The organism is Actinoplanes sp. NPDC024001 (assembly GCF_040638955.1).
Taxonomy (GTDB): Bacteria; Actinomycetota; Actinomycetes; order Mycobacteriales; family Micromonosporaceae; genus Actinoplanes.
The window spans coordinates 1-55208 of the sequence record NZ_JBEZZB010000013.1 but is presented as its reverse complement, the minus strand read 5'-3'; the positions used below and the strand labels follow the sequence as shown (position 1 = coordinate 55208).

Here is a 55208-nt window from a genome sequence, read left to right as displayed (position 1 = left end):
ACCTGGAGATCCTTCTGGACCGGGCGGCCGGCGCGCGGGTCGTCATGATCGGCGAGGCCACCCACGGCACACACGAGTTCTACGAGTGGCGCGCCGCGCTGACCCGGCGGCTGATCGCCGAGCGCGGCTTCTCCTTCGTCGCGGTCGAGGGGGACTGGCCGGACTGCCGGCGGGTGGACGGTGCCGTGCGCGGCGGCGCCGACCCGCGCGAGGCGCTGGTCCGCTACGACCGCTGGCCCACCTGGATGTGGGCGAACGAGGAGACCGTCGACTTCACCCGCTGGCTGCGCGAGCACAACGCGTCCCGGGCGCCGCGGGACCGGGCCGGTTTCCACGGGCTCGACGTCTACTCGCTGTGGGAGTCGATGCGCGAGATCCTGACCTGGCTGCGCGAGCACGACCCGGACCTGGTGCCGGCCGCGCTGGACGCCTACCGGTGCTTCGAGCCCTACGCCGAGGACCCCAACGCGTACGGCTGGGCCACCCAGTTCGTCCCGGCGAGTTGCGAGGACCGGGTCGTCGAGATGCTCACGACGGTGCGCGAGCGCGACTTCGGGGTGTGGCAGAACGCTGAGGTCGTCGCGGGTGCGGAGGGTTACTACCGGAGCATGGTGCGTGGCGGCCCGGAGGCCTGGAACATCCGCGACCGGCACATGGACCACACCCTGGACCGCCTGCTGAACCATTACGGCCCGGAGTCGAAGGCCGTGGTCTGGGCGCACAACACGCACGTCGGCGACGCCCGCGCCACCGACCAGTCCGAGTACGGCGAGGTCACCCTGGGGCAGCTGGCCCGGGAACGCTTCGGCGACGACGAGGTGCTGCTGATCGGCCTCGGCACCTACCGCGGCAGCGTGGTCGCCGGGCAGACCTGGGGCGCGCCGATGGAGTCGATGCCGGTGCCCCCGGCGCGGGCCGGCTCGCTGGAGGAGATCCTGCACCTCACCGCCCCGCCGTGCGGGCTGTTCGTCTTCCCGCCCGCGCCGGGCGGCCCCGATCTGCTCACCACCGTGCTGCCGCACCGGGCCGTCGGCGTGGTCTACCGCCCGGAGCGGGAACGGTGGTCCAACTACGTGCCGACGGTGCTGGGGGAGCGGTACGACGCGTTCCTCTGGTTCGACGAGAGTCAAGCCCTGCGACCGCTGCACACTCTTCGGGTGGACAGCCGGGAGCCGGAAACATTCCCCAGTGGAGTGTGACTCCACATAAAGGGTCGCTTAATTGGATCTTCTTTTTGGCGCAAACGGTGAGTACACATCGGATTCGTGGACACGCATCTGTGTACCTGGATACGGATACGCGCCGTCGTGATCAGTTTTAGGCTGTGTTCCCACCGATCAAGAACTCGGATTTCCAGGGAACAGGGGTGCCATGAAAACGATCACCAGGGTCCTGCTCGCCGTCTTGCTCGCGCTGGCCGGGACAGTGGCCACGACCGGCACGGCGGCGAGCGCGGCGGCACTGCCAGGCGTCGTGCTCACCTCCTCGGCCGCGACTCTCCCGGCTGAATTGGCGCCACTGGCCACCGGCCGGCGCGTGCAGTACGTCTCGACCAACATCAATGGCGGATTGATCACGGCCACCGGTCTGGTCCTGACGCCGAAAACCGGAAAGAAGAACAAAACCGTCGCCTGGGGTCACGGCACGACCGGACTCGCCGACCAGTGCGCCCCGTCGACCAATCAGGGCGTTTTCTGGGAGGAGGCGCGGATCGCCGTCGCCGAGCTGCTGAGCCGTGGCTGGACCGTGGCGGCCCCCGACTATCCCGGGCTCGGCACCCCGCAGGCCCACCCGTACCTGATCGGCGCCAGTGAGGGCCGTTCGCTGATCGACAGCGTGAAAGCGGCCCGCAACCTGGACGCCGCCCTCTCCACCCAGTACGTGGTCGACGGCCACTCGCAGGGCGGCCAGGGCGCGCTCTTCGCCAGCCAGCTCGCCCCCTCCTACGACGGCAACCTGGTGCTGCGCGGCACGGCCAGCATCGCCCCGCTCTCCAATGCCGACATCCTCGCCCCGCTGATCCCGGGCTCACCCGCCCAGGGCTACCTGGTGATGGCGCTGTACGGCATCAACGCCGTGGAACCCACGTTCCAGCCGTTCACCTACCTGGCCGCGCCCGCCGAACAGCGGGTCGGGGTGCTGCACAGCGGCTGCCTCTACCAGATCCTGGAGGCCTACGAGCCGCTCACGGCGGAGCAGCTGCTGACCGGCGGCACCGTGGCCCCCACGATCATCAACAAGTTCAAGCAGTACCTCAACCCGGCGAAGACCTCCCCGAGCGCGCCGGTGCTGATCGTGCACGGCGACGCGGACATGGACGTGCCCTACTTCCTGTCCGCCGACTACCTCGTTCCGCAGCTCGAGGCCTACAACATCCCCGTGCAGTTCGAGACGATCGAGGGCGCCGACCACGACCAGGCGGTCATCGACTCCGCGGAGCTGGTGGCCGACTGGATCGCGGCCCGCTTCGCCTGAGACCGGCACCCGCACCCGACCCCCGGAGCCCGGCGGCGATCCCGCCGGGCTCCGCCCTGGTCAGGCCGGGCGGCGCGCCGTGATCAACCGGACCGTGGTGGAGAGCTCGGGCGGGTCCGGCAGGACGGTCGCCAGCTCGGCGAGCAGATCCGGGCGGCGCCGCGCCGGGACACGGCGCAGCAGGTCCCGGGCGGAATGCGAGCCGAGCCAGGCGACGAAGTGGTCCACGTCGCGGAACTCACTGCGTACGGTCAGCTCCTGGACGTCCGTGCCGGCGAAGCCGGCCTCGCCCACCGCGGCGCGCAACCGGCCGGCGTCCTGGAACATCTCGGCGAACGCGGGCTCCGGCGGTGGGTCCACCGCGTGCCGCGCCACCGCCTGCATCGCCGCGCGATGCCGCGGGTCGAAGCGCGCGAACGCGCTGAAAGCCAGCATCCCTCCCGGCCGCAGCAATCTCCGGTACGCGCGCAGCGCGGCCGCCGGGTCGGGAAGGAAGAACAGCAGCAGCCGGCCGTGACCACGTCGAAGCTCTGATCCGCGAAGTCCGGCGCCTGCGCGTCGCCGACCGCGACCTCGACCTGGGGCAGGCCCGCGGCGTCGGCCCGGGTCAGCGCCACCATCGACGGCGCCCGGTCGATGCGATCGCGCATCGCCGCACTGTCATCGCTCATCGCCGCACTCTCTCAGAAGGCGTAGCGGACGTGCAGGTACGGCGTGCGTTCGGCGATCAGGTCGGTGAGGGCGCGCACGTAACCGCCCTTGGCGCCGGTGCGGTAACGCACGTTGAGGTCGCCGTTCTGGGAGCGTTTCGGCTGCTGGAGGGCGGGTTGCCAGAGCACCTCCTCGGCGCGGGGGTGCCAGCCGAGGTTGACCTCGTGCAGGCCCCGGTTGTGCGTCAGGAAAATGATCTCGGCGGCCAGCTGTTTCTTCGCCTCCGCCCCGATGCCGGCGTCGAGCCGGTCGAGCAGTTCGGCCCAGTCGGCGAGCCAGCCGTCGCGGACCACCACCGGGCTGAAGTTGACGTGCACCTCGTATCCGGCGGCCACGAAGTCGTCGATCGCGGCGATCCGGTCGGGGATCGCGCTGGTGCGGATGTCCAGCAGCTTCGCGTCGGCCGGTGGCATCAGCGAGAACCGGATCCGGGTGCGGCCCCGCGGATCCCAGCCGAGCAGGTCCCGGTTGACGTGCTTGGTGGCGAAGCTGGCCTTGGCGTTCGGCAGGTCGCGGAAGAGCGTGACCAGGTCGCGGACGTTGTCGCTGATCCGGGCGTCGACCGAGCAGTCCGAGTTCTCGCCGATGTCGTAGACCCAGGCGTGCGGGTCGCACTCGTTCGGCTCCGGCTTGGCGCCCTGCCGGCCCGCGTGCCGCTTCAGGTATCCCGCGATCTTCTCGATGTTGGCGAAGACGGTGATCGGGTTGCTGTAGCCCTTGTGCCGGGGCACGTAGCAGTAGGCGCAGGCCATCGCGCAGCCGTTGGCGCTGGACGGGGCGATGAAGTCGGCCGAGCGCCCGTTCGGCCGGGCGGTCAGGGTCTTGCGCACGCCCAGGACCAGCGCCTCCTGTTTGATCCGCACCCAGCGGCGCACGTTGGTCTCGTCGCCGTACAGCTCGGGGATGCGCTGGTGGCTCTCCACCTCGACGATCGTGGCGTCCGGGAAGCGGGCGAGGACCTCCCGGCCGCGGGGCAGCTCGGCCGCAGCGGGTTCGAGGTAGATGCGGCGGATGTCCAGCAGGTCGGTCACGGGCCTATTGTCCCTCCTCACGCGGGGTGGCCCGGTCGTCGGCGGATGCCGTACCTTGTCGCGGTGATCGACACGCCGACGGCTGTCTGGGATCCGCCGCCGTCCCGTCCCAGCCTCGCACCCACCTGGATCGGCCTGATCATCTGCTTGATCGTGGTCCTGCTGCTCACCGGCACCGGTGTCCTGGGCCTGCGCGCCGCCGCCGAGCGCCGGTACGTGAGCAGCGCCGAAACCTGCTCCGCCATCGTCCCGGTCGCGGTGGACGGGACCGTCGCGTCGCCGGTGGAAGCCGGCCGGCCCGGCACCGCCTGCACCTACTCGATCCGGCAGGCCGGTGAGGGGCGGGTCGGCGTCGCCTGGATGGACCTGATGTTCTACGACGACGCCCTGAAAGCCTGGGCGCACTGGTACCTGCAGCCGAAGGGCAGTGACAACGCCCGGGACGTGGACGGGATGGGCCGGGCCGCGCGGCTGAACACCGTGCTCGAACCGGGCCGCTGCACCGTCCAGCTCCTGGTGCTCGACTCGAACGTGCGGCTGACCGCCCAGGTGAGCTTCCTGGGGGAGGCGCTGTGCGCGAATCCCGATGCGATCGCCGCGGCACTCGCCGACAGCACCCGGGCGTCACTGGGCCGGCTGGGCGAGCTTTCCCTCGTACGGTGAGGTGGACCGGGCGTAGCGGCCGGTGCTGAACAGGCCGAGGGCGAGCACCGCGAGCCCGAGGCCGCAGAGGATCCACCAGGCGGCGCCGGTGGCGCCGGCGGCGGCCACCACCGCGCCGATCACCGCGACGCCGAGCGCGGTGCCGACCTGGCGGCTGGTGGAGGCGATGGCGGCGGCGACGCCGGCCCGTTCCTTCGGCATGCCGGAGACCGCGGTGTTGGTGATCGGCGTGTTGACCATGCCGAAGCCGAACCCGAACAGCAGATAGCCGGCGAACAGCTGCCAGGGCGGAGTGTCCGCTCCGGCCCAGGTCATCGGGACCATGCCGAGGGCCATCGCGACACCGGCCAGGGTCAGCGGCAGCCGGGTGCCGCGGGAGGCGACCAGGCGGCCGGACAGCGGCGAGGCGATGATGGTCATCACCGCCATGGGCAGCGTGTAGAGGCCGGCCTCCAGCGCTGACAGCCCGCGGACCTCCTGCAGGTAGAGGGTGTTCACGAACAGGAAGCCGCCGAGCGCGGCGAACGCGCAGACCGCGACCAGGGTGGCCCCGCTGAACGGCACCCGGCGGAACAGGCCGAGTTCGATCAGCGGCTCCGCCCGGCTCGGCTCCCAGCGCAGCAGAGCGGCGAGCGCGCCGGCGCCGAGCACGAACGCACTGATGATCACCGGGTCGGTCCAGCCGGCCGCCGGGCCCTCGATGATGCCGAAGGTGACGCCGGCCAGCAGGATCAGCACCAGCAGCTGGCCGACCGGGTCGAGCCGGCGCGGGTGCGGCGCCCGGGACTCCGGGATGAACCGCCAGGCGAGCAGGAACGCGGCGATGCCGACCGGCACGTTGATCCAGAAAATGGCCTGCCAGCCGAACGAGTGCACCAGCACCCCGCCGGCGACCGGGCCGAGCGCCATGCTGAACCCGGTCACCGCGCCCCAGACGCCGATCGCCCGGGCCCGTTCCCGGGAGTCGGTGAAGGTGTTCGTGATGATCGACATAGCGACCGGGTTGAGCATCGAACCGCCCACCGCCTGCACCGTCCGGGCGGCGATCAGCCAGCCCAGGCTCGGCGCCACGCTGCACAGCAGCGAGCCGGCGGTGAACACCGCCAGCCCGGTCTGGAAGACCCGGCGCCGGCCGATCCGGTCGGCGACCGAGCCGGCCAGCACCAGCAGGCTGGCCAGCACCAATGTGTACGCGTCAAGCGTCCACTGCAGGCCGGAGACCGACGCGTCCAGGTCCTCGCGGATGGCCGGCAGGGCGATGTTCACGATCGTCGCGTCCAGGCTGATGATCAGCAGACTGAGGCAGCAGATCGCGAGGATGAGGTAGCGGCGGGCCACTCCGGGGAGTTTGTCACAGCGGCCGGGCGTTTCCTCATGTGCGCGCATTGGGCATCGTGGGGCCATGCATATCTGGCCGGGCAACCCCTACCCGCTGGGTGCCACGTACGACGGCGGCGGAACCAACTTCGCGCTCTTCTCCGAGGCCGCGGACCGGGTCGAGTTGTGCCTGTTCGACGACGACGGCACCGAGACCCGCATCGACCTGCCGGAACGGGAGGCCCTGGTCTGGCACGGCTACCTGCCCCGGGTGGTTCCCGGCCAGCGGTACGGCTACCGAGTGCACGGGCCGCACGACCCGTCGCGGGGGCTGCGGTGCAATCCGAGCAAGCTGCTGCTGGACCCGTACGCGAAGGCGATCGAGGGCGACTACCGGTGGGACGAGTCGCTCTTCTCGTACCGGTTCGGGGATCCGAAGTCGTCCAACGACGCCGACTCGGCGCCGTTCGCACCGCGGTCGGTGGTGATCAACCCGTACTTCGACTGGGGCAACGACCGGCCGCTGAAGATCCCGATGTACGAGACGGTGATCTACGAGGCGCACGTCAAGGGGATGACGATCCGGCACCCGGAGATCCCGGAGGACGTGCGCGGAACCTATTCCGGGCTGGCCCACCCCGTGATGATCAAGTATTTGAAGCGGCTCGGCGTCACCGCGGTCGAGCTGATGCCGGTGCACCAGTTCGTCCACGACAGCAGCCTGATCGAGCGCGGCCTGACCAACTACTGGGGTTACAACACGATCGGCTTCTTCGCCCCGCACAACGGCTACGCCTCGTTCGCCGGCGGCGGCGGGCAGGTGCAGGAGTTCAAGGCGATGGTGAAGGCGCTGCACCAGGCCGGCATCGAGGTGATCCTGGACGTCGTCTACAACCACACCGCCGAGGGCAACCACCTGGGGCCGACGCTGTCGTTCCGGGGCATCGACAACCCGGCCTACTACCGGCTGGTCGACGAGGACAAGCAGTACTACTACGACACCACCGGCACCGGGAACAGCCTCAACGTGCGGCACCACGAGTCGCTGCGGCTGATCATGGATTCGCTGCGGTACTGGGTGACCGAGATGCACGTCGACGGCTTCCGCTTCGACCTGGCCTCGGCGCTGGCCCGCGAGTTCCACGAGGTGGACCGGCTGGCCGCGTTCTTCGACCTGGTCAACCAGGACCCGGTGGTGTCACAGGTGAAGCTGATCGCCGAGCCGTGGGACGTCGGCGACGGCGGCTACCAGGTGGGTGGTTTCCCGCCGAACTGGACCGAGTGGAACGGGCGCTACCGCGACTCGGTGCGTGACTTCTGGCGCGGCGAGCCGTCCAGCCTGGGCGAGTTCGCGTCCCGGTTCACCGGCAGCTCCGACCTCTACCAGGACGACGGGCGGCGGCCGATCGCGTCGATCAACTTCGTCACCGCGCACGACGGGTTCACGCTGCACGACCTGGTGTCGTACAACGAGAAGCACAACGACGCGAACGGCGAGGGCAACCGGGACGGCGAGAGCCACAACCGTTCCTGGAACTGCGGTGTCGAGGGGCCCACCGAGGACCCGGAGATCGTCACCCTGCGCGAACGGCAGAAGCGCAACTTCCTGGCCACGCTGCTGCTCAGCCAGGGCGTGCCGATGATCGCGCACGGCGACGAGCTGGGCCGTACCCAGGAGGGCAACAACAACGTCTACTGCCAGGACAGCGAGTTGGCCTGGGTGGACTGGGCGGACGCGCGCAACTACGACGTGCTCACCGGGTTCGTGCACCGGCTGCTCAAGCTGCGCGCCGAGCACCCGATCTTCCGGCGCCGCCGGTTCTTCACCGGCGAACCGGCCGGGGACTCCAAGCTGCCCGACATCGCCTGGCTGCGCCGCGACGGCGAGATGATGACCGAGGCGGACTGGAGCACCCGCAGCGGCATGACGATGACCGTCTTCCTCAACGGGCACGGCATCCCGGAACGCGACGCGCTGGGCGAGGAGATCCGGGACGACTCGTTCCTGTTGCTGTTCAACCCGCTCGACGAGGACGTGGCGTTCACGCTGCCGGGACGCGATTACGGGCGCACGTGGGAACTGGTGGCCAACACCGCGGACCCGCTGCTGGCCGGCCGGCGCAAGACCTTCAAGGCGGGTTCGGCGGCCTCAGTGATGCGCCACAGCCTCGCCGTGCTGCGCTGTCGATACTGACCGGTACCACTGGATCTTCTCGCGCACCCGTTCCTGCTCGCGGCGCAGCTGGGCGACCTTCTCGTCGATCTCCCGGTCGTGCTCCTCGAGCAGGGCGGTGCGCTGATCAGCGGTCTCGTCGCCGCCCTGCAGCAGCTCGGCGAAACGTCGCAGCCGGGCGATCGGCATGCCCGAGTCGCGCAGGCAGCGCAGCAGCCCCAGCCGGGACAGGTCGTCGTCGGAGAAGACCCGCCGGCCGACCGAGTCGCGGCGGATGCCGTGCATCAGGCCGATCTTCTCGTAGTAGCGGATCGTGTCGATGCTGACCCCGATCCGTCCGGCCGCCTCACCCGGCGTGTACGGCACGATGCCTCCCCGTAGCTCGTATCGATGCCGACAGGGTAGCGGGCGTGGCCCTGATCGGCCGGTCCACCCCGGTCCGGACGGTCACGCGTGGTGACACCTGATGGACAGAAGCGTTTCTACTCCGGTCGATCCCTCCCCATGCTCGACGGGACCATTTCCTGTCACTACGGGGGACACCGATGTCTCGTACCACATGGATCACCTCGGCGGCGGCTGCCGCACTCGCGCTGCTCACCGCGTCGCCCCCGCAGGCCGCGCCGGACCGCGACGAGCTGCGGCCTGCCGGCATCGAACTGACCGCATCGGCGCCGGCGCGCGCCGCGGCGAGCCGGCAGGCTGTCCCGGCTGCCGAGAGTCCGGTCAAGCTGAGCCAGGCCTGCGACCCGGCCTCGGTCGCGGTGAGGCAGACCACCACGTGCACCATCACCGCGGAGAACACCGGCGCAGCGAGCACCACCGTCGACCTGAACACCGTCACCACGCTGAACCTGCCGATGACCGCGGCCGCCGGCGCCACCCTCACCACGCCGTTCACCGCGCGGGCACCGCGCGCCACGCTGGCCGGCACCCGCGCCGCCGGCCCGGTCTCGGTCGCGCCCGACCCCGGCCAGCTGTTCGGCTACATCCCGCTGACCGCTTTCGGCGGCAACACCGTGATCCCGCTCGAGGACGAGACGATCTTCAACCTGGACGTGCCGGGGTTCGTCTTCAACGAGACGTCGTACGCCAGGGTCGGCATCACCTCCAACGGTTACCTCGTGGCCGGCGGCGGCGAGCAGGCCGACGTGAGCCCGGCCGGCACCCTGCCGGACCCGGCCCGCCCGAACAACGTCATCGCGCCGTTCTGGGGCGACCTCGACGGCACCGGGACCACCGGCGCGCTGGCCAACGTCCTGACCGACGGTGTGGGCAGCTGGATCGTCATCGAGTGGCAGGTCAACACCCGCGGCACGGCCGACCAGAAGGTCTTCCAGGTGTGGCTGGGCATCAACGGCGTCCAGGACGTCCAGTTCGCCTACCGGTTCGACACGATCAATGCGGGCCAGCAGGTCACGGTCGGCGCCGAGAACGCCGACGGCACCACCGGAGTCCAGCTTCCCGCCGGGACCGTGCCCACCAGTGACCTGCGGGTCACCAGTGCCGCAGCGCAGCCGGGCGGCAAGGTGTCCTACACGGTGACGGCGAAGGGCCTGGTCCGCGGGCCCGGTCACGTGCTGACGGTCGGCCGGACCCCGGCCGCCTCCGTCCCGCTCACGGTCACCACACCGGTGACAGTGACTCGTTGATCTTTTTTCTGGGGCGCGCTTGACCTGGAGCGCGCTCCAGCAACCAGGCTCTGTCGCATGGCAAACGAGATCACGATCGTTCTTGGCGCGCTGGCCCTCGGCACCCGGGTGGACGAGGCGCAGTCGATGGACCTGCTCGACCAGTTCACCGACCTCGGCGGCGAGTGGATCGACACGGCGAACAACTACGCCTGGTGGCTGCACGACAGCGGGCTCGGCGGGCAGGGCGAGACGGTCATCGGGAACTGGCTGGCCAAGCGGCCGGGCATGCGGGAGCGGATCAGGCTGAGCACCAAGGGCGGCGCGGAACCGACCGTCCCGAACGGCTACCCGGAGCACGTGGAGGGGCTGTCCGGCCCGGCGCTGCGCACCGCGCTGGCCGGCAGCCTGGAGCGGCTGCAGGTGGACCGGGTCGAGCTGTACTGGACCCACATCGAGGACCGGACCGTGCCGCTGGCCGAGACGGTGGAGACGCTCGGCGAGTTCGTCGCCGACGGGCGGGTGGCCCGGCTCGGCGCGTCGAACCACCCGGCGTGGCGGGTCGCGCAGGCCCGCGAGCTGGCCGCCCAGCGCGGGCTCGCCGGATACACGACGATGCAGCTGCGCTGGTCGTACCTGCAGCCGGCGCCGGGTGTGGCGCTGCCGCAGAGCGGGCACGTGCACGCGTCGCCGGAGACGTTCGACTACGTGGCGGCCACCGAGGGGATGTGGCTGTGGGCGTACAACACGCTGATCGACGGCGGCTACACCCGGCCGGACCGGCCGCTGCCCGCGGCGTACGACCACCCCGGCACCGCCCGCCGCCTCGCCGCGCTGGACGAGGTGGCCGGTGAGCTCGGCGCCACCCGCAACCAGGTGGTCCTCGCCTGGCTCGCCGGCGGCCCGGTCCCGGTCTCCCCGATCGTCGGGGTGACCACGGCCGCGCAGCTGGACGAGGCGATGGCCGCCCGCGGGCTCCAGCTCACCGCCGAGCAGCGGGAACGGCTCGACGCGGCCGCCTGATCCTTCGCATTGGCAGGCGCGCGCTCTGGTGCGCGGGCCCCGGTGATGTTACGCAGAGGCATGGAACGCGCACTGCGGCCCCGGTTGCACTTCACCCCGCGCGCCGGCCGGGTCGGTGAGCTCTTCGGCGTCCTGGCCGCCGACGGGCACTACCACGTCTACTACGAGCATCGCCCGGAGTCGGGCGGGGTCTCCGGCTGGGGCTGGGCGACCTCCGACGACCTGGTCCTCTGGACCGAGCGGCAGGTGGTCCCGCCACCCGCCGACCCCGGCTGCGGCACGGTCTTCGCCGGGCCGGACGGGCCCACGCTCTTCTTCACCCGCGCCGACGGGCGGGTGATGCGCGCGGTCGCGACGCCCGGTCCGGCCGGCTGGCGCGCCGAACCGGCCCAGCCGCTGATCACGGCGCCGCCGGACGGGGTGAGCGAGCTGTCCGACCCGTACGTGTTCGCGGCCGCCGACGGCTGGCGGATGCTGCTCGGCGGCCGGCTGAGCGGCGACACCGGCGCGGTCGTGCAGTACCGCTCCGCCGACCTGGTGAGCTGGACCTACGACGGGGTCATCGTCTCCGGGCCGGCCTGGGGCTGCCCACGGCTGTTCCCGCTCGACGGCAGCTGGGTGCTGCTGGTCACCGACGGCGGCGGCGAGGAGGCGTACGCGGTCGGCGACTACGACGGCCGCGGCTTCACCGCCCGCGCCTGGGGGATCTTCGGCCGGGGCCGGCTCGGCCCCGCCGCCACCTTCCTCGACGCGGCCGGGCGGCGCTGCGCGCTCGCCCATCTCGGCGAGACGGCGGCCCCACCCGGCTCGGCCTGGGCCGGCACGTTCACTCTGCCCTGGATCCTCGCCGTACGCGACGAGCGGCTGCTCGCCACCCCGCACCCGCACCTGGACCACTACCTGATCAACGGATTGACCGGCCTGTCCGCGGCCGGGGGAGAGGTGCGCGACAACGGCGAGCTGATCCTGCGGATGCCGGCCGGCGGCGAGACCCTGGTCCTCGCCGACGCCGACATCGTCGAGGTGACCGTCGAGGGGGTGAGCGGGCTCGGCGCGGCGCGGCGCCCGCTGCCGGGGCCGGCCGGCGCCCGGGTGGGCCGTTTCGGCGGCACGGGCGGCGGGAACCCCAGGGGGCATGCCCGGACGTGACGAACTGCCGGAGACCCTGAAACGGTCCCCGAAGAAGGCCCAGGACACCTTCATCAAGACCCACGACTCCGCGGTCGACCAGTACGGCGAGGGCGAACGCGCCCACCGCACCGCGTTCTCGGCCGTGAAGCACTCGTTCGAGAAGGTCGGCGACCACTGGGAGCCGAAGGAGAAGAAGGGCCCGAGCGACGCCAAGGCCGCCGGTGGCCGCGGCACCCGCGCGGAGACCGCGGGCGGCGTGGACGCCAACGCCAGCAAGGAACATCTTCTAGGATTGGCCCGCAGGCTGGACATCTCCGGCCGGTCCCGGATGACCAAGCCGGAGCTGGTCGACGCGATCCAGAAAGCCAACGAGCGGGAGACCCGGCGCGCGCGTGAATGATCTGGATCGGTTCGTCCGGGCCCAGGACGGGATCTACGAGACGGCGCTGGCCGAGCTGACCGCCGGCAGCAAGCGCAGCCACTGGATGTGGTTCGTCTTCCCGCAGCTCGCCGGCCTCGGCTCCAGCCCCACCGCCCAGCGCTACGCGATCCGCGACCTGGCCGAGGCCCGCGCCTACCTGGCCCACCCGGTCCTCGGCCCGCGCCTGACCGAGTGCTGCGCGGCGCTGCTGCGGCACGAGGGCCGCGACGCCGAGCGGATCCTCGGCTACCCGGACGACCTGAAGCTGCGCTCGTCGATGACCCTGTTCGCCCGGGCCGCCGACGACCCGGCGCTGTTCGAGCGGGTCCTCGACCACTACTACGACGGGCCCGATCAGCGCACTGTGGACCTGCTCGACCGCTAGGGTCACGATCATGAAGTTGCGTGAGGACGAGGTACGGGTCACCGCCCCCGACTGTGAGATCCGGACAATCGTGGTCCGCCCGGCGAGCGACGAGGCGCTGCCCGGGGTGCTGCTCTACACCGACATCTTCCAGCTGACCGAGTCGACGCTGCGCACCGTACGGCGGCTCGCGTCGTACGGTTTCGTGGTCGCGGTGCCGGAGATCTACCCGCGTACCGAACTGGCCGGGGTGGCGCTGGAGTTCGACGACGCCGGCAAGGCGGCCGGCCTGGCCGGCGCCGCCGCCACCACGACCGCGCACTTCGACACCGACCGGGTGGCCGTGCTGGACCACCTGGAACAGCGCGCCGACGTCACCGACCTCTACGCCACCGGCTTCTGCATCGGCGGGCACCTGGCCTTCCGGGCCGCTTTCGACCCGCGGGTCGCGGCCACCGTCTGCTTCTACCCGACCGGCCTGCACAGCGGCTCGCTCGGTGCCGACGACCCCGGCTCGCTGGCCCGCGCCGCCGACATCAGCGGCCGCCTGCTGATCGTCTTCGGCTCCCAGGACCCGCACGTGCCGGCCGACGCCCGCCTGCAGACGGTCTCCGCGCTCTACGCGGCCGGCAGGGACGACGTCGAGCTGCACATCTACCAGGGCGGCGAGCACGCCTTCATGCGCGACGTCGGCCCGCGCCACGACCCGGTCCTCACCGACCTGGCCCTCACCGAGGCGGTCTCCTTCTTCACCGGCCGCTGAGCCGTCAGAAGCTGAGCCCGTCAGAAGCTGAGCCCGTCTTGAAGCTGAGCCCGTCAGAACGGGTGGAAGTCCTGGAACGGCGGCTCGAACGCCGGGTCCGGCAGACGCACCGCGCGGCAGCGGGGAACCTCCGCCCGGTAGGTGCCGCCGGCGAAGGCGCCCGGGATCGCCGTCCAGCCCAGGTTGCGCTCGTAGTAGCGCAGCGCGGTGCGCACCGGGGGCGCCCAGTCGTCGTCGAGGACGATCAGGCCGCCCGGCCGGACGATCTTGCGCAGGTGGTAGAGGTCGACGAACACCTCGTGGAACCGGTGGCTGCCGTCCACGAAGGCGGCGTCGGCGGTCACCCCGGCGGCCACCAGCCGGGGCAGGGCGGCCGACGACGGCTCCGCGACGAGCTCGGCGATCCGGTCCAGGCCGGCGGCGCGCAGCAGGTCCCAGCCGGCGTTGCCGAAGGCCCGCTCCTGGTACGGGTCGACGATCACGTGCCGGGGGCGGGGCGCGGCGACGGTCAGCAGGGCCTCGCCGATCGCCAGCGCGGAGCTGCCGTACGCCAGGCCGATCTCGACGACCGTGCCGGCCCGCTCCGCGATCAGCAGGTCCCGCAGCAGGTCGCAGTCGCGGGCGGGCAGCGTCACCCGCTCGAAGTCGAGGTGGCCGCGCGTGCGGCCGGGACCGGACCGGGCGAGCCGGCGGCGGACCGCCCGCACCCGGCTGGTCACTCGAGCCCGCTCGCCATCACGAGGACCTCGGTGAACTGCCGCCAGCCCGGCCGCGACGGATACGTCTCACCCCGGTTGCGGTAGTACCCCGGCAGCGACCGCACCGACTCCTGCGCCGCCTCCAGGAACGACTCGAGCGTGTGGTTCTCCCAGGCTTCCGGATGGGCGCGCAGGTCGGCGAGCATCCGCCCGATCACGTCCGCGGCGTCGTCGGCGGTGCGCACCCGGGCCACCTCGGCCGGTGCGACCGCCGCGTGCCGGCCGGTCTCGTATCCGTCGGTCATTCATCGATGATGCTCTGCGCGGGCCGGCAGCATCAGGGCCTCACCACCGACCGGGCGATACCCGGCGGCCTGGAAGGCGCGGACGCTGCGCGCGTTCCCGGCCGCCTGCTGCGACCAGACCGGCTCCCCGCCGGGGACGAGGTGGCGGGCGGCGACCGCCAGCGCCCGGCCCAGCCCGCGGTGCCGCTGGTCCGCGTCCACCTCGACGGCGGTCTCGCAGCGGCCGGCCACCCCGCGGCCGAGCAGCAGGATGCCGCCATCGGTGGCCCAGACCCGGACGTCGTCACGGCGGCGACGGCCGGACCGTACCCGTGGGTGGTCGGTGTCGGTGATCTCGCGCAGCGGGACCGGCGGCGGGCCGGGCAGCGCGGCGGCCACGGTGAGCACGTCGATGGTGTCCATGACCCGGCCGGTGCGGTCCAGCAGGGCGCCGAGGAAGCGCGGGTTCATGGCGGCGGCGAGGGCGTCGCAGTCGGCGGCGGCCAGGGTGGCGCGCACCCAGTCCGGGTCCTCGTCGGTGAAGATCACGGCGTGTGCGGTGAACGCGAGCACCCCGGCGTCGCGGCCGGTGAGCTGGGGGACCACGGTGGTGCCGCCGTCCGGCGGTGGGAAGCGCCCGGCCGCGGCGTCGTCGAGGATCTGTCGGAGCATCCGTCCATCATGATCGTCACTCGGTCAGCGGCACCGCAGGGTCGGGTCGCAGGGTGACCTTGACCGCCCCGGCGCGTGGCCCGGCCGACGCGGTGGCCAGCGCGGCCCGCCAGTCGTCCAGGCCGTAGACGTGGGTGACCAGGTCGTCCACCGGGTAGGCCGGATCGCCGAGCCACTCGACGACCTCCGCCATGGCGGGCCGCCCGCCGAGCGCCGGCTCCGGGCCGGAGTAGACGGTGCCCTGGACGGTGAGCTGCCGGTTCCACACCAGCGACCAGTCGGTGCGCTGCCGTCCGGCGCTGCCGACCAGCACCAGCATGCCGGTCGACCGCAGCAGGTGCAGGCCCAGGTCGATGGTGGAGCTGTGCCCCACGCAGTCGAAGACCACGTCGACGCCCTGCTGCAGGATCGGGGTCCGGGTGATCCGGGGCCGGATCACCCGCCCGCCGTGCTCGCGGGCCAGCGCCTCCACCACGTGCGGGCCGGGTTCCAGGGTGCGGGTGGCGCCGGCGCGCACGGCCCGGTCGCGGCTGAACGTGCCCGGGCCGACGACGGTGACGTCCAGGTCGGGGTGCAGCCGGCGCAGGGCGGCGGTGACCAGCAGGCCGATCGAGCCGGGCCCGATCACCACGGCCCGGTCGCCGCGGCGCGGCCAGCGCAGGGCCGCGTGCAGGGCGATCGACGCCGGCTCGGCGAGGACGGCGCGGCGTGCGGCGATCGCGCCGACCGGGTGCAGCTGCGTCTGGTGGGCGACCAGGTATTCGCCCCAGCCGCCGCCGAGCGCGGCGTCGAAGCCCTGGATCGGCGCGTGGCATCCGGAGGCGCCGGGTTCGTCGAAGCGCTCGCAGACGTACGGGTGACCCTCCCGGCACGCCCGGCACGGTGCGAATCCCCGGTGCGCGCAGGAGAGCACCGGGTCGACGGCGACCCGGTCGCCCTCGCCCACCGAGGTGACGCCCGGCCCGGTCGCCGCGACGACGGCGACGATCTCGTGGCCGAGGATCTGCCGGCGCGCCGAGAAGTAGCCGCTGAGCACCGGCGACGACCGGGCGTGCGCGACCGCGGTGTCACTGCCGCAGATGCCGGAGAGCTCCGGGCGCAGCAGCACCCAGCCGGGCGCGCCGGGCAGTGCCGGGCGGGGCAGGTCGTCGCGGAGCGAGAGCAGTCCGGCCACACCCCAGCCGGCGTTGCGGCCGGCGCCGCGGGGCAGGGTCTGCGCGGCCGCGGTGAGCACGTACCGGGGGATCGACAGGTCGGCGAGAACGGCGCGCATCGGCCCTCCGCGGCGTTGCGGGATGGTGTGCAGGCGATGCTGCCATCGATGATCCTCGGTGGGAAGGCCGCGGGCGATCATCCGGCGGGTGACCCGGCGGTGAGTCGCGGCGGCGGTGCGGCGCAGCGGTGCGGTGGCGTGTGACGATCGCGCCCATGCGTTTTGCCGCGGCCGTCACGGCGGCCCTCGTTCTGTGCGGCGCGGCGCCGGCGTCCGCTGCCCCGCCTCCGGGTCTCCCGTCCGTTCTGGACCGGGTCCTGGCTGATCCGGGGCTGGCCGGCGCGACCGTGGCGGTCGACGTGCGGGACGAGGCGACCGGGGCCACCGTCTACGCGCGCAATCCCGGCCTGCGGGTGCTGCCGGCCTCCAACCAGAAGCTGCTCACCGCGGCGGCGGCGCTGGAGGTGCTCGGGCCGGCGTACCGGTTCCGCACCACGGTCCGGCACACCGGCACGGTCCGGGCCGGGCGGCTGCGGGGCGACCTGCTGTTGCACGGGCAAGGGGACCCGACGATGACGGTCGCGCGGTTCGACGCGCTGGCGGCGGCCGTGGCGAAGGCCGGGATCCGGCGGGTGACCGGGCGGTTGGTGGCCGACGACTCGTGGTTCGACCGGGTTCCGCTCGGGCTGGACTGGTCGTGGCAGGACGAGCCGTCCGCGGACGCGGCCCCGGTCTCGGCGCTGACCTTCGCGGCGGGGGAGCGCTACGACACGGCGGCGGTAGAGATCCGCTATCGGCCCGGGAGGCCCGGGAGGCCCGGGAGGCCAGGGAGGCCAGGCAGCGCCGGGATACCGCCGGTGGTGAGCGTCTTTCCGCCGACGCCGACGGTTCGGGTGGTCAACCGGGCGGTCACCGGGACGGCCGGTGAGGTGGTCGCGACCCGGGGGCACGGGAGCCGGACGATCGTGGTTTCCGGCACCGTCACCTCGCCCGGGGCGGAGCTCGTCGCCGTACCCGATCCGGCGGCCACCTCGGCCGGCCTGTTCCGCACCGCCCTGCGCCGTCACGGCGTGACCCTGTCCGGCCGTACCGTCAAGGGGTTGTCGCCGGCATCGGCCCGGACCGTGACCGCCCAGGTCTCCGCGCCGCTGGACCGGCTGGTGCCGGCCGTGCTGAAGCTGTCCCGCAACGGGCACGCCGAGCTGTTGGTCAAGGCGATGGGCCGGGCCGCGTCGCCGGGGGTGCCCGGCGGCTGGCCGACCGGCCTGGCGGCGATGTCGCGGGCCCTCGCCGGCCTCGGCGCCGACCCGGGCGTGCTGACCCTGGCTGACGGTTCCGGCCTGAGCCGCCGCAACGGGGTCACCGTGCGGCAGCTCACCACCGTGCTGGCCGCGGCCCGGCACCGTCCCTGGTTCGCCGGCTGGTACGCGGCCCTGCCGGTGGCCGGCGACCCGGATCCGCTGGCCGGCGGCACGCTGCGCGACCGGATGCGGGGCACCGCGGCGGCGGGCAACGTGCGCGCCAAGACCGGGACGCTGACCGGCGTCAGCGCGCTCTCCGGATATGTGACCGGCGCGGACGGCCGGCGGCTGGTCTTCGCCGCGATCGTCAACCACACCCTGACCGGGGCCAGCGGGGTGCTGGACCGGCTCGCGGTCGCGCTGGCCGGCAGTAAGCGGACAGAAACTGGCCGCAATGACCCCTATCGTTCGGTGCGTGACCTCACGAACGCTCGACCGCCGCTCCCTGAACCGCGCGACGCTGGCCCGGCAGATGCTGCTGCGGCGGGCCCGGCTCACCGTGCCCGAGGCGCTCACCCGGCTCGGCGGTCTGCAGGCGCAGACCCCGCACACCTGGTACGTCGGGCTTTGGAGCCGGCTTGAGGACTACACCGCGGACCCGACCGCGGCGCTGCTGACCGAGGGCGCGATCGTCCGGATGGCGCTGATGCGCTCCACCATCCACCTGGTCACCGTCGACGACTGCCGGTGGCTGCGCCCGCTGGTCGAGCCGGTCATCGTGCGCAGCACCATGGGCGCCTTCGGCCGGCACCTGACCGGCGTCGACCGCGGCCGTCTGGTCGAGGCCGCCGGCAAGGCGCTCGCCGAACGCCCGATGATCTTCAGTGAGCTGGGCCGCGCCCTCGCCCCGGACTTCCCCGGGCACGATCCGGCCGCCCTGGCCCAGGCCGCCCGGATGTGGATGCCGCTGGTGCAGGTGCCGCCGCGCGGCGTGTGGGGGCGCAGCGGCCGCCCGGCCCACCTGCCGCTGGAGCAGTGGCCCGGCGCCGCCCTCGCCGCCGAGCCCTCGGTCGACGAGCTGTTCCTGCGCTATCTGGCCGCGTTCGGCCCGGCGACGGTCCGCGACGCCCAGCAGTGGTGCGGGCTGACCCGGCTGGCCGAGGTCGCCGACCGGCTGCGGCCCCGGCTGGTCACCTTCCGCGACGAGCACGGCGCGGAACTGTTCGACCTGCCGGACGCGCCACGCCCGGACGCGGACACCGAGGCCCCGGTCCGCTTCCTGTACGACTTCGACAACCTGCTGCTCTCGCACGCCGACCGGACCCGGGTCGTCACGGTCGACTACACCGTGCAGGGCTGGGGCGGCGGCAACATGGAGCAGCCGCGCACCGTGCTCGCGGACGGTTTCGCGGCCGCCACCTGGCGGATCGCCGCCGGCCGGAAGGCGGCCACCCTCACCGTGCGGCCGTTCCGGCGGCTCACCGCCGCCGAGCTCGACGGCATCCAGGCCGAGGGGGCGGCGCTGCTCGCGTTCCACGCGCCGGGCGCCGCCCAGGAGATCGTGGTCGGCTAGGATTTGCCGTCGACCCGGTCGCCGGCGTCCGAGTCGTCGGCGCCCTCCGCGCCGCCGCCACCGGTGCCCGGCGACTCGATGCTCGACTTGAGCGACTCGACGTCCTTGCACACGGTCTGCACCTGCAGGATCGCCGGGCCGACCTCGGCCGCCAGGGCGCCCTCCTCGGGCGTGCCCGCCGCGGCCTCGGCGCGCAGCGCGGCCGACTCCAGGACGTTCACCGCGCTGGTGATCAGGGTGCTCTGCGACGTGCGGCCGGCCGAGACGATGTCCTTGGCCGTCGCGACGTCGAGGTCGCGGCCCGCCTCACCCAGGGTGGCCTGGTTGGCGAGGGTGCAGGTGTGGTGGGTTCCGTCGTCCAGGCCGGGGATGATGGCCGGGGTGGTCGGTGCGGCGCCGGGTGCGGCGGACTCGCTCGAGGAAGCGCAGCCGGCGAGCCCGAGAAGGGTGCACAGGACGACGGCAGCGGTGGTGGTGGATCTGCGCATGACGGGCAAGGTTACCGATGCGATCGGTGGTGGCGCCGCCGGGCTCGGCCCGTGTGATCTGCGTCCGTCTTTCCACCGCTCGGTGACCGAGCGTTGCCTCCCGGCCGCCGCTGGTCAGATTTAGTCCTATCCGCCCTGATCTACCGGTTACTCACCGTGTCGATGGTGAGGAAGAAGGCCGGTCCCGGCCGGTCCGGCCGCCAGCCCTGCTCGCGTGCCCGGCGCACCACGGCGGCCACCAGCGACGGCACGACCGGGCCCGCCGCGGACCCGATCCAGTCGTCCGGCAGCCGGCCCGGCATGGTGGCGACCAGCACCGAACCCCGCCGCTCGGCACGCTCCACCGCGAACGACAGCGGCGCGGCCGCCAGCGCCTGCGGGAAGGTGGGCCGCCGCCGGACCCGCCAGCGATAGACGGCGCCGTCCACGGTGATCAGCCGGGAGCCTCTCTTCACCAAGACCATGGACGTCTACCTTTCCCCGCGGCGGGCGCGCGCAACCCGGGCCCGGGCATCATCGGGGTGTGACCGACACCGACTGGACGTGGGACGAGACGCTCTTCGCCGGCACCGCCGAGCACTACACGGCCGGCCGCCTGCCCTATCCCGCCGAGCTGATCGAAGCCCTCCGCCGGGAACTCGATCTCGACGGCACCGGCCGGCTGCTCGACGTCGGCTGCGGCCCCGGCTCGCTGACCGTGCTGCTCGCGCCCTCCTTCGCCGAGGCGATCGGCGTCGACCCCGACCCCGGCATGCTCGCCGAGGCCGCCCGCCGCCCCGGCCCGCGGAACATCCGCTGGCACCGCGCACGAGCCGAGGACCTGCCCGACGGGCTCGGTGTCTTCCGGGTGGTGACCTTCGCCCAGTCCTTCCACTGGATGGACCAGCCGCTGGTGGCCGGCATCGTCCGCGACCACATGCTGGAGCCCGGCGGCGTCTGGGCACACGTCGGCGGCACCACCCACCGCGGCGTGCCCGAGGGGGTCCTGCCGCTCCCGCAGCCCCCGTGGGACCGCATCGCCGAACTCGTCACCCGCTATCTCGGCCCGGTCCGCCGCGCCGGCCAGGGCAGCCTGCCGAACGGCACCCGCTCCGGCGAGGAGGACGTCATGCGCGCCGCCGGCTTCACCGGCCCGCACCGGCTCACCGCCGGCGGCGGCCGCGTCGTCGAGCGCACCGCCGACGACATCATCGCCTCCGTCCTCTCCCAGTCCGGCTCGGCCCCGCACCTGTTCGCCGGCCGGCTGCCGGCCTTCCAGGCCGACCTGCGCCACCTGCTGGCCACGGCCGCGCCCGGCGGGCGCTTCGCCGAGCTGACCGCGGAGATCGAGGCGGTCATCTGGCGGCTTCAACCCTGATCCCGGTACGGCCTACCCCGCCCGCCGAACCACACCGCCCGTGGCCATGCGCGAGCCGCGCACGTGGTCCCGGCCCCAGCGCGACCGCCGGGCTTAAGCACGTTCCGCGCAGCGGGCCCGCCGGGACTGTCCGGTCACCCGTGCCACCACCTCGGCTGCCCGCCAGCGTCGTCTCACGCCGCCCGAAGCAACCCCCAGCCGCAGCCGGGTGCTCCGGCTGCCCGCCAGGGTCGTTGGGGGTTGATCGTGGCGGTGCTCTGGTGCAGCTGGGTGATCCGGCTGGCGGTGAGGGTCGTCGAGGGTTGGTCGATGCAGCGCTCTGGTGCAGCTGGGTGGACCGGCTGGCGGTGAGGGTCGTCGAGGGCTGGTCGTGGCGGTGCTCTGGTGCAGCTGGGTGGGCCGGCTGGCGGTGAGGGTCGTTGGGGGTTGGTCGATGCAGCGCTCTGGTGCAGCTGGGTGGACCGGCTGGCCGTGAGGGTCGTTGGAGGGCGGCCGAAGCAACTCCCAGGTGCAGCCGGGGGAACCGGCTGGCCGCTAGGGCTGTCCGCACGCGCTCGAAGCAGCGCTGAGAGCCAGCTGACCAAGATCCGGCGTGAGTCGGTATGCGTTCAGGAGCGGACACCTCCGGGCCGCCGCCGCAGTCGGCGTCGTACGCCGTACGGCAGCGGGCACCTCGCGCAGCGGCGGGCCGGGCCGATGCGTGGTTCCCACGCTCACCGTCGCGATCGCGGACTGCGGGGAAGTTGGGGTGCGTTGCGGCCCGCGATGTCACAGGCGGTTGGCTGGCGGACCGCGCTTTCACACGCGGTCGGCGGGCGGCGCTGGGTGTGGGGAGGTGGGGTGTGCGGCGGACTGCGATGTCGCACGCGGCGGCCGGCCGGCGGCGGTGGGCAGCGGGTCGCGGCGGCGCAGCTGGAGAGCGGCGGCCGAGGCCAGCACCAGGAGCGCCCCGGCGAGCTGGATCGGGGTGAGCACCTCGTGCAGGGTGAGCGCCGCCAGCGCGGTGGTCACCACCGGCTCGAAGGTGGACAGGATCGCCGCGGCGGACGGGCCGGTGCGGCGCAGCCCGGCGAAGAACGTGACCTGTGCCAGCACGGTCGAGACCGCCGCGATGCACAGCAGCCAGAACCAGCCGCGCCACCCGAAGGTCAGCGCGACCGTGCCGGTGAGCAGGGCGTACCCCGCGAAGGTGAGGAACGCGCCGGCCATCACCAGCGCGGCGAGCGGCACCGGCGGGATCCGCTGCACGACGGTGTCCGCGACCAGGATGTAGACGGTGTAGGTGACCGCCGACCCGAAGGCCAGGACCGCGCCGAGCGGCTCGAAGGCCACGCCTCCGGTGCCGAGCAGGACCAGCAGCGTGCCGCAGGACGCGACCAGCAGCGCGATCACCCGGCCCGGCGTCAGCCGGTCCCGCCCGAGCAGCACGGCGGTCACCGTGACCAGCACCGGAAAGGTGTAGAGGATCAGCGAGAGCAGCGGCGCGTCCATGATGCGCAGGGCGGCGAAGTAGAGGCCGGCCTGGGTGGCGTACCCGACGGCGCCCATCGCCAGCGCCGTGACCAGCACGCGCGGCCCGGCTCTCCACCGGCGTCCGGGCCGTGCCAGGTGCAGCGCGGCGAGCAGGGCCGCCGCCAGGCCGAAGCGGACCAGCAGCAGCGCGGGTGTGGAGACACCCTCCTGGTAGGCGAACTTGCCGAACACCGCCATGGCGCCGAACGCGGCCGCCGAGATCAGGCACAGAACAGGACCCATGGGTCGAGCATCAGCCGCCTGACAGTTCAGGTCCAGTGACGATTCCTGGAGCTGAATCATTAGGATTTGTGGATGATCGATTTCCGGCGGCTCCGGTTCCTCCGCGAGTTCGAGGAGCGGGGCACCCTGGGCGCCGTCGCCACCGCGCTCGGCTACAGCCCGTCCGCCGTCTCCCAGCAGCTCACCCTGCTGGAGAAGGAGTCCGGCGCCCGGCTGTTCGAGAAGGCCGGCCGCGGTGTGCGGCTCACCGACGCCGGCCGGCTGCTGGCCCGGCACGCCCGGATCCTGCTGGCCGCGGCCGAGGCGGCCGAGGCCGACCTCGCCGCGCTGGGCGGCCAGGTCCGGGGCACGGTCCGCGCCGGCGGGCTCCAGTCGGCGGCCCGCCGCCTGCTGGTGCCCGCCGTGGCCCGGATGGCCGCCGAGCACCCGCGAGTCCGGGTCGAGGTCACCGAGCTGGAGCTGGAGCAGGCGCTGCCCGGGCTGCGGCTGGGCTCGGTCGACGTGATGGTCAGCGACGAGTACGACGGGCACCCCCGCCCCCGCCCCGGCGGCCTGCGGTTCACGCCGCTGCTGGACGAGCCGCTGCACCTGGTCCTGCCGGCCGCCCACCCGCTGGTCCGCGCCGGCGGCCCGGTCCCGGTCGCCGCGCTGCGCGACGACATCTGGACCGCCTCCGACGAGGGCACCGGCCACCACGCCATGGTGGTCGGCACCTGCCGTGCCCTCGGCGGCTACGAGCCGGACCTGCGGCACCGCTCGGGCGACGTGGACGTCATCCTCGACCTGGTCCGCATCGCCGGTGCGGTCGCGCTGCTCCCGGCGATGACCCTGCCGGCGGACGATCCGGGGCTGGCGGTCCGTCCGGTGGCGGAGGCGGCGGCCGGGCGCCGGCTGTTCCTGGTCACCCGGGACGGCCCGGCGGGCCCGGCCCTCACCGCGTTCCTCGCGGCGGTCACCGATCTGGCACAGCGACTGCCGTGACCAGGCGCCGGTCCAGGTCCAGGAAGGTGACCGTGTCGGTGACCCGCCCGCCGGCGACCTCCAGGACGACCAGCGCGAACGGCTCGTGCCGCCCGTCCGGGCCGGGGCGGGTCTGCCAGAACGCCGGCGACCCGTTCACCGCCACCGGCCGCAGCTGCGCGCCCTCGCAGGACGACTCGGGAGCCAGCATGGCCCGGCGGATCTGGTCGCGGCCGTGCAGCCACCACACGAACGGCGGCATCGACATCGTCGCGTCCTCGTGCAGCAGCGCGACCAGCGCCTCGACGTCGTGGCGCTCGAACGCGGCGCAGTACCGGTCGAGCAGGGCCCGCCGGGCGGCGTCCGGCGGGTCGGCGGGCGCCGGAGCGTGCTCCCGCAGCGTCGCCCGCGCCCGCTGCAGCGCGCTGTTCACCGCCGGCACCGTGCCGTCGAGCAGGCCGGCGACCTCCTCGGCGCTCCAGCAGAGCACGTCACGCAGGATCAGCACGGCACGCTGCCGCGCGGGCAGGTGCTGCAGGGCGGCCACGAACGCGAGCCGGATCGTGTCCCGCAGCACCGCCTGTTCCGCGGGGTCGCCGGTCGCCGGCAGGGCGCGGCTGTCCGCGATCGGCTGGATCCACCGGTTCGCGGCCAGCGGCGCGCCGATCGCGGCGCCGGCGTCCGAGGCCGGGCCGAGGTCCATGGCCAGCGCCCGCCGCTGGGCGCTGCGCAGCATGTCCAGGCAGACGTTGGTGGCGATGCGGTAGAGCCAGGTGCGCAGCGAGGCGCGCCGCTCGTCATAGCGGTCGAGGGCCTGCCACGCCCGCACCAGGCTCTCCTGCACGGCGTCCTCGGCCTCCAGGCCGGAGCCGAGCATCCGGTAGCAGTAACCGGTGAGTTCGACGCGGAACCGTTCCAGCTCGGCGGTCATTCCGGCAATGGTAGGACCGATGAGTCCGGCGCCCGCGTCCCGTATCCCTGTCATGACACCTCTTCGACAGGACGACATCCTGGCCGCGGTGACCGCGGAACGTACCGAACTGGCCGATCTGCTGGCGCAACTGCGGCCGGAGCAGTGGGACGCTCCGACGCTGTGCGCGGGCTGGCGGGTGCGCGAGGTCGTGGCGCACACGACCATGCCGTTCCGGATGTCGGCACCCCGGTTCTTCTGGGAGCTGGCCCGGTCCGGTTTCCGGTTCAACCCGATGGCCGACCGGTGCGCCCGGCGCGACGCGGCCCGGATGAGCAGCGGCGAACTGCTCGCGGTGCTGCGGGCCAACGTCGCCCACCCGTGGCGGCCGCCGGGCGGCGGGCTGCTGGGCGCGCTCTCCCACGAGGTGATCCACGGGCTGGACATCACGACCGCCCTGGGCACGGGGCGGCGCGTTCCGGCGTACCGGATGGATCTTGTGCTGGCCGGGATGGCGCCGAAGAACCTGGCGTTCTTCGGCGCCGACCTGGCCGGCGTGTCGCTGCAGGCGACCGACCGGGAGTGGAGCCTGGGCGACGGCGCGCCGGTGCGGGGCATCGCTCAGGATCTGCTGCTGGTCGCCTGCGGCCGGCTGCTGCCGCCGGGCCACCTCGACGGCGAGGCGGCCGCCCGGTTCACGCGCAGGTGCTGAGCATGCTCTGCAGGGCGCTCTTCTCCGAGGACTGCACGCTCAGCGCCCAGTGGTGCTTCACCGCGATCCACATCCGGGCGTAGGTGCACCGGTACGAGCTGACCGACGGCTGCCACGTCGACGGGTCCTGGTCGCCCTTGGCCTGGTTCACGTTGTCGGTGACCGCGATCAGCTGCGGCCGGGTCAGGTCGTTGGCGAAGCTCTGCCGTTTGCTGGTGGTCCAGGCGCTCGCCCCGGACCGCCAGGCCTCGGCCAGCGGCACCACGTGGTCGATGTCGACGTCGGCGGCCGCGGTCCAGGTCGCCCCGTCGTAGGGCGAGAACCACGAACCGGACGTGGCGGCGCAGGCCGAGCTGGTCACCACGTTGACGCCGTCGCGTTTGAGGACGGTCTCCCGGGTGTTGCAGGCGCCGCTGATCGTGATCCAGTGCGGGAACAGGTCCCGGTCGTAGCTGGAGGCGTTCGCCTCGGCCTTCACGGTCAGCGCGTTGAGGTAGGTCTGCGCGGTGGACTTGGCGGGGATGCCGGTCGGTGCGGCCTGGGCGGGGGTGGTGGTCAGGCCGATGGCGGCGGCGATCGCGCCGGCGAGCAGGCCGGCCACGAGGCGGGGACGAGCGGACAGGTGCATGCGAGCTCCCATCGATGAGGATCGTCCTGGTCGGACGAGACAGATCTACGGGAGCCCGGCGTCAACAGATCATGATGAACGTGAATTCCTCGTGTCCGGATCACCAAGATCAGGCCGACAGTGACATCGCCGGCTCGTACTGCCGCCAGCAGTTCTTGCCCTGGTGCTTGGCCGCGTACATCGCCAGGTCGGCCGCACGCAGCAGGGTGACGACGTCGTCGCCGTCCTCGGCGCTGGCCACGCCGATGCTGGCGTGGGCCCGCACCTGCTGGCCGCCGATCAGCACCGGCGTCTCGAAGGTGCGCAGGATGCGCTGGGCGGTCTGCTCGCCGGCGCGGGCGTCGCACTCGCGCAGCAGCACCGCGAACTCGTCACCGCCGAGCCGGGCCACCACGTCGTCGGCGCGCACCGCCGAGCGCAGGTGGTCGGCCACCCCGGCGAGCAGGGTGTCCCCGGCCGCGTGCCCGAGGGTGTCGTTCACCGCCTTGAACCCGTCCAGGTCGATCAGCAGCAGCGACACCGTGCCGGGCGGCTGGTCCGCGAGGGTCTCGGTGAGCTGCTCGTGGAAGTGCGTACGGTTGGCCAGCCCGGTCAGCCCGTCGTAGTGCGCCTGGTGCCGCAGCCGGGTCTCGTGCTCGCGCAGGTCGGCCAGGGTGTCGTCGAGCTCCTTGATGAGCCGGGTGTTGTCGTGGAAGGCGACCAGTTGACGTGCCGCTACCAGCGCGATGATCACGCCGAGTCCGGCGACGACGCCCCAGATCTGCGCTCCGTGCTCCCCGCGCAGCGCCTGGCGCAGCACGACGATCAGCGAGGTGAAGACGACGACGATCGACCCGTACGGCAGCAGGCTGTAGGGCTTGCGGCGGCGTGAGCCGAAGGCGCTCTGGTCGAACCGCGCCATGATCTCCTGGGTGCGCGCGCCCACCGCGATCAGCAGCGACGGCAGGAAGCGGACCGCGAAGACGTACGCGGGCAGCCGCTCGGTCTCGCCCAGCGCGACGAACACGCCGATGCCGTTGACCGCCGACGCGACGATCATCGGGATGGCCGCGGCCCGGTGCATCGGCGCGTTGCCGCTCAGCACCATCTTCACCGAGGCGAAGCCGGCCGTGAGGATCACCGCCGCGGTGGCGACCGCGGTCAGCCAGTCGGCCTTGTCCACGGTGATGCACCAGGCGACCACCGCGCCGCCGACCAGCACGGTGGCCGAGTCGAGCCAGAAGGCCAGCCGCTCGCGCCGGGACCGGCTGGGGTGCGGATGGGCCAGCATCGCGATGACCAGCAGGGCGAGGCCGATGGCGAAGCAGGTGCTCTGCACCACCCCGCCGGCCGACGAGCCGGTGCTCGTGGTGAACAGCTCGGTGATCGCCTGGGTGGCGTCGCCGCAGGCGAACAGCACGCCGCAGGCGGTGAGCACGATCCAGAAGCGGCGGACGGCGCCGGTCGCGATCCGGGCGACCTGCCACGACGAGTACGCGAGCAGCGCGTCGAGCGGCACCTGGAAGGCCCAGTAGATCTGGGTCTCGGCCTCGAAGTTCCCGTGGAAGGCGAACAGCAGGATGACGGCGGCGGCCGTCCACCAGCCGGCCGCCGTCAGCACGGGATCCCGGCGGATGACGGGTGCGGCACTCATGTAAGCAGTGATCGGCTGGTCCGGCTTCCTCATGAGGTTTCGCTCGCTGTGTACAGACGTACACAGGATATGTACGATCGTACGCATGACGACCGCCACCCGTCCCGCCGCGCCTTCGCGCCAGGCCCGGCTCGCCCGCGCCGCCGTGGCCGCGGTCTTCCTCACCAACGGCGCGCTCTACGCGAATGTCGTACCCCGCTTCCCGCAGCTCAAAGCCGACCTGGACCTGTCCAACGCGGCGCTCGGCGCGGCCATCGCCGCGATGCCGTTCGGCGCGCTGCTGGCCGGCTTGTTCGCCGCGGCCGCGATCCGCCGGTTCCGGTCGTCCCGCGTCGCCGCCCTCGGCATCGTGCTGCTCGCCGCGTCCACCTTCCTGATCGCCTTCGTGCCGAACGTGTTCGCGCTGGCGGCCGTCATGTTCCTGGCCGGCGCCCTCGACTCGGTCATCGACGTCGCGCAGAACGCGCACGGCCTGCGCGTCCAGCGCCTCTACGGGCGCTCGATCGTCAACGCCTTCCACGGCCTGTGGAGCGTCGGCGCGGTGCTCGGCGGCCTGATGGGCTCCGCCGCGGCCGGGCTGGGCCTGGCGCTCGGCGTGCACCTCGGCATCTCCGCCGTGCTGTTCAGCGTGGTCGCGCTGGTGGCCTACCGGTTCCTGCTGCCCGGCCCGGACGGCGCCGAGCGCGCCGACGAGGCGGCCGCCCCGGCCACCGGCGCCGGCAGGCGCGCCTGGGCCGCCCCCGCCGTGCGGGTGCTGGCCGTCCTCGGCGTGCTGGCCGCCTGCGGCGCGCTGGTCGAGGACGCCGGCGCCTCCTGGGGCGCGATCTACCTGCGTGACGAGCTGACCACCGGCGCCGCCGCGGCCGGCCTGGCCTTTGTGGCGCTGCAGGTGGCGATGACCGCCGGCCGGCTGGCCGGTGACCGGGTCGTCGACCGGTTCGGGCAGCGGGCCGTGGTGCGCGCCGGCGGCCTGCTCGCCGCCGCCGGCATGGGCCTGGCCCTCGCGTTCCCGTCGCTCGGCACCACCCTCGCCGGGTTCGCGCTGGCCGGCCTCGGCGTGGCCACCCTGGTCCCGGCCGCCATGCACAGCGCCGACGAGCTGCCCGGCCTGCCCGACGGGATGGGCCTGACCGTGGTGAGCTGGCTGCTGCGGGTCGGTTTCCTGCTGTCCCCGCCGCTGGTCGGCCTGGTCGCCGACCAGACCAGCCTGCGGGTGGGCCTGCTCACCGTGGTGATCGCCGGCCTGGTCACCGCCGTCTGCGCCCGGGTACTCGTGGATCGCACGCAGCAAGCACACTGAGATCATGGCGACAGCGATGAGCGACGCGCAGTGGCGGGCCTTCCTCGGGCACGGCACGCGCACCGGAAAACTGGCCACCACCCGCGCCGACGGGTCACCGCACGTGATGCCGATCTGGTTCGTCCTGGACGGTGACGACCTGGTCTTCAACACCGGGGCGACCAGCGTGAAGGGACGCAACCTGGCGCGCGACCCGCGCGCCACGGTCTGCGTCGACGAGGAGACCCCGCCGTACGCGTTCGTCACCGTCCGCGGGAGCGTCACGATCAGCGAGGACCTGGAGTCGATGCTCGAGTGGTCCACCCGGATCGCCGAGCGCTACATGGGCGCCGAGCTCGCCGGTGAGTACGGCGCCCGCAACGCGGCCCCCGGCGAGCTGCTGGTCCGCCTGCGCGTGGAGAAGGTCATCGGGTTCACCGGGGTGGCGTCATAGCCGGGCGGCCCACTCCTCGCGGGTGATCGCGTACTCCACCTCGCCCTGCTCGGCGCCGGGCAGCGGGTCGTCGAAGACCGGGTGGAAGGTGCGCACGTGCCGCATCCCCACCGCGGCCATGACACCCCGGGAGCCGGCGTTGACCGCCATGGTCTGCGCGATCACCCGCTGCTGCCCGGCCGTCTGGAAAGCGTGCCGGAGCAGCTCCCGGGAGACCTCGCTGGCCAGGCCCTGCCGCCAGAACCGGCGGACCAGGCGGTAGCCGAGCTCGGCGACGCCCGGTTCCGGGCCGGGCGCCGGCGGCAGCATCATCAGCCCGACGAACTCGTCGCCGGCGCCGAAGGCCATCCAGAAGCCGAGTCCGTCGACCTTGCGGCCCAGGTCCATCCGGGTGGCGTGCGACTCGATCACCTCCTCACGGGAGCGGGACCGGCCGAAGATGTAGCGCAGCACCTCGGGGTCGGAGTCGAGCTCCACCTCCAGGTCGAGGTGCTCGTCAGCGAGCGGGACGAGCAGCAGGCGGTCGGTGCGCAGGATCGGTTGCGGCATGCCGCCATTCTGCGGGCAGCGGATCGTACGGCCCCACGCCGCACGACCGGATCCCGTGGTCCCGCAGAGCCCGGTGGCACCGGTGCACCGCGTCCGGCGCGCCGACCGCGATCGGGTAGCCGTCGACGCGGTCCGCGAACATGGTGAGCAGCACGGCGTCGGCCAGCCGGGCGCCGGGCAGGGCCCGCCACACCGCGGTGACGCCGGAGTCGAGCGAGTGCGCCCGGTCGCCGCCGAGGTAGACCGCGGCGACCGGTTCGCCGTCGAGCCGGTGCGGCGCCGGCGGTTCGAGATCCACCTGCAGTTTCGGCCACAGCTCGTCGACCAGCCGCGGGATGTCGGCGTGGGCCCGGAGATCGTCGCCGGCCGGGCGCGCCGGGTTGGGATCCGCGGCGGCCGCGGCGAACGGCTCGGCGCAGGCGGCGCACCGGCCGGAGAGGTGGTTGCCCTGACGGGCCAGCTCACCGGGCCGCTCGGCGGCGTGCACCACGTTGGCGAACAGGCCCAGCGCGTGCCGGGAGCGCACCGACCGCTTGATCTTCCGGACCTTCTCGAACGCGTCGGGGCCACTGACCCGCAGCACCTCGGAGGGCTCCCCGCACAGGTAGCGGTCGAGGAACGCCCGGGCCAGCACGTGGCCGGCGTCGGTGTACTCGGTCCAGAGGAACCGGGTGTCGTCCGGGGTCAGCCGGATCCGGTGCCGGCAGTCGATGCTCAGGCCGGCCCGGGCGACGGTGCGTTCCACGTCGCCGGTCAGCCCCCGGCGCAGGCAATCGGGCTTCAGCAGCAGAAAAGCGTTCACGAGGCTTTCCAGGATAGTCAGGCCGCCACAGCCGCCGGTTCGGCCGACGGTTCCAGCGACTCCTGCCAGATCGCCCAGCGGGTGTCCGGCCCGAGCGCCTTCGCCCGGTACATGGCCAGGTCGGCGCGGTGCACCAGCTCGTCGTGGGTCAGTTGACCGGGTGCGGAGACGGCCACCCCGATGCTGGCCGCCAGGGTGATCAGCCGGCCCTCGATCGCGACCGGGCCGAGCGCGGCCGCGATCCGGCCGGCCAGCTCGTACGCCCGCTCCGGGAACCCGACGTCCGGCAGCACCACCGCGAACTCGTCGCCGCCGAGGCGGGCCGGCAGACCCGGCGCCGGCACGCAGCGCCGCAGCACCTCGGCGAAGGCCACCAGCGCCAGGTCACCGGCCTTGTGGCCGAACGAGTCGTTGATCTCCTTGAAGCCGTTCATGTCGATCACCAGGATCGCGCTGTGCTGCCCGGTGCGCGCGCCCCGCTCCAGCGTCCGGTACGACGTGGCCCGGAACAGGCCCCGGTTCGCCAGCCCGGTCAGCGCGTCGGTGCGGGCCTGCTCGTCGGTCTCCCGCTGCACCAGGGTCTGCCGGAACAGCACCAGCGCGCTGAGCGCGGCGCCACCGAGCGCGAGACCGCCCCACGGCGAGAAGCGCCCCTCGTCGACGGCCGCGCCCAGCATCAGCAGGTGCGCCACCGCGACCGCGGCGAACGGCAGGAACCGGCCCCACCGGAACCCGGGCCGCGGCTCGCGGGCGGACCCGCCGGAAGCCCGGCACTGCTCCACGGCGGCCGCCGCCAGCAGCGCGTCCGCGGTGATCCAGCAGACGAACTGCCAGGAGTTCTGCGTCGCCAGGTCGTGCCCGTTCAGGTAGCCGTGCACGGCGTCGCCGACGAACAGGACCAGCGTGCCGGCGGTGAGCAGCCGCAGCGGGCGCTGCGCGGCCCTGTCGGCGCCGCGCAGCAGCGCCAGGGAGGCGACGAAGAGCAGCGCCAGGTCGCCGATCGGGTACACCATGGCGCTGACGATCACGCCGGGCGCCAGGCCGTGCCGCTCCACGTACGGGTCGAACGCCAGGTACCAGAGCACCATCGAGCCGCCGACCAGCACGGTCAGCGCGTCCAGACCGGTCTTCAGCCGGTCCCGGCGGTTCATCGGCGCGAGCGGGAACCGCTGCAGCGCGATGATCAGCGCCACCACGAAGATCACGTGGCTGATGTCGGCAGCGGCCGAGCCCGCCTCGTCGACGGCGAACACCAGCACCGGGGTGCTGGCCACCAGCACGGCGAAACACGCGGCGACCGCACCCCAGGCCTGCCGCAGCCGCGGCGGCAGCGCCGTCGTGCGGGCCGCGCGGACCGCCGCCACCAGGCCGAACACGCCGAACGCGAACCGGGCCAGCTCGGCGACCCGGTCGTACGAGGCGAACCCGGTGACCAGCGCGGTGCCGGACAGGGCCACCATCGTCACGTACAGCCCGCCGAGCAGCAGGTATGCCGCGGCCGGCGCGGGCGCCCGTCGGTGCCGGGGTGGCGGCACACGTCTCGTCCAGGTCTGCATGACGCCTTGGATCGGTACCGCCGCCGGGCCACTTGAGCAACCGCCGGGGTGCAGGCCGGTGGTCGATAGGCTTCGCGGATGCCAGTACCGCAGACCCACGACGAGGCGGTCGCCGCCGCCCACCGGCTCGCCGCCCGCCTCGAACCCGGCGCGGCCCGCCGCGACCGCGACGGCGCCGCCGTGATCCCGCACGAGGCGCTCGCCGACCTCGACGCCTCCGGCCTGCTCGCGATCACCGTTCCGGCCGGCGACGGCGGCCCCGGCCTCGGCCCGAGCACCCTCGCCGAGGTCGCCCGCGTCCTGGCCGCCGCCGACCCGGCGATCGCCCAGGTCCCGCAGGCCCACTACCTGATGATCGACATCCTGGCCGTGCACGGCAGCCCGGACGCCCGCAAGCGCCTCTACAGCGACGTGCTCGCCGGCCGCCGGCTTGGCAACGCCCTCGCCGAGCGCGGCGGCAAGCACGCCCAGGACTTGAAGACCCGGATCGCGGGTGGCCGCCTCGACGGCGTCAAGTACTACACGACCGGCGCCCTGACCAGCGCGTGGATCGCGGTCAGCGCCCTCGACGAGAACGACCGCCTGGTCCTGGCCTTCGTCCCCCGCGACGCCGAGGGCGTGCACGTCGACACCGACTGGGACATGGTCGGCCAGCGCGCCACCATCAGCGGGACGGCGACGTTCACCCGGGTGGCGGTGGAGCCGCAGCTGCTCGTCGCCTACGCCGGGGCGTTCGCCGTGCCGCAGCAGCTGGGCGCCCGCGCGCAGCTGTACCACGCCGCCATCGAGGTCGGCATCGCCGGCGCCGCGCTGCGCGACGCCCGCTCCTACCTGCGTGACAAGGCCCGCCCGTCCACCGAGGCGGTGCGGGCCGGCGCCGTGGCCGCCACCGACGACCCGCACGTGCGGCACCGCTACGGCCGTCTCGCCAGCCGCGTCCGGGCCGCTGAGGCGTTGCTGGGGTCGTCCGCCCGTACCCTCGACGAGGTGGGCCTGATCCCCGCCGATGCCGAGGCCGCGGCGCGTGGCTCGCTCGCGGTCGCGGCCGCGAAGGCCTTCGGCAGCGAGATCGCGCTGGAGGCCGGGTCGGAGCTGTTCACGCTCTGCGGCACCAGTTCGGCGGCGGCGAAATACGATCTCGACCGGCACTGGCGCAACGCTCGCACGCACAGCGTGCACGATCCTATGGACTGGAAGTACGCGCACATCGCGGCCTACGAGCTGGCCGGTGTCCTGCCGCCCAACCACGGCCAGCTCTAGCTCAGAGCAGGCGCCAGCGGAGATCCTCGTCCCACGGTCTGGTCGCGCAGATCACCGGGAAGCCCAGGCGGGAGACGGCGCGGCTGCCCTCCGCGGAGCACCGGCTGCCGAGGGTGACCACCTGCGGGGACGCGCTGGTGGCGGACGGCGTGGGGGAGGGCTGAGCGGGCCGGCGGCTGGCCGAGGGGCTGGGCGCCGGCGTGGTGGTCACCGCCGGCTGTGGCGCCGATGAGGCCGTCGTCGGCTTGGTCGCCGGCTTGCGGGACGGCTGCTTCGACTTCGGCTTGCGCGAGGGTTTGCGGGACGGTGACGGGGAGGCTTCCCCGGTCGCCGGCACGGGCGGCGCGTCGGCGACGGGCGTGGTGGGACCCGCGGACACGAGAGTCGGGGTGCCGGGCGGCTCGCCGGTGGCCCAGGTCGGCTCGGCCGGACGTTCGAGCAGACCCGCGATGATCATGCCGGCGCCGAAGAGCAGCGTGACCGCCAGCGCCGACAGGGCGAGCAGTCGCGGCCGGTGCGTCGCGGGCCGCGGCGACGCGGCCAGTGCCAGTGCCGTGGAGCGGGCCGGCGCGGCGAGCTCCAGCGCCGCGGGCCGCGGTGGTGCGGGCGGTTCCGGCGTCGAAGGCTGCTCCTCCGGGGACGACGCGGTGGAACCGTAGATCATCGGTACAGCGTGGCGGGACGTGATGATCTTGGCGAGGGGCGTTCGTGCCGGTCCCCTCGCCGGTTCGGCTGCGGCCCGTCGGCGAAACGGCGGGCGATCGGACCCGTCCGGGTCTTGCCGCCGGCCCGGCCGCGGCGCGGGCTCGCCGTATCGGACCCCGTCCGGATCTTGCCGTCGGCCCCGGCACGGCGCGGCCGCGCCGGGCGAGCGCGACGGTCAGCCGCGGCCGGAGTGGCGGAAGGAGGCGAAGACCACCTCGCCGCTGTGCTCGAACCCGAGCCGCTCGTAGAGCCGGATGGCGTCGTCGTTGTCCGACACCACGTGCAGGAACGGCAGCTCACCGCGCGCCAGGATGCCGGCCGCGACCGCCATGGTGAGGCGGGCGCCGAGGCCCTGGCCGCGGAACTCCGGGTCCGTGCAGACCGCGCTCACCTCGGCCCAGCCCGGCATCCGGAAGCGCTCGCCGGCCATCGCGACGAGCCGGCCGGAGGAGTCGCGGATGCCCAGGTAGCCGCCCAGGTCGACGGTGCGCTTGCGGAACGGGCCGGGCTGCGCGCGGGCGACCAGCTCCAGCATCTCGGGCACGTCGTGCTCGGTGAGCCGGACCGCCTCCGGGTCGTCGACGCCGGTCATGCTCTGGCCGATCATCTGCTGGCCGTGCATCACGGACTCGGTCTCCCAGCCGGCCAGCGGGGTGATCGACGGGCCGGTGAGCAGCGCGACGTCGGTGAGCGTCGCCAGGTCGCGCCAGCCGGCCGGGTCGCCGGGGTCGCGCAGCGCGCAGAACGGGGAGATCTCGGGCAAGTATCGGGCAGCGTCGCCGGCCGCCTCGGCGAAACACGCCTGCGGCCCGGCGAGGGACGCCCACACGGGATTGTTCAGCACACCTGCGACCCTGCCCGGTCCCACCGCCCCGCGCTAGTAGATATCTGTCAAACCACCCACGCGGACGCACGCTCATCGTGAGACGAGTTCGGCGGAGACGGTGAGCGCCGGGATGTCGGCCGGCCAGAGCGGCTTGGCGAACAGGTAACCCTGGCCGTACCGGCACCCCATCGTGTCCAGCGCGGTGTGCTGGCCGGTCTCCTCGATGCCCTCGGCCACCACGGCCAGGTCGAGGTTGTGCGCCAGCGTGACGATCGCGTCGACCAGGGCGTGCTGCTGCCGGCTGTGCAGAATGTCGTCGATGAACGACTTGTCCAGCTTCAGCACGTCCACCGGCATCTGCCGCAAGTAACTCAGCGAGGAGTACCCCGTACCGAAGTCGTCGATCGCGATCCGGACCCCCATGGCGCGCAGCGCCTTGAGGTCCGCGAGGACCTTGTCGGCGTCGCGCAGCACCAGGCTCTCGGTGATCTCCAGCAGCAGCCACTCCGGCCGGGCGCCGGTGTCGGCGAGCGCCTGCCGGACCACGTCGGTGAAGTCCGCACTGCGGAACTGGCGCACCGACACGTTGACGCTCACGTAGCGCAGCGTCGACGCCGGGTTCTCCGCCCGCCACTCGGCGAACTGTCGCAGGGCCTCACGCAGCACCCACGAGCCGATGCCGACGATGGCGCCGCTCTCCTCGGCCGCCTCCACGAAGTGGAACGGCCCGAGCAGGCCCCGCACCGGGTGCTGCCAGCGGACCAGCGCCTCCACGCCGGTGACCCGGGCGCCGGCCAGCTCGACGATCGGCTGGTACTGGAGCACGAACTGCTCGCCCTCGATCGCCTCGTGCAGCGCGGTGCGCATCTCCAGGCGCTGCACCATCGCGGTGTGCAGGTCGCTCTGGTAACGCTGCCAGGCGCCCTTGCCGAGACCCTTCGCCAGGTAGAGCGCGAGGTCGGCGTGCCGCAGCAGCTCGGTGGCGTTCTCCGCGTCCCGGCTGGTGGCGACGCCGACGCTGGCGCCGCCGCTGACCTGGTGCACGATCCCGTCGGTGGAGGTCACCTCGATCGGCTCGGCCAGCGCGGCCACGAGCCGCGCGGCCACGTCCTCGGCGGCGTCGGCGCTGTCACTCTGCTCCACGAGTACGGCGAACTCGTCCCCACCCATCCGGGCGGCGGTGCTGCCCGCCCCGATGATCGCGGAGATCCGCCGGGCCACGGTGAGCAGCAGCTGGTCGCCGACGGCGTGCCCGAGGGTGTCGTTGACCTCCTTGAAGTCGTCCAGGTCGACGAAGAGCACGCCGAGGGTGGCCCCGTCACGGGCGGCCACGCTGAACGCCTGCTCCAGCCGGTTGCGGAACAGCACCCGGTTGGCGAGCCCGGTCAGCGCGTCGTGGAACGCCTGGTGGGTCAGGTCGTCCTCGAGGCGGCGGCGCTCGGTCACGTCGCGCAGGGTGATCACCAGGCCCCGTACGGTCGGGTCCTCGCGAAGATCGCGCAGGTCGCACTCGATCTCCACGCGCCGGCCGCCGCGGTCGGCGGCGAGGCCGATCCCGTCCAGGTCGCCGGCGCCCTGCCCGACCCGGGTCAGGACCTCGCGCAGCGCCTCCTGGGAGTCGGCGGCGAGCAGCTCGGCGAACGGCGAGCCGGTCGGGTCGCCGTGGCCGAACAGCGCCTCGGCCGACGGGCTGGCGTAGCGGATGGCGCCGTCCTCGTCGAGGATCAGGATGACGTCGGCGGCGCTCTGGATCAGCGTGCGGAAGTACGCCTCGGTGTCGCGGCGGCTCACCTCGGCGGTGAGCGCGATCCGCTCCAGCACCACGGCGACCTGCGCGCCGAGCGCCTCGAACGAGTGGCGCACCGTGTTCAGCACCGCTTCCGGGCCGCCGATCACCAGCACGCCGTAGCCGCCGCCGGGCATCGGCTGGGTGCCGTAGAGCGCGTAGGGGAAGCCGCCGGCGTCACCGTGCGGCAGCTCCGCGGCCGGCATCAGCCGCATCGCGATCTCCGCCTCGCCGGGGAACACCTCCTGCGGGATGTCCAGGTGGTAACGGTGGTCCGACGGCCAGAGCCGGGCCACCGCGCGCCGCACCCCGGCCGCCACGTCGTCGGCGGTGGCGGCGGCGAACAGGGTGGCGCTCGCCTGCCGCAGCGCCCGCTCCCGGGCGCCGGCCTGCCGCTGCGCCAGCGCCAGGTCCCCGACCCGGGCCAGGACCAGCAGGAACATCACCGCGGCGGCGCCGGCGATCACCGGCGCGTCAACCACGCCGCCGCGGGCGATCTCGACCTCGTGTCCCTGCAGGTACTCCGCGACCAGCACGGCCGGGGCGATCAGGGCGGCGGCGGCCAGCCAGAACAGCCGGTGCCGGCCCATGTCGAGGCTGATCCGGTCGGCGGGCCGGGTGAGGGTGCGCATCGACGGCTGCAGCGCCGCGTACCCCATCAGGCTGTAGAAGACCACCCAGCCCAGGTCGACCGGGCCACCCAGCGCCCAGTCGCTGTTGAGCTGCGACTGGCCGTAGAAGACGTCGGAGATCAGCAGCCCGACCATGGCGATCCCGATGGTCGTCACCGCACCGCCGCGCCGGCCGGCGCCGCTCACCATCCGCATGATCATCGCCAGCACCAGCACGTCACCGAGCGGGTAGCCGATCGAGACCAGCTTCTCCAGCACCGACAGGTGCTCGGAGCGGGTGAACGGGGCGATCCAGTACACCCAGGCGACCAGACCGAGACCGACCGTGGGCACCAGCGCGTCGAGCAGCGCGCCACGATCGGTGCCGCCGCCCGCCCGGATCCGGACGAACATCAGCAGCCCGGCGGTGAGCAGCGGGTACATCAGCACGAAGAACAGGTCGGCGAGGCCCGGGAAGTCCGGCTCCCGGCCCAGCGCCAGGACCAGGTTGTACCAGGTGTCGCCGGTGGTGAAGCACGCCAGCGCGGCGCTGATCAGGTACCACGGCGCCCGGCGTTCCGGCCTGTTCAGCCGCACGCCCACCAGCACCATCGCGGCGCAGGAGTAGCCGAGCGCCGCCCAGGTGTACAGGTGGGCGTTCGGAAGGGCGTAGTAGAGGCCGGTGAGCGCCAGGATCCAGGCGCCGAAGCACGCGCGAGCGGCTCGCGTCGACAATGCGTACTCCGATCGTGAGGCGGCGAGGTTGCCGCCCGCCGTATCGGAGCCGCCGACGCCGACCTGAGACACCCGCCGGGGCCGCAACCGTGCGGCAACCCTCAGCCGGCCAGCGCGTCCACCAACCGGCGGGCCGAGCCCGCCAGGTTCCAGCGCTCCGCGAGCGCCAGCAGCGCGTCACTGTCACGCGGCGCCTTCGGCAGCGCCGCCTCGAAGGCGGGCAGCGGCACATCCAGCGCCACCTTGCAGACCGGCAGGGCCTTGGCGAGATAGTCACGCGCGGCATCGAGCTTGATCCGTACGCCCGGAGCGAAGCCGGCCGTGGGATCGTCGAGGGCGGTGAGGATCTCGTCGACCCCGCCGTACCGCTCGATCAGCCGGGCGGCGGTCTTCTCGCCGACGCCGGCCACCCCGGGCAGGCCGTCGCTGGGGTCGCCGCGCATCGCCGCGAAGTCCGCGTACCACCGGGCGGGCACCCCGTACTTCGCCTGGACCAGCGCCTCGTCGGCGTCCTCCAGCTTCGCCACGCCCCGCCCGCAGTAGAGCAGCCGGGTGCCGCGGGCGTCGTCGACCAGCTGGAACAGGTCGCGGTCGCCGGAGACCACCTCGACCGGGGCGGGCTGGGTGGCGGCGAGCGTGCCGAGCACGTCGTCGGCCTCGTAACCGTCCACCCCGAACGCCGGGATGCCGATCGCGGCAAGAACCTCGAGCAGCACCGGGATCTGCTTCTGCAGCGAGGCCGGCACCTCCTCGACGTCGCCGTGCGCCACCCGGTGCTTCTTGTAGGACGGGACGAGCTCGACCCGCCAGGCCGGCCGCCAGCTCGCGTCCAGCGCGCAGACCAGGCGGTCGGGCTGCCGGGTGCGGATCAACTGGGCGAGCATGTCCATGAAGCCGCGGATCGCGTTGACCGGCTCACCGGCCGAGGTCTGGGCAGCCTTCTCCGGGATGCCGTGGAACGCCCGGAAGTACAGGCTGGGGGCGTCGACGGCCAGCAGTGGTCGGGTCACGGCCACCACCCTAGTGGGCCCTTGCTCCAATAGACCGGTGACGGACGACGAGATCATCGAGCGGCTGCGGACGGCGCGGCCCTTCCCGGCGGTGCCGGCCCGGATCGGCGGGCACGACGTACGGGTGGAGACGGTCCCGATGCCCGACGGCGCGACGACGACCGTCTTCCGGGTGCGCGACGGCCGGGTCACCGTGCTGCGGGCCGAGCTCGGGTCGTTCCGGGAGGACGTGGCCGCCGCGCTGCTGGACCTGCCGGCCGAGCCGTCCGGGGTGGTGCGCGCCGTTGCGCTGCACGTGGCGGGCCTGGCCCTGGACCGCGCGGTGGTGCGCGGCCCGGGTGTCGAGTTCCCCGCCGACCCGGTGCTGTCCGCCCGCACGGTCAGCGTGGACGTGGCGCACCGCAGCGAGGTGCTCGACGGCGAGGACGCGGCGGCGTTCCTGCTCACCACCACCGGCAAGAGCCTCGGCCTGCCGCTGCACGACTGGAACCGGGAACCGCTCGCCCGCGCCGACGCCCGCCTGCTCGACGACTGGCCGGGCGGGCCGATCCGACGGTCGCGGCGCCGCTTCCCGTGGCCGGCCGAGCGGCTGCTGACGCAGATCGCGCCGGAGGGCCCCAGCGGGGTGCGGGTGGAGATCCGCGACGTCCGCGGCTATGAGCTGGTCGTGCAGCGCCGCTGGGACCGGATCGTCGGCACCCTGACCCCGCCGGGCGGCGGCACCGTGCAGGAGGTGGACGTGCCCCGCCGGCTGGCCTGGCGCGCCTTCGCGCCGATCTTCCGCGGCGAGGACGTGACCGGCCTGGAGACGGTGATCGAGGGCGCGGCCGAGACCGACGTGCTGGAGATGCGGTACCAGACCGAGGACCGCGGCTGGGCGGAGCTGCCCGCCCTGCACACGCTGGAGGACTGCGAGGCCCGGCTGTCGCGGCACATCGCCCGCACCCCCGGCAACTGGGCGGTGTTCACCTCCCGCTCGGACGCCGTGGTCCAGGTCTCCTGCGAGGACGGCGGCCGGCTGTGGCTGGAGACCCCGGACGCGGCGGCCGGGCGGTCCCGGGGCCGGTTCGTGACCGGCGACGAGGCCGCCCGGATGCTGCGGATCCTGGCGAGCGAGGACCGCAGCGCCGTCGAGGAGCTGGGTGATCTCGAGACGGTGAGCTGGGACTAGATCACTCGTTGTGCAGGACCCGGGCGATGGTCAGCCGGGCCGCCCGGCGGGCCGGCAGCAGCGATCCGGCCACCGCGATCAGCACCCCGCTGATCGCCGTCAGGGCGAGCGTCGCCGGGTCCCAGACCTGCAGCACGTAATCCGGCAGGCGGATCTTCGAGGCCTCCGCGGCGAGCGGCACGACCCACCGGTGTGCCGCCATCCCGAGCGGAACGCCGACCAGCCCGCCGACCACGCCGAGCGCCGCCATCGAGGTCACCGTCATGGTCACCACCTGGCGCGGCGTCATCCCGATCGACTTCAGCATGCCGAGGTCCCGGCGCCGCTCCTGGACGTTGAGGGCCACCGTGTTGAGCACGCCGAGCGCCGCCACGGTGGCCAGCAACACGGCCAGCACCGTGGAGAACGAGGTGACCACCACCGCGAACTCGTTCGCCCCGGTGTTGTTCCAGGCCAGCAGGCCGGGATCGGCCGCGCGGATCGCCGCGACGTACGCCTCGGGGTCGGTGCCCTCGGTCAGTTGCACCTGGTAGAAGAAGTCGAACGGTTCGGCGTCGTCGAAGGCGCGCCACGGCGCGAACAGGCCCTCCGGCCCCGGGAATCCGCGGACCGTCTCGCCGACGATGGTGTAGGTGCTGCGCGCCCCGCCGATCTCCACGGTGAGCCGGTCGCCGACCTTCAGGCCCCGCTCGTTGAGCAGCTGGCTCGGCGCGACCACCTCGTCCGCGGCGGCCATCCAGCGGCCCTCCAGCAGCTGCTCCTCGTAACCCATCTCGGCGACCTGGGCACGGGAGAAGTTGATCAGGATCGGCTCGTTGTCGCCGAGCAGCGTCACCTCCCGGTTGACGGCCACCGCGACGCGCGCGGCGCCGGGGATGCCGCGCAGCAGCTGCTCCACCTCGGTGTCCGACCGCTGGCTGGGTGGGGCGAAGTCGGGACGCTCGGCGCGGACCCCGACGTCCCGGCCGGACCGCTCGCCCACCTCGGTGACCCGGATGATCGAGTCGGACAGACCGGCCGCGAAGGTCACCGTGATCACGCCGAGCAGCAGCGACGCCATGGTCAGCGCGGTCCGGCCCGGCCGGGCGAACGGCAGCCCCAGACCGAGGCTAACGGCGCGCGGCAGTCGCGTACCGGAGAGTTTTTGCTGGACCCGCAGGCCGCGCCCGCGGCGCGGCGCGCTGCCGGCGCTGATCGCCTCGGCCGCGGAGAGTTTCCGGGCGCGCCGGGCGGGCACCAGCGCGGCCGCCAGGACCAGCCCGAGGACACCGAGCGGCGTGACGATCTGCACCCACGCCGACACCCCGACGTCCCCGAACCCCAGCCCCCGGAACGTGTCGGCGAGCATCGGCTCGGCCGCGAGGGTGCCCAGCACCGTGCCCAGCACGGCGGCCAGCACGGCCGGCACCGAGACCATGGTCAGGTAGACGGCGACCACCTGCCGCGGGGTGAAGCCGATCGACTTGAGCACCCCGATGTGCCGGAACCCGGAGATCACCGCGCCGCTCACCACGTTGCCCACGATGATCACCGCGACCAGCAGGCCGAGCACCCCGAAGGTGCCCAGGAACGGCAGGTAGGTGCCGGGCTGCGCGGCCGCCCGCTCCTTGATCACGAAGTACGGCTGAGCCGCGATCAGCGCGCCGCCGGGAAGCCCCGTGGTCACCTCGGCGACGCGGTGATCGACGGCGGCGCGCGACGACACGTCGCCGGAGAAGCGGTAGAGCATCTGCGTCCCGGTGGGCTGAAGCGCCGCCATCTGCTCCGGCGTCACCCAGGCGTCAGCCGACCCGCTGACGCTGTGCGCCCAGCCGACCACGGTGAACGTCCTGCCGCCCGCGGTCACCGACCGGGTCTCGTCGATGATGCTCAGGTCGAAGGCGTCGCTCTGCGGCGTCTCGTTGAGCACGATCTCCCCGTCGGCGGACGGCCACCGGCCCCGCCACAGGTGGAGCTGGTCCACCGCGCCGCCCGGGCCGTCGCGCCCGACCACGGTCATCGGCCCGGAGACACCCGGTTTCGGTGGGCCCTCCGGCTCCAGCACCACCTGCCGGAACGGGCCGGCCGCCTCGGCCACCCCGTCGTGGGCGGCGGTGAGCTGGGCGTCGGTCACCTTCGCCGGGTCGTAGGCGGCGATCGTGTGCGCGCCGCGCTGCTGCGCGAAGGCCCGCTCGAAGGGCGCGGACGCGGCGTCCAGCAGGGCGATGGACACCACCACCGTGGTCGTGCACATCAGCACGACCAGGAAGATCACGACGGTCTGCACCTTGCGCCGGCGGACCGCGGCGCGGGCGGTCCGCCACACGGCGGTCATGCCGGCGCTCCGCCGCACTCGCTGCGGCTGCTCATGACACCTGCTCCGTCGCGCTTGCTGCGGCCGCTCATGACACCCGGTCCAGGGCGGACTCGCGGGCGATCCGGCCGTCGGCCAGCTCGATCAGCCGGCTGGCGCAACGGTGGGCCAGCCGCTCGTCGTGCGTGACGATCAGTAGGGTCTGCCCGATCTGGTTGAGGTCGAGCAGCAGGTCCATCACCTGCTCGCCGGCCTTGCTGTCGAGCGCGCCGGTCGGCTCGTCGGCGAGCAACAGGGCGGGCCGGTTCATCAGGGCCCGGGCCACCGCGACCCGCTGGCGCTCGCCGCCGCTGAGCGCCGCCGGGTAGACGTTGCGCCGGTCGGCGATGCCGAGCTCGCCCAGCAACTCCAGGGCGCGCTTGCGGGCGACACCCGCCGAGGTGCCGGTGAGCTGGGCGGCGAGGGCCACGTTGTCCAGCGCGGGCAGGTCGTCGAGCAGGTTGAAGAACTGGAAGATCATGCCGAGGTGGTGCCGGCGGAACAGCGCCAGCCCCTTCTCCTTCATCGTGTCCAGGCGCTGGCCGTGCACGGTGATCTCGCCGGCGGTCGGCCGGTCCAACCCGGCGATCATGTTGAGCAGGGTGGACTTGCCGCAGCCGGAGGGGCCCATCACGGCCACCGCCTCACCGGCGTGGATCTCCAGCGAAACACCGTCCAGTGCCACCGTGTCTCCATACTCCTTGCGCACGCCGTCGAGGCGCACCACTCGGCTGTCTGTCGTCATGGGAGGGACGCTACGGAGCGGGGCCCCGCCGGTCATCCGCCGCCGGATGCATTGCGTCGAGGCTGTCATCCCGCGGATGTAGGCGCATCGGAGCGTGGGCTGATGTGCCGGGTGCGCGTTTCTGACAGGGTTGCGGGCGTGGGGACCTGGTGGCTTCTGATCGCTCTCGGGGTGGCGGTTGCCGCCGCCGCTGGGCTGGGCGTGGCCCTGGTGCGTGCCCGGCGCCGGCACGAGCGGGCCATGGGCGAGCGCGGCTGGCTGCTGGAGCGCGAGCGGGCGATCGCCGCGCGCGCCGCCGTCGACGAGGAGCGCGCCCGCATCGCCCGCGAGCTGCACGACATCGTCAGCCACAACGTCAGTGTCATGATCGTGCAGGCCGGCGCGGCCCGTGAGGTGCTCGCCACCCTGCCTGGCGAGGCGGCCGCCGCGCTGGAGTCGGTGGAGAAAGCCGGCCGCACCACCATGACCGAGCTGCGGCACCTGCTCGGTCTGCTCGCGCCCGCCGCCGACGGTGGCGACGACGCCGACGACGGGGATCTGGCGCCGCAGCCCACGCTGAGCAGCCTGAGCCCGCTGATCGACCGGATCGCGTTCGCCGGCCTGCCGGTCGAGGTGCGGGTCTCGGGCGAGCCGCGGCCGCTGCCGTCCGGCATCGACGTCACGGCCTTCCGGATCGTGCAGGAGGCGCTGACCAACGCCCTCAAGCACGGCACCGGCGGCAAGGCCGAGGTCACCATTCGCTATGCGGAGCACGCCCTGCGCGTCGAGGTGCTGACCACCGGCCCGAGCGTGCTGACCGGCGACCCACCACCCGCCGCGGGGGCCGGGGCCGGCGCCGGCCGCGGCCTGCTCGGGCTGCGCCAGCGGGTCGCGGTCTACGGCGGCGACCTGGACGCCCGGCGCCGCCTCGGCGGGGGCTATCGGGTCCGCGCCCGCATCCCGCTGGAGGAGGCGCCCACATGACCGAGCCCCGAGTGCTGATCGTCGACGACCAGGAGCTGATCCGGGCCGGGTTCCGGCTGATCCTCACCGCCCGCGGCATCGACGTGGCCGGTGAGGCCGCCGACGGCGCCGCCGCGGTCGAGGCCGAGCGCCGGCTGCGCCCCGACGTCGTGCTGATGGACATCCGGATGCCCGGCATGGACGGCCTGGAGGCCACCCGCCGCATCCTGGCCCGCAACCCCGGCTGCCGGGTGCTCATGCTGACCACCTTCGACCTGGACCGCTATGTCTATGCCGCGCTCGCCATCGGCGCCAGCGGGTTCCTGCTGAAAGACGTCACCGCCGACCACCTGGCCAACGCGGTCCGCCTGGTCGGCACCGGCGACGCCCTGCTGGCCCCGTCGATCACCCGGCGCCTGGTGCAGCGCTTCGCCGCCGACGACGGCCCACCGGCCGTGCACCGCGACCTGACCGCGCTCACCCCGCGCGAGCTGGAGGTGCTGGCCCTGCTCGGCCGAGGCTTGTCGAACACCGAGCTGGCCGAGACCCTGACGCTGAGCGAGGCGACGGTGAAGACCCACGTGGCCCGCATCTTCGCCAAGCTCGACCTGCGCGACCGCGCCCAGGCGGTGGTCCTGGCCTATGAGACCGGCCTGGTGGCGCCGCGCTCGTGACCTCGGAGCGTTGCGCCGATCCTTGCCCGGGGCCGGCCTTCGTCCCACCCCACCCCGCCCGGCCCCGGCCCGCCCCGCGTCGCCTCGTCCCGCCTCGTCCCGCGTCGCCCCGTCCCGCGTCGCCTCGCCGCGCGTCGCCCCGTCCCGCGTCGCCGCGGCGGGGCGCCCACGCGCGTGATGCGCACTATCGTGAGGACTGGGCCGGGTCTGGGCTTCATTCATGCCGACATGAAGCGGGCCCGCAGCCGGTCACCGGCCGGCCTTCGTGTCACTGAGCGTCTCGCATCTGAGCACGGCCGGAGCCGGGTCTCTGTCCTGCGGCATCCTGGTCCCTGTCGTGCGATGCTGAACGACCGTTAAGCTCGACGCATGACCGTGGACCGACTGCTTCCCACCCCTGAAGCACACGACCTGCTCGACCTGACCCGCGAGCTCGCCACCCGAGAGCTGGCCGGCAAGGTCGACGACTTCGAGGCGCGCGGCGAGTTCCCCCGCGACATCCTGCGCACCGTCGGCCGATCCGGGCTGCTCGGCCTGCCCTATCCGGAGGCGGACGGCGGCGCCAACCAGCCGTACGAGGTGTATCTCCAGGTCCTGGAGATCCTCGCCGGCACCTGGCTGGGAATCGCGGAGGCGGTCAGCGTGCACACGCTGTCCTGCTTCCCGGTGGCGGCCTACGGCACCGAACGGCAGCGCAAGATGCTGCCCGACATGCTCGGCGGCGAACTGCTCGGCGCCTACTGCCTCTCCGAACCGCAGGGCGGCTCGGACGCGGCGAACCTCGCCACGCGGGCGGTCGCCGACGGCGACGATTGGGTGGTCAACGGCACCAAGGCGTGGATCACGCACGGCGGCACGGCCGACTTCTACAACATCTTCTGCCGTACGGGCGGGCCCGGCGCCCGTGGCGTCTCCTGCCTGCTGGCCGACGCCGACACGCCCGGTCTGCTGCCGCAGCAGCGGGAACGGCTGATGGGCCTGCGTTCCGCCGCGCCGGCGCAGATCGTCCTGGAGGACGCCCGGGTGCCGCGCGACCGGCTGGTCGGCGCGGACGGCGAAGGTTTCGCCATCGCGATGAAGGCCCTCGACGCCGGCCGTCTCGGCATCGCCGCGTGCGCGGTCGGTCTGGCGCAGGCCGCGGTCGACTACGCGACGGGGTACGCGAAGGAGCGCGAACAGTTCGGCCGTCCGATCGGTCGTTTCCAGGGCGTCGGCTTCATGCTCGCCGACATGGCCACCCAGGTGTCGGCGGCCCGCGCGCTGCTGCTCGCGGCGGCCCGCCTCAAGGACGCCGGCCGCCCCTTCTCGGTCGAGGCGGCGAAGGCCAAGCTGTTCGCCACCGACGTCGCGATGCGCGTGACCACCGACGCGGTCCAGGTCCTCGGCGGTTACGGCTACGTCAGCGACCACCCGGTGGAGCGCTGGTTCCGCGAGGCGAAGGTGCTGCAGATCGTCGAGGGCACCAACCAGATCCAGCGCCTGGTCATCGCCCGCTCCATGACCGGCTGATCCTCCGGCCGCGCAGGCTGTCTGCCTGCGGCGGTGGCTGTCGGTCCGCGCGGCACTGGCTGTCAGCCTGCGGCGGTGGCTGCCGCTCCGCGCGGCACTGGCTGTCAGCCTGCGACGGTGGCTGTCAGCCTGCGCGGCCGTTGCTGCCGGCTGGGTGGCCGTCGCTGTCGGCGTGCCGGCCGACCGCCCTGGTGCCATGGCCGCCTGTTGCGACTGCGCTCCGCGCAGCCCGGCTTGCTCTGTGACGGGCGTGATTGGCCCGATGGGCCGGTGGTGGCCGGGCAGCAAGTAGTGTGACGGCCGTGGAAGAGATCGACCGGGCGATCGTGTCGGCCCTGACCGCGGACGGCCGGTTGTCCTACACCGACCTGGCCGAGCGGGTGGGCCTCAGCGTTTCCGCCGTGCACCAGCGGGTCCGCCGGCTCGAGCAGCGCGGCGTCATCGCCGGCTATGCGGCGCGTGTCTCGTACGAGGCGCTGGACCTGCCGCTGACGGCGTTCGTGGCGATCCGGCCGTTCGATCCGTCGCAGCCGGACGACGCACCGGAACGGCTCGCCCACCTCACCGAGATCGACTCCTGTTACTCGGTGGCCGGTGAGGACTTCTACATGCTGCTGGTCCGGGTGAAGAGCCCCGCCGACCTGGAGCGGCTGCTGCAGGACATCCGCACGGCTGCCAACGTCACCACGCGGACGACGGTGGTGCTTTCCACGCCGTACGAGAATCGGCCGCCGCGCATCGCTGAATGATCAGGTGGCGGACCAGGCCGTCCAGGAATCGACCTGGATGCGCAGGAACGGGCCGGGTGGAGGCTGCTCCCGGTACTGCGGGTAGCGGGCGAGCAGCGCCGGCTCCGGCTCGTCGGTGACGGTGGCACGGCCGTCGGCGCGGACCCACCAGAGCGTGGACCAGTCGTCGTCGTAGTGGTCGGCGAGAACACTGACCCGCGGCTCGTGCGCGATGTTGGCGAGCCGTGCCAGCCGCCGGTGCCGTTTCGGTTTGCCGTCGACCGCGGTGCTGATCACGTCGCCGACCAGGGCGAACACGATCGGCACCAGGTGCGGGGCACCGTCCGGGGTGACGGTGGCCAGACGCGCGACCCGGGCCGTGGCGAAACGTTCGGCCGGGGTCATCGACCGGTGAACTCGGCGATGGCGCGTTCCCATTTCTCCAGGTCGGCCTCGATGGCGCTCCACGGGCCGGACGGCAGCCAGGCCGACGCCCGGTGCACCCCGGCCTCCGCGAGCTGTTCGAGCACCCGCGGATCGGACGGGGTGCTGAGCACCTGCACCTGCAGCGGCCGGTCGGCGCGGGCCCGCAGCTCCGCGATCCGGCCCGGAACCGACCTGCCGTAGTTGGGGAACCACCCGTCACCGTACGCGAGCACCCGGTCCAGCACGGTCGGCCCGTGCCCGCCGACGAGCACCGGCGGCCAGGGTTTCTGCGCCGGTTTCGGCCACGACCAGATCCGCTCGAACGTGACGAACTCGGAACTGAACGTCGCCTCGTCCTGCGTCCAGATCGCCTGCATGGCTCGCACCCGGTCGGCCATCAGCCGCATCCGGGTGCGCGGGTCCGTGCCGTGGTTGGCCATCTCCTCCCGGTTCCACCCGGCGCCCACCCCGAACTCGAACCGCCCGCCGCTGAGATGGTCGACCGAGGCGACCTCCTTGGCGGTGATGATCGGGTCCCGCTCGGTGACCAGGCAGATGCCGCTGCCCACCCGCAGCCGCGAGGTCGCCTCGGCGGCCGCGGTCAGCGCGACGAACAGGTCGTAGGTGTGCCAGTACTTCCGGGGCAGCTCCCCGCCACCGGCATAGGGCGTCTCCCGGGAGGCCGGGATGTGCGTGTGCTCGGCGAAGAAGAGCGCGTCCTGCCCGCGCTCCTCGACCCGCCGGGCCAGCTCCCCGGGCCGCACCGCGTCATGGGTGGGGAAATAGCCGACTCCGAACTCCACGCCGCGAGTCTATGGCGTCCCACTCTGCGATGCTGGCCCCGATGAACCCCCACAGCGCGAACCACCCCGAAACCGCCGAAACGACCCCGCGAACGCCTCCCGCGGCGACCGCTCGCGAGACGGTCGAGACGACCCCAACGCCTCCCGCGGCGCACCCTCGCGCGGCGGACGAGGCAACCGGGCAAACGCCGGCCACGGCGAGTTCCAGCGATGCGAACTCCCGCAGCTCGCTGACGCCGAACTCGGGCCGCGCGGACAGCACCGGCGCGACGAGCTCGCGCGACGCTCCGGCGCCGGGCGTGACGAGCGCCGATGAGGTGCGCGCGGCGAAGAGCGCGATGCTGGCGGCCCTCACCCCGCACACCGGCGCGGACTGGGACGTGGCAGCCGGCACGCTGGACTGGAGCTGCCGCGAGACGGCCGCGCACATCGCGCACGACCTGATCGCTTACGCCACCCAGCTCACCGCCCGGGCGACCGATGCTTACCTGCCGCTCGACCTCACCGTGCGGCCGGAGGCCACACCGGAACAGCTCCTGCAGATCACCGCCGGATGCGCCGACCTGCTCGCCGTCGCCCTGCGTGCCGCCGGCCCGGACGCGCGGGCCTGGCACTGGGGACCGGCCGACCCGTCCGGCTTCGCCGCGCTCGGTGTCAACGAGATCCTGCTGCACACCTACGACATCGCGGCCGGGCTCGGCCTCGGCTGGCGCCCGCCCGCGCCGCTGTGCGCCGCCGTCCTGGCCCGCCTCTTCCCCGAGGCGCCGGCCGGCGACCCGGTCGAGGTCCTGCTCTGGTGCACCGGCCGGATCGCCCTGCCGGACCGCCCCCGCCTCACCTCCTGGGTCCTGCGCGCCGCCGTCGGCTGAACCCCGCACGGGTCGCGGTCCGCTCTTCGCTTGCGGCTCTTCGGGGGTACGCGAAGCAGCCGAGAGCGGGGCTGGGCACGGGCGGGAACCGGCCCAGCGTGACCACCTGCTCAAGCCCGGCGGTCGCGCTGCGGCCCGGTGTGGCACCTGCTCGCGTTTAGCCACGGGACCTTGGTCGTCCGTACCGTGAAGGGGTTTTCAAAGACCGTAGGTCTTGCCGATGATGTCGCGCTGGATCTCGCTGGTGCCGCCGTAGATGGTGGAGACCAGCGTGGCGCGCACGTGCCGCTCCATGTCGTATTCGCTGGCGTAGCCGTAACCACCCATCATCTGCATGCCGGCCAGGGCCATCTCGCGGGCCACCTCGGTGACCTTGAGCTTGACCATCGAGCTCTCCCGGGGCAGCACTTTCGCCGGGTCGCGGTCGACCAGCTCGGCGGTGCGGTGCACGAGCAGGCCGCAGCACTCGATCTCGGTGGCCAGGTCGGCGATGCGGTGGCGCAGGGCCTGGAAGCTGCCGATCGGGCGGCCGAACTGTTTGCGCTCGCGGATGTAGCCGAGGGTGTCGTCGAAGGCGCGCCGGGCGGTGCCGAGCATCAGGCCGGCCAGGATGAGCCGCTCCACGTTGAGGCCGGCCATGAGCTGCCGCCAGCCGCCGCCGACCGTGCCGACCATGGCGTCGGCGGGCAGCACGCAGTCGGTGAAGTAGAGGTCGTTGACCTCTCTGCCGCCCATTGTCGCGATGCCGGAGACACTCAGGCCGGGGGTGCCGGCCGGGACCAGCAGCATGGTCAGGCCGTCGTGGTCGCCGGGCGCGCCGCCGGTGCGGGCGACCAGCAGGATCGCGTCGGCGAAGTGGGCGTTGGAGCACCAGGTCTTCTGACCGTTGACGATGTAGCCGCCGTCGGGGCCGGGCTCGGCGCGGCAGGCGAGCGCGGCGACGTCGGAACCCGCCTCCGGCTCGGACATCGCGATCGAGAAGGTGCGGCCGGAGGTCAGGCCGCCGAGGACGGTCTTCTTCTGGGCCTCGGAGCCCGAGCGCTGCACCGCGGCGGCCACGATGGCCGAGGTGGCGAAGCCGCCGACGGGCAGCATCCCGTAGCCGATGCGCTCGAGGAACAGGCAGGTGTCGACCATGCCGCCGCCGGCCCCGCCGTATTGCTCGGGGATGGACGCGCCGAGATAGCCCAGATCGGCGAGCTTCTGATAGGTGCCCTGATGGTGGGCATGCTCGCCGTTGCCAGTGAGGGCGTCGCGCTGGGCGCGGTTGCCGGCCTCGCGGCGGCAGAAGTCGTCGACGGCGGCTGCGAAGGCGCGCTGCTCATCGGTAAGGTCGAGGTTCATGTCGATCCCTTCGGTGGATAAGCGCAGGTAGCGGCGGGGATTGACAGCGACCGTAGCATATCAAATATCAAATCTGGGAGGCATTATGAGCCGGCTGCGGTCCCTCTCTCCAGCCACCGAGGAGCTGCTGGGGGAATACGACATAGCGGGCGCCGACGCGGTCGGTGAGGCCGTTGCGCGGGCCCGGGTCGCGGCGGCCTGGTGGGCCGGGCTCGGCCCACGGCAGCGCCGGGAGCGCCTGCTGCGGTGGAAGCGGGAGATCGCCGCCGGCGTCGACGAGCTCGCCGCCCTGATCCGCGCCGAGACCGGCAAGCCGCTGGGCGACGCGGTGCTGGAGGTGATGCTCGCCGTCGAGCATCTGGACTGGGCGGCCCGCAACGCCGGGCGGGTGCTGCGCCGGCGCCGGGTCCGCAGCGGTCTGCTCGCCGCCGACCAGGGCGCCGCGCTGGAATACCGGCCACTCGGCGTGATCGGTGTGATCGGCCCGTGGAACTATCCGGTCTACACCCCGCTCGGCTCGGTGTCCTACGCGCTGGCCGCCGGCAACGCGGTGGTCTTCAAGCCCAGTGAGCACACGCCGGGCGTCGGCGCCTGGCTGTCCGCCGCGTGGGCGCGCGCGGTGCCTAACCAGCCCGTCCTGCAGACCGTCTTCGGCGCGGGGGAGACCGGTGCCGCGCTGGTCGGCGCGGGGGTGGACAAGGTCGCCTTCACCGGCTCGGCCGCTACCGCCCGCACCGTGATGGCCGCCTGCGCACGCACGCTGACCCCGATCGTCGTGGAGGGCGGCGGCAAGGACGCGATGATCGTGGCGGCCGACGCCGATCTCGACGCCGCCGCGCGCGCCGCCGCCTTCGGCGGCTTCGGCAACGCCGGCCAGACCTGCGCGGGCGTCGAGCGCGTCTACGTGGTCGAGGCCGTCCACACCGCTTTCCTGGACCGGCTGGCCAGGTTGGCCGGTCAGATCACCCCGGGTACGGAGTACGGCCCGATGACCACTCCGGAGCAGGTGGAGGTGGTCCGCACCCACGTCGACGACGCCCTGGCGGCCGGGGCGCGGGCGGTGGTCGGCGGTTCCGAGGCGGTGCGGGCGCCGTTCGTCGCGCCGGTCGTGCTCACCGACGTCCCGCCGAACAGCCCGGCGGCCACCGAGGAGACCTTCGGCCCGGTGCTGGCGGTCGATCCGGTGGCCGATCTGGACGAGGCGGTCGAGCGCGCCAACGCCACCCGCTACGGCCTTGCCGCCTCGATCTTCTCCGCTGACCGGCACGCCGCGGCCGCCCTGGCCCGCCGCCTGCGGGTGGGCGCCGTCTCGATCAACTCGGTGCTGGGGTTCGCCGCGGTGCCGTCGCTGCCGTTCGGCGGGGTGGGCGACTCCGGGTTCGGGCGCATCCACGGCGCCGACGGGCTGCGTGAGTTCAGCCGTGCCCAGTCGGTCACCTGGAAACGGTTCTCCGCGCCGATCGACCTGATGCGCTTCGACCGTGACGCGTCCGCGCTGGAGCGTGCCCGCGGCCTGTTCCGCCTGCGGCACGCCCGAGGCGCGGGGTGACGTCGCCGGGCCGGCCCCGGCCCGGTCCTAGTGCCAGACGCCGAGGCCGTCCAAGTGTTTGATCAGAAGCTGCGCGCCGTCGGTGAAGTGCCCGGTCATCACCGCGCGGGCCGTCGTCGTGTCGTGCTCGGCGAAAGCCACGAGCAGCTCCTCGTGGTCCTCGCGCACGCCCTCGCGCCAGCCCGGGTCGGCGGCGTAAAAGCGAGCCGGCGTGTAGCGGGTCGCCACGTGCAGGAACCAGCTCAGCTTGCGGGCCTGAGCGATCAGGTTGATGCCGCGGTGGAAGGCGAACTCCAGGTGCTCGATGTCGTCGGTCCGGCGGGCCCGTACGGCACGCAGCAGCAGGTTGTTGGTCAGCGCCAGCTCGTCGAGCTGCGAGCCGGTGATCCGCTCGGCGACCCGGGCGGCGAGCTCACCGGCGATGTCCCCCTGCAACTGGAAGAGGTCGAGGACGTCCTGCTTCGACAGCGGCGCGACGACGTAACCTTTGCGTGGCTCCAGCTCGACCATGTCCTCGCCGCGGAGCGTGAGCAGCGCCTCCCGGACCGGGGTGATGCTGACGCCGAGCTGGGCGGCGACCTCCTCGAGGCGGATCCGGGTCCCCGGGCGCAGCTCGCCCGACATGATCCGGCCGCGCAGGGCCGCGGCGACCTCTTCGGACAGCTGCGGGCGGTCGGCCGGCAACGCCATCTTCACCTCCGGCGATTCAGCGGCTTACGGTATCAAATATCAAATACGGGGCAAGCGGGAAGGAGTGGATGAGCTGATGAGCCGACGCTACGGGCTGCTGCAGCGCATCGCCGGGCTGGACCCGGTCCGCGACCACCTGGAGATCTACCAGCTCTCCGCCGGGCGCGAGTTCCCCTGGGACTACACGCGGGCCCTGGAGTTCGCCCTGTTCCGCACCTACTGCGTGCCGAGCATCTCGAAGCTGCTCGCGGCCACCGGGGAGTTCCGGGACCGGCCGCAGAAACGCTACGACGACACCGCCCTGCTGATGGCCGAGGTCGCCGCGCACGGTTACGACTCGCCGCGCGGCAAGGAGGCGCTGCGGGTGATCAACCGGGCGCACGGCCGGTTCGCGATCACCAACGACGACATGCTCTACGTGCTCTCCACGTTCGTCTACGACCCGCTCGACTGGCTCGACCGCTACGGCTGGCGGCCGCTGCACGACAACGAGCGGCTGGCGGCGTTCCACTACTACCGCGAGGTCGGCAAGCGGATGGGCATCCGCGACATCCCCGACGACTTCGCGGCCTACCGGGCCTTCAAGCAGGAGTACGAACAGCGCGAGTTCGTCTACTCGGACACCAACCGGGAGATCGGGCACTACACCGTCGACCTGTTCGCGGCCTGGTTCCCGGCGTTCCTGCGCCCGGCCGCGCGCCTCGGCGTCCGCGCCATGCTCGACGAGCCGATGCTGCGCGCCTTCGGCTTCCCGGCGGCGCCACGCTGGGTCTCCGCGGCGGCCCGTGCCGGCCTGACCGCCCGCGCGCGAGCGCTGCGCTTCTTCCCGCCACGCCGGACCTCCGTCCTGGCGAACTCGCCCCGCAACCGGACCTATCCCGGCTATCCCGGTGGGCGCAGCCCCGCCGACCTGGGCGCACCGGCCCCGGAGAACCTGCCCGCCGAGCACCTGCGCCGTGGCTGACGGCGCCGCGCCGCCGACATTGATCATGAGTTGGCGCCGGCCGGTTAGGATCGCGCTCGATGAGCGCGATGCCGGTACCTCTGCTGCGGCGAGCCCTGCAGGAGGCCGCCATGCTCGACCCGGCACCGGCCGGCGGTGACGATCCGGTGCGGGAGCGCATCCTGACCGCGGCCGCGGAACAGTTCCGCCTGGTCGGCATCCGCCGCTCCAGCATGGACGACGTGGCGCGCCGCGCCGGGGTCTCCCGGATCACCGTCTACCGCCGCTTCGCCGGGAAGACGGCGCTGGTGGAGCAGCTGCTGCTCGGCGAGTTGCGGGCCTATGTCGCCCGGTTCCGGGCGGCGGTCGCCGCGCAAACCACCGCGGCCGACCGCCTGGTCGAGGGCTTCGTCGCCGCGTTGCAGGCGGCCCGCGACAACCGGTTGGTCGGCGGCCTGCTCGCCGCCGATCCCGACGTGCTGGTGCCGCTGCTGACCACCGAGGGCGGCGCGGTGCTCGGCGCGGTCCGCGAGTTCCTCGCCGACCGGTTGCGCGAGGAGCAGGCGGCCGGCGACATCCCGGCGTCCGTCGACACCCGCATGGTCGCCGAGGTGGTGGCCCGGCTGGCGCTGTCCTTCTTCGTCACCCCGGACAGCCACCTTGATCTGGATGATCCGGGTCAGGTGCGAGCTTTCGCCCGGCGGACGCTCGGGTCACGTCCACCGAAGTGGTGTATGACCCGGATTTTCCGGGATGAAAGAGGCGGCCACCGCAGATCCTTCGGATTGTCTGAAGATCACGAAGGAGAGACCTGCGATGGCCGCAACAGAGAGTTTGAACGTCGCTGACCTGCTGGGCCAGCATCTGGAATCGGCGAGCCCTGATGTGCTGCGGGCGATGGTGAAAACCTTCGCCGACGCGTTGATGTCTGCCGAGGCCGACGCGCTGTGCGGCGCCGGTTACGGCGAACGCAGCGCCGAGCGGACCAACTCGCGTAACGGCTACCGGCCGCGGGAGTGGGACACGCGCGCCGGGACCGTCGAGCTGGCCATCCCGAAGCTGAGGTCCGGCTCCTACTTCCCG

General features: G+C 73.1%; 55 protein-coding genes and 1 pseudogene (1 of these 56 running past the window's edge). 28 read left to right on the top strand and 28 right to left on the bottom strand.

Features of this window, described 5'->3' with window-relative positions; translation table 11 throughout:
• Together AB0F81_RS07620 and AB0F81_RS07615 are read left to right on the top strand one after the other, a co-directional pair.
• Nucleotides 1-1199: the 3' portion of an erythromycin esterase family protein gene (locus AB0F81_RS07620; protein WP_360192573.1), read on the top strand. Its footprint begins 58 nt before the window's first position; 1199 of the gene's 1257 nt are visible here — the last part of the coding sequence; the start codon falls outside the window, past its left edge; it ends in the stop codon at nt 1197-1199.
• Nucleotides 1200-1371: 172 nt separating this feature from the next.
• Nucleotides 1372-2475, top strand: a complete 1104-nt coding sequence (locus tag AB0F81_RS07615) for an alpha/beta fold hydrolase (RefSeq protein ID WP_360192570.1) — start codon at nt 1372-1374, stop codon at nt 2473-2475.
• Between the two features lie 60 nt (nt 2476-2535).
• Here AB0F81_RS07615 and AB0F81_RS07610 read toward each other — a convergent pair whose 3' ends face one another.
• The 3 genes and pseudogenes from AB0F81_RS07610 to AB0F81_RS07600 all read right to left on the bottom strand — a co-directional run bounded on the left by AB0F81_RS07610 (nt 2536) and on the right by AB0F81_RS07600 (nt 4217).
• Nucleotides 2536-2910, bottom strand: a complete 375-nt coding sequence (locus AB0F81_RS07610; RefSeq protein WP_360192669.1) for a hypothetical protein — start codon at nt 2908-2910, stop codon at nt 2536-2538.
• A 62-nt stretch (nt 2911-2972) separates the two neighbouring features.
• A pseudogene (locus tag AB0F81_RS07605) lies at nt 2973-3125 on the bottom strand (class I SAM-dependent methyltransferase); the annotation flags it as partial.
• A gap of 33 nt (nt 3126-3158) precedes the next feature.
• Nucleotides 3159-4217, bottom strand: a complete 1059-nt coding sequence (locus AB0F81_RS07600) for a spore photoproduct lyase family protein (RefSeq protein ID WP_360192567.1) — start codon at nt 4215-4217, stop codon at nt 3159-3161.
• 63 nt (nt 4218-4280) lie between these two features.
• Here AB0F81_RS07600 and AB0F81_RS07595 point away from each other — a divergent pair, with 63 nt between their 5' ends.
• Nucleotides 4281-4880, top strand: a complete 600-nt coding sequence (locus AB0F81_RS07595) for a hypothetical protein (protein ID WP_360192564.1) — start codon at nt 4281-4283, stop codon at nt 4878-4880.
• Here AB0F81_RS07595 and AB0F81_RS07590 read toward each other — a convergent pair.
• A complete protein-coding gene (locus AB0F81_RS07590; protein ID WP_360192561.1) occupies nt 4842-6218 on the bottom strand; it encodes an MFS transporter in 1377 nt (458 codons plus the stop codon). The two genes, AB0F81_RS07595 and AB0F81_RS07590, sit on opposite strands and share 39 nt — an antisense overlap.
• A gap of 64 nt (nt 6219-6282) precedes the next feature.
• Between AB0F81_RS07590 and glgX the strand changes: the two genes are divergently transcribed.
• The gene (glgX, locus tag AB0F81_RS07585; RefSeq protein WP_360192558.1) at nt 6283-8391 is read left to right on the top strand and encodes a glycogen debranching protein GlgX; all 2109 of its coding nucleotides are present in this window, start codon (nt 6283-6285) and stop codon (nt 8389-8391) included.
• Here the strand turns inward: glgX and AB0F81_RS07580 are convergent.
• The gene (locus AB0F81_RS07580) at nt 8347-8739 is read right to left on the bottom strand and encodes a MerR family transcriptional regulator (RefSeq protein WP_360192666.1); all 393 of its coding nucleotides are present in this window, start codon (nt 8737-8739) and stop codon (nt 8347-8349) included. The genes glgX and AB0F81_RS07580 overlap by 45 nt on opposite strands.
• Nucleotides 8740-8915: 176 nt before the next feature.
• On the opposite strand from AB0F81_RS07580, the gene AB0F81_RS07575 reads away from it, so the two are divergent.
• Genes AB0F81_RS07575 through AB0F81_RS07550 form a run of 6 tightly spaced genes read left to right on the top strand, consistent with a single transcriptional unit; the run spans nt 8916 to nt 13703 of the window.
• Entirely contained in the window at nt 8916-10022 is a 1107-nt protein-coding gene (locus AB0F81_RS07575; protein WP_360192555.1) for a hypothetical protein, read from the top strand.
• A 57-nt stretch (nt 10023-10079) separates the two neighbouring features.
• Complete coding sequence (locus AB0F81_RS07570; RefSeq protein WP_360192552.1) at nt 10080-11024, top strand: aldo/keto reductase; 945 nt, start codon at nt 10080-10082, stop codon at nt 11022-11024.
• Between the two features lie 60 nt (nt 11025-11084).
• A complete protein-coding gene (locus AB0F81_RS07565) occupies nt 11085-12173 on the top strand; it encodes a glycoside hydrolase family 32 protein (RefSeq protein WP_360192549.1) in 1089 nt (362 codons plus the stop codon).
• Nucleotides 12160-12555, top strand: coding sequence for a ChaB family protein (locus AB0F81_RS07560; protein ID WP_360192546.1), 396 nt, complete (start codon nt 12160-12162; stop codon nt 12553-12555). Before AB0F81_RS07565 ends, AB0F81_RS07560 begins: the two co-directional genes overlap by 14 nt.
• Nucleotides 12548-12961, top strand: a complete 414-nt coding sequence (locus tag AB0F81_RS07555) for a DUF1810 domain-containing protein (protein ID WP_360192543.1) — start codon at nt 12548-12550, stop codon at nt 12959-12961. The genes AB0F81_RS07560 and AB0F81_RS07555 overlap by 8 nt, the downstream gene beginning before the upstream one ends.
• Nucleotides 12962-12971: 10 nt before the next feature.
• Complete coding sequence (locus tag AB0F81_RS07550; protein ID WP_360192540.1) at nt 12972-13703, top strand: dienelactone hydrolase family protein; 732 nt, start codon at nt 12972-12974, stop codon at nt 13701-13703.
• Between the two features lie 53 nt (nt 13704-13756).
• Here the strand turns inward: AB0F81_RS07550 and AB0F81_RS07545 are convergent, their stop codons facing one another.
• From AB0F81_RS07545 to AB0F81_RS07530, 4 genes are read right to left on the bottom strand one after another with little or no spacing between them, the layout of a single operon-like run.
• Nucleotides 13757-14422 carry a class I SAM-dependent methyltransferase gene (locus AB0F81_RS07545; RefSeq protein WP_360192537.1) on the bottom strand — a complete coding sequence of 222 codons (666 nt, stop codon included), beginning with the start codon at nt 14420-14422 and terminating at the stop codon, nt 13757-13759.
• Entirely contained in the window at nt 14419-14706 is a 288-nt protein-coding gene (locus AB0F81_RS07540; RefSeq protein ID WP_360192534.1) for a hypothetical protein, read from the bottom strand. Before AB0F81_RS07540 ends, AB0F81_RS07545 begins: the two co-directional genes overlap by 4 nt.
• Nucleotides 14707-15357, bottom strand: a complete 651-nt coding sequence (locus tag AB0F81_RS07535) for a GNAT family N-acetyltransferase (protein WP_360192530.1) — start codon at nt 15355-15357, stop codon at nt 14707-14709.
• Between the two features lie 16 nt (nt 15358-15373).
• Nucleotides 15374-16630 (bottom strand): alcohol dehydrogenase catalytic domain-containing protein, encoded by a 1257-nt coding sequence (locus AB0F81_RS07530; protein ID WP_360192527.1) that lies wholly within the window; start codon nt 16628-16630, stop codon nt 15374-15376.
• A gap of 155 nt (nt 16631-16785) precedes the next feature.
• Between AB0F81_RS07530 and dacB the strand changes: the two genes are divergently transcribed.
• Both dacB and AB0F81_RS07520 read left to right on the top strand, forming a co-directional pair.
• A complete protein-coding gene (dacB, locus tag AB0F81_RS07525) occupies nt 16786-18453 on the top strand; it encodes a D-alanyl-D-alanine carboxypeptidase/D-alanyl-D-alanine-endopeptidase (protein WP_360192524.1) in 1668 nt (555 codons plus the stop codon).
• Nucleotides 18344-19384, top strand: coding sequence for a winged helix DNA-binding domain-containing protein (locus tag AB0F81_RS07520; protein WP_360192663.1), 1041 nt, complete (start codon nt 18344-18346; stop codon nt 19382-19384). The genes dacB and AB0F81_RS07520 overlap by 110 nt, the downstream gene beginning before the upstream one ends.
• Here AB0F81_RS07520 and AB0F81_RS07515 read toward each other — a convergent pair.
• Together AB0F81_RS07515 and AB0F81_RS07510 are read right to left on the bottom strand one after the other, a co-directional pair.
• Nucleotides 19381-19872 (bottom strand): hypothetical protein, encoded by a 492-nt coding sequence (locus AB0F81_RS07515; RefSeq protein ID WP_360192521.1) that lies wholly within the window; start codon nt 19870-19872, stop codon nt 19381-19383. The genes AB0F81_RS07520 and AB0F81_RS07515 overlap by 4 nt on opposite strands.
• A 140-nt stretch (nt 19873-20012) precedes the next feature.
• Nucleotides 20013-20336 carry a hypothetical protein gene (locus AB0F81_RS07510; RefSeq protein WP_360192519.1) on the bottom strand — a complete coding sequence of 108 codons (324 nt, stop codon included), beginning with the start codon at nt 20334-20336 and terminating at the stop codon, nt 20013-20015.
• A 59-nt stretch (nt 20337-20395) separates the two neighbouring features.
• Here AB0F81_RS07510 and AB0F81_RS07505 point away from each other — a divergent pair, with 59 nt between their 5' ends.
• The gene (locus AB0F81_RS07505) at nt 20396-21229 is read left to right on the top strand and encodes a class I SAM-dependent methyltransferase (protein ID WP_360192516.1); all 834 of its coding nucleotides are present in this window, start codon (nt 20396-20398) and stop codon (nt 21227-21229) included.
• A gap of 798 nt (nt 21230-22027) precedes the next feature.
• On the opposite strand, the gene AB0F81_RS07500 is transcribed toward AB0F81_RS07505, so the two are convergent.
• Complete coding sequence (locus tag AB0F81_RS07500) at nt 22028-22984, bottom strand: DMT family transporter (protein ID WP_360192513.1); 957 nt, start codon at nt 22982-22984, stop codon at nt 22028-22030.
• Between the two features lie 72 nt (nt 22985-23056).
• On the opposite strand from AB0F81_RS07500, the gene AB0F81_RS07495 reads away from it, so the two are divergent.
• Nucleotides 23057-23965, top strand: a complete 909-nt coding sequence (locus tag AB0F81_RS07495; RefSeq protein ID WP_360192510.1) for a LysR family transcriptional regulator — start codon at nt 23057-23059, stop codon at nt 23963-23965.
• Here the strand turns inward: AB0F81_RS07495 and AB0F81_RS07490 are convergent.
• Entirely contained in the window at nt 23937-24875 is a 939-nt protein-coding gene (locus tag AB0F81_RS07490) for an RNA polymerase subunit sigma-70 (protein ID WP_360192508.1), read from the bottom strand. The genes AB0F81_RS07495 and AB0F81_RS07490 overlap by 29 nt on opposite strands.
• A 52-nt stretch (nt 24876-24927) precedes the next feature.
• Between AB0F81_RS07490 and AB0F81_RS07485 the strand changes: the two genes are divergently transcribed.
• Nucleotides 24928-25566, top strand: coding sequence for a maleylpyruvate isomerase family mycothiol-dependent enzyme (locus AB0F81_RS07485; protein ID WP_360192505.1), 639 nt, complete (start codon nt 24928-24930; stop codon nt 25564-25566).
• Here the strand turns inward: AB0F81_RS07485 and AB0F81_RS07480 are convergent.
• Together AB0F81_RS07480 and AB0F81_RS07475 are read right to left on the bottom strand one after the other, a co-directional pair.
• Nucleotides 25550-26206, bottom strand: a complete 657-nt coding sequence (locus AB0F81_RS07480) for an HNH endonuclease family protein (protein ID WP_360192502.1) — start codon at nt 26204-26206, stop codon at nt 25550-25552. The genes AB0F81_RS07485 and AB0F81_RS07480 overlap by 17 nt on opposite strands.
• A gap of 97 nt (nt 26207-26303) precedes the next feature.
• Entirely contained in the window at nt 26304-27827 is a 1524-nt protein-coding gene (locus AB0F81_RS07475) for a GGDEF domain-containing protein (protein ID WP_360192499.1), read from the bottom strand.
• Between the two features lie 85 nt (nt 27828-27912).
• Here AB0F81_RS07475 and AB0F81_RS07470 point away from each other — a divergent pair, with 85 nt between their 5' ends.
• Together AB0F81_RS07470 and AB0F81_RS07465 are read left to right on the top strand one after the other, a co-directional pair.
• On the top strand, nt 27913-29127 hold the full coding sequence (locus AB0F81_RS07470; protein WP_360192496.1) for an MFS transporter: 1215 nt from the start codon (nt 27913-27915) through the stop codon (nt 29125-29127).
• Nucleotides 29128-29131: 4 nt separating this feature from the next.
• The gene (locus tag AB0F81_RS07465) at nt 29132-29560 is read left to right on the top strand and encodes a PPOX class F420-dependent oxidoreductase (RefSeq protein ID WP_360192493.1); all 429 of its coding nucleotides are present in this window, start codon (nt 29132-29134) and stop codon (nt 29558-29560) included.
• On the opposite strand, the gene AB0F81_RS07460 is transcribed toward AB0F81_RS07465, so the two are convergent.
• Genes AB0F81_RS07460 through AB0F81_RS07450 form a run of 3 tightly spaced genes read right to left on the bottom strand, consistent with a single transcriptional unit; the run spans nt 29555 to nt 32467 of the window.
• A complete protein-coding gene (locus AB0F81_RS07460) occupies nt 29555-30109 on the bottom strand; it encodes a GNAT family N-acetyltransferase (RefSeq protein WP_360192491.1) in 555 nt (184 codons plus the stop codon). The genes AB0F81_RS07465 and AB0F81_RS07460 overlap by 6 nt on opposite strands.
• Nucleotides 30057-30911, bottom strand: coding sequence for a hypothetical protein (locus tag AB0F81_RS07455; protein ID WP_360192488.1), 855 nt, complete (start codon nt 30909-30911; stop codon nt 30057-30059). The genes AB0F81_RS07460 and AB0F81_RS07455 overlap by 53 nt, the downstream gene beginning before the upstream one ends.
• Before the next feature lie 17 nt (nt 30912-30928).
• Nucleotides 30929-32467 (bottom strand): GGDEF domain-containing protein, encoded by a 1539-nt coding sequence (locus AB0F81_RS07450; protein WP_360192486.1) that lies wholly within the window; start codon nt 32465-32467, stop codon nt 30929-30931.
• A gap of 78 nt (nt 32468-32545) precedes the next feature.
• On the opposite strand from AB0F81_RS07450, the gene AB0F81_RS07445 reads away from it, so the two are divergent.
• Nucleotides 32546-33727 (top strand): acyl-CoA dehydrogenase family protein, encoded by a 1182-nt coding sequence (locus AB0F81_RS07445; RefSeq protein ID WP_360192484.1) that lies wholly within the window; start codon nt 32546-32548, stop codon nt 33725-33727.
• A gap of 1 nt (nt 33728) precedes the next feature.
• Here AB0F81_RS07445 and AB0F81_RS07440 read toward each other — a convergent pair whose 3' ends face one another.
• The 4 genes from AB0F81_RS07440 to AB0F81_RS07425 all read right to left on the bottom strand — a co-directional run bounded on the left by AB0F81_RS07440 (nt 33729) and on the right by AB0F81_RS07425 (nt 39406).
• Nucleotides 33729-34391: a hypothetical protein gene (locus AB0F81_RS07440; RefSeq protein WP_360192481.1), complete on the bottom strand. Its 663-nt coding sequence runs from the start codon at nt 34389-34391 to the stop codon at nt 33729-33731.
• Nucleotides 34392-34607: 216 nt separating this feature from the next.
• The gene (locus AB0F81_RS07435) at nt 34608-35276 is read right to left on the bottom strand and encodes a GNAT family N-acetyltransferase (RefSeq protein WP_360192479.1); all 669 of its coding nucleotides are present in this window, start codon (nt 35274-35276) and stop codon (nt 34608-34610) included.
• Nucleotides 35277-35348: 72 nt separating this feature from the next.
• On the bottom strand, nt 35349-38390 hold the full coding sequence (locus AB0F81_RS07430; protein WP_360192476.1) for an EAL domain-containing protein: 3042 nt from the start codon (nt 38388-38390) through the stop codon (nt 35349-35351).
• Between the two features lie 101 nt (nt 38391-38491).
• Nucleotides 38492-39406: a 5'-3' exonuclease gene (locus tag AB0F81_RS07425; RefSeq protein WP_360192474.1), complete on the bottom strand. Its 915-nt coding sequence runs from the start codon at nt 39404-39406 to the stop codon at nt 38492-38494.
• A 31-nt stretch (nt 39407-39437) separates the two neighbouring features.
• Here AB0F81_RS07425 and AB0F81_RS07420 point away from each other — a divergent pair, with 31 nt between their 5' ends.
• Nucleotides 39438-40571: a hypothetical protein gene (locus AB0F81_RS07420; protein WP_360192471.1), complete on the top strand. Its 1134-nt coding sequence runs from the start codon at nt 39438-39440 to the stop codon at nt 40569-40571.
• A 1-nt stretch (nt 40572) separates the two neighbouring features.
• On the opposite strand, the gene AB0F81_RS07415 is transcribed toward AB0F81_RS07420, so the two are convergent.
• Together AB0F81_RS07415 and AB0F81_RS07410 are read right to left on the bottom strand one after the other, a co-directional pair.
• Nucleotides 40573-42885 carry an FtsX-like permease family protein gene (locus AB0F81_RS07415; RefSeq protein WP_360192469.1) on the bottom strand — a complete coding sequence of 771 codons (2313 nt, stop codon included), beginning with the start codon at nt 42883-42885 and terminating at the stop codon, nt 40573-40575.
• Nucleotides 42886-42952: 67 nt separating this feature from the next.
• Nucleotides 42953-43648 (bottom strand): ABC transporter ATP-binding protein, encoded by a 696-nt coding sequence (locus tag AB0F81_RS07410; protein ID WP_360192466.1) that lies wholly within the window; start codon nt 43646-43648, stop codon nt 42953-42955.
• A 240-nt stretch (nt 43649-43888) separates the two neighbouring features.
• Here AB0F81_RS07410 and AB0F81_RS07405 point away from each other — a divergent pair, with 240 nt between their 5' ends.
• The 4 genes from AB0F81_RS07405 to AB0F81_RS07390 all read left to right on the top strand — a co-directional run bounded on the left by AB0F81_RS07405 (nt 43889) and on the right by AB0F81_RS07390 (nt 47522).
• Nucleotides 43889-44611 (top strand): histidine kinase, encoded by a 723-nt coding sequence (locus AB0F81_RS07405; RefSeq protein ID WP_360192660.1) that lies wholly within the window; start codon nt 43889-43891, stop codon nt 44609-44611.
• Complete coding sequence (locus AB0F81_RS07400) at nt 44608-45264, top strand: response regulator transcription factor (RefSeq protein WP_360192463.1); 657 nt, start codon at nt 44608-44610, stop codon at nt 45262-45264. Before AB0F81_RS07405 ends, AB0F81_RS07400 begins: the two co-directional genes overlap by 4 nt.
• A 369-nt stretch (nt 45265-45633) precedes the next feature.
• Nucleotides 45634-46773: an acyl-CoA dehydrogenase family protein gene (locus tag AB0F81_RS07395; RefSeq protein ID WP_360192460.1), complete on the top strand. Its 1140-nt coding sequence runs from the start codon at nt 45634-45636 to the stop codon at nt 46771-46773.
• Nucleotides 46774-47075: 302 nt separating this feature from the next.
• On the top strand, nt 47076-47522 hold the full coding sequence (locus AB0F81_RS07390) for an Lrp/AsnC family transcriptional regulator (protein WP_360192457.1): 447 nt from the start codon (nt 47076-47078) through the stop codon (nt 47520-47522).
• Here the strand turns inward: AB0F81_RS07390 and AB0F81_RS07385 are convergent, their stop codons facing one another.
• Nucleotides 47523-47906: a TIGR03668 family PPOX class F420-dependent oxidoreductase gene (locus AB0F81_RS07385; protein WP_360192455.1), complete on the bottom strand. Its 384-nt coding sequence runs from the start codon at nt 47904-47906 to the stop codon at nt 47523-47525.
• Nucleotides 47903-48730 (bottom strand): LLM class F420-dependent oxidoreductase, encoded by an 828-nt coding sequence (locus AB0F81_RS07380; protein WP_360192452.1) that lies wholly within the window; start codon nt 48728-48730, stop codon nt 47903-47905. Before AB0F81_RS07380 ends, AB0F81_RS07385 begins: the two co-directional genes overlap by 4 nt.
• A gap of 299 nt (nt 48731-49029) precedes the next feature.
• Here AB0F81_RS07380 and AB0F81_RS07375 point away from each other — a divergent pair, with 299 nt between their 5' ends.
• On the top strand, nt 49030-49599 hold the full coding sequence (locus tag AB0F81_RS07375) for a maleylpyruvate isomerase N-terminal domain-containing protein (RefSeq protein ID WP_360192449.1): 570 nt from the start codon (nt 49030-49032) through the stop codon (nt 49597-49599).
• Between the two features lie 198 nt (nt 49600-49797).
• Here AB0F81_RS07375 and AB0F81_RS07370 read toward each other — a convergent pair whose 3' ends face one another.
• Nucleotides 49798-50943: an acyl-CoA dehydrogenase family protein gene (locus tag AB0F81_RS07370; RefSeq protein ID WP_360192446.1), complete on the bottom strand. Its 1146-nt coding sequence runs from the start codon at nt 50941-50943 to the stop codon at nt 49798-49800.
• A gap of 85 nt (nt 50944-51028) precedes the next feature.
• Between AB0F81_RS07370 and AB0F81_RS07365 the strand changes: the two genes are divergently transcribed.
• Nucleotides 51029-52492, top strand: a complete 1464-nt coding sequence (locus AB0F81_RS07365) for an aldehyde dehydrogenase family protein (protein WP_360192443.1) — start codon at nt 51029-51031, stop codon at nt 52490-52492.
• Between the two features lie 27 nt (nt 52493-52519).
• Here AB0F81_RS07365 and AB0F81_RS07360 read toward each other — a convergent pair whose 3' ends face one another.
• On the bottom strand, nt 52520-53182 hold the full coding sequence (locus tag AB0F81_RS07360; protein ID WP_360192440.1) for a GntR family transcriptional regulator: 663 nt from the start codon (nt 53180-53182) through the stop codon (nt 52520-52522).
• 76 nt (nt 53183-53258) lie between these two features.
• On the opposite strand from AB0F81_RS07360, the gene AB0F81_RS07355 reads away from it, so the two are divergent.
• The 3 genes from AB0F81_RS07355 to AB0F81_RS07345 form a co-directional block, all read left to right on the top strand.
• The gene (locus tag AB0F81_RS07355) at nt 53259-54146 is read left to right on the top strand and encodes an oxygenase MpaB family protein (protein ID WP_360192437.1); all 888 of its coding nucleotides are present in this window, start codon (nt 53259-53261) and stop codon (nt 54144-54146) included.
• Nucleotides 54147-54205: 59 nt separating this feature from the next.
• Nucleotides 54206-54973, top strand: a complete 768-nt coding sequence (locus AB0F81_RS07350; RefSeq protein ID WP_360192434.1) for a TetR family transcriptional regulator — start codon at nt 54206-54208, stop codon at nt 54971-54973.
• A partial coding sequence (locus tag AB0F81_RS07345) for a transposase (protein WP_360192431.1) occupies nt 54942-55208 on the top strand: 267 nt, incomplete at its 3' end. The genes AB0F81_RS07350 and AB0F81_RS07345, both read left to right, overlap by 32 nt.

Coding starts and splice junctions, on each gene's coding strand:
- AB0F81_RS07615 (WP_360192570.1), top strand. CDS start 1,372: ATGAAAACGATCACCAGGGTCCTGCTCGCCGTCTTGCTCGCGCTGGCC.
- AB0F81_RS07610 (WP_360192669.1), bottom strand. CDS start 2,910: ATGCTGGCTTTCAGCGCGTTCGCGCGCTTCGACCCGCGGCATCGCGCG.
- glgX (WP_360192558.1), top strand. CDS start 6,283: ATGCATATCTGGCCGGGCAACCCCTACCCGCTGGGTGCCACGTACGAC.
- AB0F81_RS07575 (WP_360192555.1), top strand. CDS start 8,916: ATGTCTCGTACCACATGGATCACCTCGGCGGCGGCTGCCGCACTCGCG.
- AB0F81_RS07570 (WP_360192552.1), top strand. CDS start 10,080: ATGGCAAACGAGATCACGATCGTTCTTGGCGCGCTGGCCCTCGGCACC.
- AB0F81_RS07565 (WP_360192549.1), top strand. CDS start 11,085: ATGGAACGCGCACTGCGGCCCCGGTTGCACTTCACCCCGCGCGCCGGC.
- AB0F81_RS07560 (WP_360192546.1), top strand. CDS start 12,160: ATGCCCGGACGTGACGAACTGCCGGAGACCCTGAAACGGTCCCCGAAG.
- AB0F81_RS07550 (WP_360192540.1), top strand. CDS start 12,972: ATGAAGTTGCGTGAGGACGAGGTACGGGTCACCGCCCCCGACTGTGAG.
- AB0F81_RS07540 (WP_360192534.1), bottom strand. CDS start 14,706: ATGACCGACGGATACGAGACCGGCCGGCACGCGGCGGTCGCACCGGCC.
- AB0F81_RS07535 (WP_360192530.1), bottom strand. CDS start 15,357: ATGCTCCGACAGATCCTCGACGACGCCGCGGCCGGGCGCTTCCCACCG.
- AB0F81_RS07530 (WP_360192527.1), bottom strand. CDS start 16,630: ATGCGCGCCGTTCTCGCCGACCTGTCGATCCCCCGGTACGTGCTCACC.
- dacB (WP_360192524.1), top strand. CDS start 16,786: ATGCGTTTTGCCGCGGCCGTCACGGCGGCCCTCGTTCTGTGCGGCGCG.
- AB0F81_RS07520 (WP_360192663.1), top strand. CDS start 18,344: ATGCTGCTGCGGCGGGCCCGGCTCACCGTGCCCGAGGCGCTCACCCGG.
- AB0F81_RS07515 (WP_360192521.1), bottom strand. CDS start 19,872: ATGCGCAGATCCACCACCACCGCTGCCGTCGTCCTGTGCACCCTTCTC.
- AB0F81_RS07510 (WP_360192519.1), bottom strand. CDS start 20,336: ATGGTCTTGGTGAAGAGAGGCTCCCGGCTGATCACCGTGGACGGCGCC.
- AB0F81_RS07500 (WP_360192513.1), bottom strand. CDS start 22,984: ATGGGTCCTGTTCTGTGCCTGATCTCGGCGGCCGCGTTCGGCGCCATG.
- AB0F81_RS07495 (WP_360192510.1), top strand. CDS start 23,057: ATGATCGATTTCCGGCGGCTCCGGTTCCTCCGCGAGTTCGAGGAGCGG.
- AB0F81_RS07490 (WP_360192508.1), bottom strand. CDS start 24,875: ATGACCGCCGAGCTGGAACGGTTCCGCGTCGAACTCACCGGTTACTGC.
- AB0F81_RS07485 (WP_360192505.1), top strand. CDS start 24,928: ATGACACCTCTTCGACAGGACGACATCCTGGCCGCGGTGACCGCGGAA.
- AB0F81_RS07480 (WP_360192502.1), bottom strand. CDS start 26,206: ATGGGAGCTCGCATGCACCTGTCCGCTCGTCCCCGCCTCGTGGCCGGC.
- AB0F81_RS07475 (WP_360192499.1), bottom strand. CDS start 27,827: ATGAGTGCCGCACCCGTCATCCGCCGGGATCCCGTGCTGACGGCGGCC.
- AB0F81_RS07470 (WP_360192496.1), top strand. CDS start 27,913: ATGACGACCGCCACCCGTCCCGCCGCGCCTTCGCGCCAGGCCCGGCTC.
- AB0F81_RS07465 (WP_360192493.1), top strand. CDS start 29,132: ATGGCGACAGCGATGAGCGACGCGCAGTGGCGGGCCTTCCTCGGGCAC.
- AB0F81_RS07460 (WP_360192491.1), bottom strand. CDS start 30,109: ATGCCGCAACCGATCCTGCGCACCGACCGCCTGCTGCTCGTCCCGCTC.
- AB0F81_RS07450 (WP_360192486.1), bottom strand. CDS start 32,467: ATGCAGACCTGGACGAGACGTGTGCCGCCACCCCGGCACCGACGGGCG.
- AB0F81_RS07445 (WP_360192484.1), top strand. CDS start 32,546: ATGCCAGTACCGCAGACCCACGACGAGGCGGTCGCCGCCGCCCACCGG.
- AB0F81_RS07440 (WP_360192481.1), bottom strand. CDS start 34,391: ATGATCTACGGTTCCACCGCGTCGTCCCCGGAGGAGCAGCCTTCGACG.
- AB0F81_RS07415 (WP_360192469.1), bottom strand. CDS start 42,885: ATGACCGCCGTGTGGCGGACCGCCCGCGCCGCGGTCCGCCGGCGCAAG.
- AB0F81_RS07410 (WP_360192466.1), bottom strand. CDS start 43,648: ATGACGACAGACAGCCGAGTGGTGCGCCTCGACGGCGTGCGCAAGGAG.
- AB0F81_RS07405 (WP_360192660.1), top strand. CDS start 43,889: ATGGGCGAGCGCGGCTGGCTGCTGGAGCGCGAGCGGGCGATCGCCGCG.
- AB0F81_RS07400 (WP_360192463.1), top strand. CDS start 44,608: ATGACCGAGCCCCGAGTGCTGATCGTCGACGACCAGGAGCTGATCCGG.
- AB0F81_RS07395 (WP_360192460.1), top strand. CDS start 45,634: ATGACCGTGGACCGACTGCTTCCCACCCCTGAAGCACACGACCTGCTC.
- AB0F81_RS07385 (WP_360192455.1), bottom strand. CDS start 47,906: ATGACCCCGGCCGAACGTTTCGCCACGGCCCGGGTCGCGCGTCTGGCC.
- AB0F81_RS07370 (WP_360192446.1), bottom strand. CDS start 50,943: ATGAACCTCGACCTTACCGATGAGCAGCGCGCCTTCGCAGCCGCCGTC.
- AB0F81_RS07365 (WP_360192443.1), top strand. CDS start 51,029: ATGAGCCGGCTGCGGTCCCTCTCTCCAGCCACCGAGGAGCTGCTGGGG.
- AB0F81_RS07360 (WP_360192440.1), bottom strand. CDS start 53,182: ATGGCGTTGCCGGCCGACCGCCCGCAGCTGTCCGAAGAGGTCGCCGCG.
- AB0F81_RS07355 (WP_360192437.1), top strand. CDS start 53,259: ATGAGCCGACGCTACGGGCTGCTGCAGCGCATCGCCGGGCTGGACCCG.
- AB0F81_RS07350 (WP_360192434.1), top strand. CDS start 54,206: ATGAGCGCGATGCCGGTACCTCTGCTGCGGCGAGCCCTGCAGGAGGCC.